Raw genomic sequence first — 52,316 nt, 5'->3', positions numbered from 1 at the left:
CCAGGCGAGCGGCGGCGGCCACGGCCTCGGTCTCGTCCGCGGCGACGATCACGAGGCCGAGGGCTCCAGCGCCCACGCGGGCCATCGGGGCGCCGTCGGCAAGGGCGGACAGCCGGCCGCCGAGCGCCGCCAGAAGCCGGGCCATGGAATCATAGCCGATGGCGTTGCGGACCACCTCGAAGCGGTCGACGCCAAACAGAACCACCCAGGCGTCGGCCTGGGCGCCGGCCTGACGTTCCAGCGACAGGCGGTTGGGCAGGCCGGTTTCCTGATCGTGCAGGGCCATGTGGGTGAGTCTGGCCTCGCGGTCCCTGAGGTCCCCGACCATGGCGTTGAAACTGGCGGCGAGGCGGCCGATCTCATCGTTGGAGGTCACCGGGGCCTCGACATATTCGCCCTGCTGCAGCCGGTGCACGGCCTCGTCGAGGGCGCTGATCGGACGGGTCAGGCCGCGCGAAAGGGACCAGGTCCCGCCCATCAACAGGGCGAGGCCGGCGGCGCCGATGGCGGCCAGCCACCAGAACAGGGCTTCATAGGGCCGCATGGCGCGCTTCAATGGGTAGGTCAGAACCAGATCGGCGGGGGCCGTCGCGTCGAAACTCGGCAGGGGGCGATCCAGACGCATGGAGGGGCCGTCGGGTGTCTGGACGGTGATCGGCCCATCGAGTCTTTCGCCCGCGTCGCGGTTGAGCACCACGGCGGCCGACAGGGGAATGGCCGACAGCTGTTCCAGATTGCGCATCTGGGCCGCGTCCAGCCGCTCCGCGAACACGACCCAGCCGATCAGGATCGGGGCGTTCACGGGGGCGGCGACGACCTGGAAGGCCTGACCGTCGATGGCGAGGACGCCCGATTCGATCTGGCCGGACTCCAAGCCGTTGAACAGCCGGTCGAGGGCGGCGTCGTCAAGGACCAGACCCGTCGCTGTCGCATGGCCGTCGATCCCGAGGATCAGGGCGCCGTCAACGCCTTGCCGGGCGCGCAGGTTGTCGAGGGCGGAGCGGACCGTGGCCTCGTCATTGGTGGCGACGGCCTCGCGGAATCCGTAGTCCTGGGCCAGGACGCCCGCGCCTTGCTGAAGCTGGCTGGAGCGCGCGCTCCAGAGCTGGCTGTAGACGGCGCCGGCGGCGGTCATTTCGTCCCGCACCACGCGCCGGGCGCTGTTGGTCACGGCGGTGACGACGGCGAGGGCGGCGAGCAGCAGGGCGAGGCCGAACAGGCCCATATAGACGACGGTGAGCCGGGTCCGCAGGTTGCGGAAACGGACCAGGCTGACGAGGCGCGTCGCGCTCACCGGACGGCCGCCCGGGCGCTGAAATCGCCGCTGACGGTGCTGCGGCCGGGCGCGACGGCGATGGTCAGGGGCCGTGAAATCTCATTGCCGCGGCCGGCGAGCCGGGGATGCCAGACGCGAAGGGTGGCGGCCCCGGCGGGGATGGCCCGCAGGATTGCGTCGCCGCTGGCGGGAGTCTTGGCCGCCCAGGGCGTGTTCACCACCTTGATATAGGCCAGCATCTGATCGTGGATGTTGCAGCCGAGAGCGGCCACGCCGACGGCGGCGAAGGTGTGGGAGCGGCTCTCGTCTCGCCCGTAAAGCTGGAGTTCGAACCGGTTGCCGCGCGAGAAGGAATAGACGTGGTGGCGGACCCGATCGAGGTTGGGGAAGGAGACGGTTCCCCCCACCGGCACGACCAGGACATAGGGCTGGAACTGGATGTCCTGCTGAGTCATTCGCAACGGCCAGGCGAAGCGGATGGGGCCGCGAGGCACGCCGGCGGCGGGATGTACGGTCACCACCGCGTCCTGCACGGGTCGCCCGGCGGCGTCGCGCACGCTGACGGTCAGGTCGCCGGCTATCGCCGGGGAGCAGAACGCAAGCACGGCGAGAAGGGCGAACAGAACACGCATCGATCAAGGTGTACGAAAGCAAGATGAAATCGAGGTAAACCGGTGGACAGTCCGACCAACGCCCTTTCCGGCGGGTCGGGCGCCCGGCTTCCTGCTGGTTTCATGCTCGCTTAACCACGCCTCCCTATCGGTTTGACTTCGAGACGGTGGACCGGGTGAGGGCGATGAGGAACGGGACAATTCTGGCGGCGGCCATGCTCGCTTCGGCGATAGCGGGCGTTGCGCAGGCCCAGTCCCTGATCCCGGACTCGCGGACTGGCGGCAAGCTTCTGCTGACCGGCGGGGTCTCGACCATCGAGGGATCGGGCGGCGGAGGGCTGTCCACCTGGGCGACCATCACGGGCTATGGCGAGGAGGACGGGATCGGCGGCAACGCCCACGTCACCCTCGTCGACCTGCCCGACTATCAGTTCCGCACCGCGGGCGTGGCGGTCGGCCTGTGGGACCGGGTCGAGCTGTCGGCGGCGCGACAGGCGTTCGACACGGGCGACACGGGCGCCCTGCTGGGCCTGGGACAGGGGTTCACCTTCACACAGGACGTGATCGGGGTGAAGATCCGGCTGACCGGCGACGCGGTCTATGACCAGGACACCTGGGTCCCCCAGATCGCGATCGGCCTTCAGCACAAGACCAACGATCAGGGCGCGATCATCGCCGCCGTCGGGGGGCAGGATGATCAGGGCACGGACTTCTACATCGCGGCGTCGAAACTGTTTCTGGCCGAGAGCGTGCTGGTCAGCGGCGCGGTGCGCTGGACCAACGCCAACCAGACCGGCCTGCTGGGCTTCGGCGGCGACGCCAATGACGACCATGAGGCCCAGTTCGAAGGGTCTGTCGGCTGGCTGCTGAGCCGCAATCTTGTGGTCGGCGCCGAATACCGGACCAAGCCGGACAACCTGTCCTTCGCCGCCGAGGACGACTGGTTCGACATCTATGCGGCCTGGGCGCTCAACAAGCATCTGTCGGTCACGGCGGCCTGGGCGGATCTGGGCTCGATCGCCACCTTCGACGACCAGCGCGGCCTCTACCTCTCCCTACAGGCGGGCTTCTGATGATCCGCAAAATGACCCTGACCCTGGCCGCCGCCGCTGCGGCCTTCGCACTTCCGGCCATGGCCCAGGACCCCGCGCATCGGCCGGGCGAGGAGGCGGTCGATCCGTATATCGTCGCCGAAGCCAACGCCGGCGTCGCCCCGTTCGAGGGCACGGAGATGCTCGAGGCCTTCCATGGGCGTGAGGGTTCGGACCGGATCGTCGACGGCATGCTGGATCGGTCGGTCGCCGACGCCCGGATCGCGGAAATCTTCGTCGCGACCGACATGGTCCGGTTGCGCCGGACCCTGAAGGAGCAGTTCTGCTACATCCTCAACGGAGGCTGCGCCTACACGGGCCGGTCGATGCAGGACGCGCACGACGACATCGGCCTGCAGCCCGCTGACATGGGCGCGCTGGTCGAGCACCTGCAGGACGCGATGGATGCGGAGGGGGTTCCATTTCGCACCCAGAACCGCTTCCTGGCCAAGCTCGCCCCGATGCGGCGGGATGTCGTCACGCGGTAACAGGCGTCCGTACCCCGCCAGCCGCAAAGATTTTTGCGAATGTGTCGCAAATTCAATTGCGACGACCGGTGAAGGTGCTATTGCGAGCTAATCGCACTTTGCTCCCTTCCGGATACGCCCATGACCTCCGCCGAAGCCCTTCGGGCCCTCCTGTTCGCCTCCAGCGCCGCTGGCATGCTGATGGCCGGGCCGGCGTTGGCGGAGCCGGGGCCGGACGGCGAACCGCAGGACGCCAAGACGCTGGAGACCGTCACGGTCGACGGCCGGCCCGTCCGGCGCGAACCGCGATCGCCGGAGTTCGTCGCCCCTCTGGTCGACACGCCCCGCTCGGTGACCATCATTCCGCAGCAGATCATCGAGCAGACGGCGGCGACGTCGCTGCAGGACATCCTGCGCACCTCGCCGGGCATCACCTTCGGGGCGGGCGAGGGCGGCCAGCCGCTGGCCGACCGGCCCTTCATCCGCGGCCAGTCGTCGGGCAACAACGTCTTCGTCGACGGCATACGCGACTCCGGCGGCCAGCAGCGCGAGGTGTTCAACCTCGAACAGGTCGAGGTCGTGAAGGGGCCGGACTCCGTCTATTCCGGCCGCGGTTCCGGCGGCGGCAGCATCAACCTCGGCTCCAAGGCGCCGCGCCTGACGGACTTCACCCGCTTCGGTCTGGGCGTCGGGACGGACGGCTATTTCCGCGGGACGATCGACCAGAACTGGAGCCTGGGCGAGACGGCCGGCCTGCGGCTGAATCTGATGGGCGCCGAAGGCGATGTGCCCGGCCGGGATTCGGTGGACTACGATAAATGGGGCCTGGGCCTGTCGCTGGCGGCCGGTCTTGGGACGCAGACGACCGGGACGTTCAGCTACTATCACCTGACGTCGAACCAGATGCCCGACTACGGCATCCCGCTGTTCACCAAGATCGGGGTGCGCACAACGCCCGGCGGCATCCTCGACGTGCCCCATGAGAGCTTCTACGGCCTCGATGACCGGGACTATCTGGTCAATACGGTCGACGCCTTCACCGCCGACTTCACGCACCGGTTCAGCGACACCCTGACCCTGCGCAATGTCACCCGCTGGTCCGAGACGCTGAACGACTACATCGTCACCAATCCCGGCGACGGCGGCGCGGCGCAGTTCGTGGCGGGCGAATGGTGGATGAAGCGCGCCACCAAGTCGCGCTGGAACCCGGTCACCACCATCGCCAATGTCACCGACCTGAGCGGGACCTTCGACACCGGCGCTGTGAACCACGCGTTCGACCTCGGGCTGGAGCTCAGCAGCGAGAAGAACCTCAATGCGACGTATTCGACCTTCACGACCTCGGGCGCGGCCTGCCCGGCAGGCTTCGTCATGTCGGCGGCCAATCTGAACAACCTCGGCGCCGGAGACTGCGCCCGCGTCTATTCTCCGTCCACGGATGACAGCTGGAGCGGCGTGATCAATCGCGGCCCGGTCAGCAGCAACGACAGCGACAGCATCGGCGTCTACGCCCTGGACAGCATATCGCTGACCGACCGCCTGATCCTCAATCTCGGGGTGCGCTGGGACCAGTTCGGGGTCGAGGGCGTCAACGGGACGGCGGCGACGATCGGCGGTTTCACCCAGGTTGGCGGCGTCTGGAATCCGGCCACCTACTCACCGGTGGCGCGCAGCGAGTGGGACTTCGTGAACTACCAGGTCGGCCTGGTGTTCAAGCCGACCTCCGACTCCAGCGTCTATGTCTCATACGCAACCGCCTCGACGCCGCCGACCATCTCAGCGGGCGACCAGAATACGAGCGGTGGGACGGGTACGATCGCCGGCGTCGTAACCGTGCTCGACCCGGAAGAGACGACCAACTGGGAGATCGGGGCCAAGGCCAATCTGTTCGGGGACCGGCTGGCCCTGTCGGCGGCCGCTTTCATGTTGAAGCGCGAGAACGCGGCCATTCAGGTCTCGCCCGGCGTCTTCGAACAGGCCGGCGAGGCCGAGGTGCGGGGTGTCGAACTGGGCGTGTCGGGCAATATCACCCGCGAATGGCAGGTGTTCGGCGGCTACACCTGGATGGACAGCGAACTGGTGGCCGGCGCCTATAACAACGTCAATGTCGGCGATCCTCTGGCCAATACGCCCGAACATTCGTTCAGCCTGTTCACGACCTGGCGCGTGATTCCGAGCCTGAGCGTCGGCGGCGGCCTCTACCATGTCTCCGACAGTTTCGGCGGCAACCAGGGCGGTGCCGGGGGCGGGGCCAACCGGATCTATGCTCCGGCGCATACGCGCGTCGATCTGTTCGCCTCGTACGACATCAGCGAGACGGCCAGCCTGCAGCTGAATGTCCAGAACGCGAGCGACGAGGCCTACATCCTGCGCACCAACGGCGTGCACCATGCCGATGTCGCGCCGGGACGACAGGCCATCCTGACGCTGAATCTGAGGTACTGATCCGGCCATGCTGCTTCACATCCCCGGCGTCTTCACCAAGGATGAGGTCGCGACCCTGCGATCGCGGCTGGACGCCGGGCCGTGGGTCGACGGCAATGTCACCTCGGGCCATCAGTCGGCGACCGCCAAGGTCAACCGGCAACTGCCCGAGGACTCGGCCGAGGCGCATGAAGTGGGCGCGCTGGTCACCCAGGCGTTGCAGGCCAATCCGATGTTCGTCTCGGCCGCCCTGCCGCACACGATCTTTCCGCCGCTGTTCAACGCCTATGAGGGCGGCGAACGGTTCGACGTCCACGTCGACAACGCCATCCGCCAGCGCGGGTCAGTGCGGATCCGCAGCGACCTGTCGGCCACGCTGTTCCTGTCAGAGCCGGAGGACTACGACGGCGGCGAACTGATCATCGAGGAGATGTACGGGCCCCAGTCCGTCAAGCTGCCGGCAGGCGATCTGGTGCTCTATCCGTCGAAAAGCCTGCACCGGGTGACGCCGGTGACGCGGGGGCGGCGGGTCGGCAGCTTCTTCTGGATGCAGAGTCTGATCCGCGACGACGCCGATCGCGAGACCCTGTTCCGGCTCGATGTGGCGATCCAGCGGGTCAGCGCGGAAAAGGGTCCGAAGGATACGGCGGTGCTGGAGTTGACGGCCGTCTATCACAACCTGATGCGACGCTGGGCCGAGGTCTGAGTATTGCCCGCAAATGGACGGTGTGAGAGACGCGGCCCATGTTGATCCGTCCCGCCCATGACGCCGATTGGCCCGCGATCTGGGCCGTGATGGAGCCCACGATCCGCGAGGGGGAGACCTATGCGCTGGATCGGGCCATGACGCGTGAACAGGCCCGGGTCTGGTGGATGGCGCCGGGCCATGAGGTCAGCGTGGCGGAGGCGGACGGCGAGGTGCTGGGGACCTGCTTCCTGCGACCCAACCAGCCGGGGCCGGGCGGCCATATCGGCAACTGCGGCTATATGGTCGCGCCCTCGGCCTTCGGTCGCGGCGTGGCCCGCGCCCTGTGCCAACACACTCAGGATCGGGCGCGCGAACGCGGTTTCCGGGCGCTGCAATTCAATTTCGTGGTCTCGACCAATGCCCGCGCCGTGGCGACCTGGGAGGGAATGGGCTTTCACATCGCGGGCGTGATGCCGGGCGCCTTCCGGCGTCCGAACGGCGACTATGTGGACGCCTTTATGATGTTCAAGGCGCTGGTCTGAGGCGGCTCAGTAAACGTCCCGGCGATAGCGACCGCTTTCGGTGAGCGACAGCAGGGCGTCCGCGCCAAGGGCGGCTTCCAGCGCCTCATGCACACCCTTCGACATGCCTTCCAGGCTGCCGCAGACGAGGATCGCCGCGCCGCGGTCGACCCAGGCGGTCAGGTCCGCGGCATGTTCGGCGATCAGGGCCTGGACATAGCGGCCGTCTCCGGCGTCGCGGGAGAAGACCCGGTCGAGGCGGGTGAGGGCGCCGGACGCCAGAGCGGCCTGCAGCTCGGTGTCGAGGAAGGCGTCATGGGCGCGGGTGCGCTCGCCGAACATCAGCCAGGTCTGGCCGGTCGTCTGTCCCGCGCGGGCTTTCCAGTGGGCGCGCAGGCCAGCCAGTCCGGTGCCGTTGCCGATCAGGATCAGCGGCGTTTCCGGCGACGGGCCGTGGAAGCTGCGGTTGGTGCGGATGCGCATCCCCACTTCGTCGCCGATCGCGAGGTCGCGCGTCAGCCAGCCAGAGGCCAGTCCGGGCGTCCCGTCCGGGCGATGCATCAGGCGGACGATGAACTCGGCGCGGCCGTCGGCGGGCAGGGAGGCCACCGAATACTCCCGGCTGCCGGGCGCTGGCTGGCGTTCGGTCGTCGGCAGGCCGATCTCGGCGATGTCGCCGGCGACCCAGGCCGGCGCATGACCGAGGGGCTCGAACGCCATCATCCAGGCCTCTCCGCCGGGGCTGCCGGGGTTCAGATGGGTGCGCTCAACCAGACGCCAGCGATCGAAGGCCGGCGGGGTCCAGTCCGCCTGGACGGTGGAGCCGGTCAGGAGGCCCAGCTGGTGCTGCCAGTGGCGGACGGCGCCGGCATCACCGTCATCGACCTCGACCCGGTCGAACAGGGGCGCGGCGCCCGAGCGATGCAGCCAGCCGTCCAGCGACCGGCCGAAGCCGCAGAAGTCGGCATAGGTCCGGTCGCCGAGCGCGAGCAGGCCGTAGGACAGGCCGGTGAGATCGGCCGGCGCCGTCATCGACTGGCGCACGAAGCGCGACAGGGCGTCCGGGGCGTCGCCCTCGCCGGTGGTGGAGGCGACGATGAGGACGCATCGGGCGGCCTTGAGTTCGGACAGGTCCAGGTCGCCCAGCGGAGCCACCCGGGCGGTGGTTCCCGCATCGGACAGACTGCGGGCCGTCATCCACGCCAGTTCCTCGGCCAGCCCGGTCTGGCTGGCGAAGGCGACGAGGACGGCGGGAGCGTCTCCGGCCGGCGCCAGGGCGGCCGAACGGGCGGCGGCGGCCCGACGGGCGCGGGCCCGCGACAACTGCACGAGGGCGATGGTCGCCAACCAGAGGCCGACGGCCACAGCGGCCCACAGCCAGCGGACCGGATCGGTGGTCACGCGCCCTCGGACAGCATGGCGGTGAAGGCAGGGGTGACGGTTTCGATCATGCCGCCTTCGGTGCGCACGACGAAGGCGGCGGCGATGTTCATGGCGGCGGCGTAGGCCGGTCCCTCTTCGGGGCCCATGACGGTCAGGGCGGTGGCCATGGCGTCGGCGTACATCGCCGTCTCGGCCAAGACGGTGACGGAGGCGACGCCGTTCTCGACGGGGCGGCCGGTGCGACCGTCGATGGTGTGGCTGTAGGTCTGGCTATAGACCTCGTAGCGGCGGATCCAGTCGCCCGAGGTGGCGCAGGCGAGATCGAACAGGGCGGCCACCGCGCGGGGTCCCGGAGCGCCGGGCGCCTGTTGCAGTTCCGCCCACCAGGGCATGAAGTCAGGCTTGACGCCGGCGCCGCGCAGTTCGCCGCCGATCTCGACCAGATGATGGGTGGCGCCCATGCCGGTCAGCCGTTCGGAGACGCGATCGACAGCGTGACCCTTGGCGATGCCGGACAGGTCCAGTTTGACGCCGCCCAGCTGTTGCACCGCGCGGGCCTCGCGATTGAAGCGGACGATGCCCCAGCCTGACAGGGCGCGGGCGGCCTCGACCTCTTCCTCGAAGGGCACGGTCGGGCCGGTTCCGAAGCCGTTGAGCGGGCGCGGGCCGGGCGGGCCGAACCCCCATAGATCGACCAGCGTCCCCAGCGCCGGATCGACCGCGCCATTGGTGTCGTCGGCCAGGTCCATGGCCTTGTTGAGCAGGTCCCAGAACGGTTCGGACACCGCCCAGAATCCGGGCGGGGCGGCGTTGAGGCGCGACAGCTCGGACCTGGGGTCCCAGTGGCTGAACAGGGCGATGATCCGGGCCAGCTCATCCTCGATCGCCGACTGGAAGGCGGCGCGATCGAGAGCCGGCGGCGGAATCAGCCGCACGGACCAGGTCGTGCCCATGGTCTCGCCGGCGAAGTCCCAGATGTGGGAGCCCGGCGGCGGAGACGGCTTGCGGCCGTGCGTCGGAATCAGGACGCGATTGTCAGGACGCGGCGCGGCATCCCCGCCCACGACGAGCGGGGGCGGGACGACGCCGGTCGGTCCGGAACCGTGATCCGTCAGGGCAGGACTTCCACGACGCCGTTGTACTGGGCGGTGTAGGCCAGCTGGTCGCCCGCCGCGGCGCCGCGGACCGAGGCGTTCATCCAGTACATGCCGGGCTCGGGCCAGGTGACGGTGAAGGCGCCGTCGGCGCCGGTGGTGACCGTCATCTCTCCGGGGTTGTCCCGGTAGCGCGTGCCGCCACGAGCGATGGTGACCTCAAGGCCGGCCGCAGGCTGGCCGTCGCGCACCAGTTTGAAGGTGGCGGGCTCGCCGGCGACCAGATCGTTCGGGTGGCTGACCGGAACCAGTTCGATGCCTTCGCCCGTCGGGGCCAGGGCGGTGGTCGACGGCTCGCCGAGGGTGACGAAGGTCTCGATGCGGCTGGCGCTGCGGGTGGCGACCACCTCGGTGGCGTCCGCCGGAATGTTTGCGGCCATGTCGGCCTCGGCGCCGCGCCAGCGCTTTTGCTCGCCGCCCTGTTTGTAGCTGACGATCACCCCGCCCATGACGTTGGCCACGCGATAGGTGCCTGCCTGCGTCAGGTGGGCGTCGAAGGTGGAGCGGTAGCGGGCCCGGTGCAGATTCTCGGGCGCGAGGGTCGAGCCGTCCGGCGCGGTGATGATCAGGCCGGCCAGGTTCATGGGGGCGTGGTCGGCGATGAAGACCCCGTTGGACATGCCGGCGTCGAAGCCGACCCAGGCGTCGGTGCCGGACAGCACGGTCGCGGTGGGGGCGAGCCAGGCGCGGTGCGCCTGGGCGGACATTGGCAGGGCCAGGGTGGCGAGGGCGGCGAGGATGGCGAGGGACTTCTTCATGGCAGACTTCCTCTAGCGGGTGACGGTGACGCTGACGGCGCCGAGTTCGGTGGAGCCCGCGGCGCGGGCGGTGTTGGCGGCGCCCCAGCGGAAGGGCACCCGCACGGCCTCGCGTCCGCCCAGTTCGCGGGCGGCCTCGACGACCATGACATAGTCGCCGGCGGGCAGGTTCGAGAGGCGCGCGCCGGGCACGGTGAAGGCGTGGCGGCCGGGGGCCTTGGTGGCGCTGGAGACGCCGTCGGCCGGCAACGTCAGGGCGCGGCCGCCGCGGCGCCACCAGGTGCGCATGTCCTTGAGCCAGTCCTTGCCGTCGCCTTCCTGATTGGCGGTCTGCTGGTACCAGACGGCCAGGGTCCGCACGGCGGTGTTGTCGGGCCGCTCGATCCACACGGCGACATAGGGCCGGTGATAGGACGCCCCGGACACGCGCGGAATCTCCACCGAGACCGTGAGGTCGGCGGCCAGGGCGGGCGCGGCGGCCGTGCTGAGGGCGGCGGCGGAGAGGGCGAGGGAAAGCTTACGCATGGCGGCTCGTCAGTGAATGAACAGGAGGGCGATGACGACGGGTATCAACAGGCCGAGGCCCAGCAGCGGCCAGGTCGATGGGCGCTGGCGGGCGTGCAGCCAGGTCAGGCCGAAGCCGGTGACGGCGAAGACGACGCAGGCGACGGCGAAGACGTCGATGAACCAGTACCAGACCACGCCGGTGTTGCGGCCCTTGTGCAGGTCGTTGATCCAGGCGACCCAGCCGCGCGTGGTGCGTTCGCGCAGGGCGTCGCCGGTGGCGCGGTCGATGGTCAGCCAGCCGTCGCCGCCCGGCTCGGCCAGGGCGACATAGATTTCCTCCGCCGTGGTCTCGGTGGGACGGCCCGCGATCTGGATCTTGAAGGTTTCGGAGGCCCAGCGGGCGACGGCGTCGGGGACGGGGTCGGTGGTTTCCGCCGGAAAGTCGGCGAGGCGGGCGAGCAGGGGGGCGGGCAGAGCGCCGGTTTGCTCGACCGTGACCGGCTCCGCCGGAATCTGGGCGGCGTGATTGAGGGTGATCCCTGTCACGGCGAACAGCAGCAGGCCTGTGAGGCTGAGGGCCGCCGAGATCCAGTGCCACTGGTGCAGTTGCTTGAGCCAGAACGACCGCGTGGCGTTGAGCGCTGTCTTCGGCGCCCTGGAGGGCTTTGCTGCGGGAGGGGCGTCGGTCACCTCCGGCTTGTGCCGAAGTTGCGAACGATTTGCAATAGGTGTGGTTGGAGCTTGGCCCGCGATCCACCCTGGGCTCAAGCGGCTTCGGTCAACGCCGTCGTCTGGAGCGGCGTTCGGCCCATGACCAGGCGGATGGCGTTGAGCAGGGCGTCGGGCTGGATGGGCTTTTGCGCGACGCCGTCCATCCCGGCCGCCAGATACTCAGCTTCATCGCGGGGATCGGCGTTGGCGGTGAGGGCCAGGATCGGGATGTCGGCCACCGGTCCAGACAGACCCCGGATCAGTCGGGTGGTCTGGACCCCATCCATGACGGGCATTTTGATATCCATCAGGACCAGGTCGAAAGCCCCTGTCTGGACGCGTTCGATCGCCTCGCGTCCGCCCTCGACGGCTTCGGCGCTGCAGCCGAACAGTTCGAGCACCTTGCCGGCGACGAAGCGATTGGTGGCGTTGTCGTCCACGATCAGGACATGCAGGGTCGTGTGGGCGGTGGGTTCGGCCATCCGCGTGGCGGCGGCCCGCATCTCGCGGCTCGCGCCGGGCAGGGTCAGGGTGAACCGGAAGCGCGCGCCGCCCTGTGGCGACCGCTCGACCGCGATGGAGCCGCTCATCAGTTCGACGATCTGGCGGCAGATGGCCAGACCGAGGCCGGCGCCCGCGCCTTCACGGCCGGCGTGGCCCGTGTTGAACGGGTCGAATATGGTTCCGGCCGCGTCCTCCGGCACGCCCGGACCGCTGTCGTCCACGGTGGCGGTAAGGGTGATCTGGCCATCCCTGTCGCGGCTGGCGATGTGAACGGCCACCTCACCGGCCTCGGTGAATTTCAGGGCGTTGCCGATCAGGTTGTTGAACAGTTGTTTGAGCCGCATCTCGTCGCCGGCCACCCAGTCATGACCGGCCGTGTCCTGAGTGACGGTCAAGGTCAGGCTCTTCTCCTGGGCGCGAGGACTCCACAGGGCCTTGAGGTCGGCGGCGACGGAGTCGAGATGGACCGGCGCCGTCTCGAACGTCATCAGCCCCGCCTCGGCGCGGGACATATCCAGAGCGTCCGTCAGCAGTCGCAACAGGCTCTGGCCGGAATCCAGAATGGTCCGGGCGTAGGGGCGCATGGCCTCCTGGGTGAGTTCGCGCTCCATCAGGGCGGCGACGCCCAGGACGCCGTTCAGCGGCGTACGGATTTCGTGGCTCATGACCGCGAGGAATTCGGACTTGGCGCGGCTGGAGGCCCGGGCCTCCGCTTCGGCCCTGGCGAGGTCGCGGGCGAGTGCGCTCATGGCGTCGGCCCGGCGCCGGTGGATGGCGTTTCCGGCCTGCAGCACGTGCACGCCGGCGCCGACGCCGACATAGAGGCCGGCGGAGGTCACCACGAAGCCGTTGAGCAGGCCGCCCAGATTGGCGTCGTCCATCGACTGGAACAGGGTTTCGGCGTCGGCGGCGGCGTCGAGGATGCGCGGCGCGGTGTCCATGAAGGTTGCGGCCGGGCGTTTGGCGTACAGGGCGCGCCCGAACTCGGCCGCCATCTTGAGCGTGAAGGCGTTGCGCTCGATCAGGCCGACCGGTCGCCGTTCGTCGTCGATCACAGCGATAATCAGGGTGTCCGGCTCGCTCTGGAAGCGGTCGAAAACGTCCGCGCCGGGCGTGTCCGGGCCGATCGGCGCCGCAGCACTCGCAAAGTCACCGATCCTGGCCATTCACCACTCCCGCCTGACTCCGGGAATAGGCGGCTGCCCTTAACGCCAGCTTTTCCGGGCGTGAATGTTTTCTGAAATTCTCTTGAATATCAGTCTGTAAGCGGACGAGTAAGCCGGTCGAGGAGCGTCGCTGCGAAGACGGACAGGGTGTCGTCCCGGGCGCCCATGACGATGATCCGGTCGCCGGGGCGGGCCAGGTCGATCAGCCGGTCGCCGCAGGCCTCGCGGGTGGGCAGGGCCTCGGCGTTGCGGCCGGCGGCGCGGACGCCCGAGGCGATGTCCTCGCTGCCGACGGACCGGTCGGTGGTGCCGCCGAAATAGACCGGTTCGGGCATCAGGAGGACGTCGTCCCCGCGCATCAGACCGGCGAAGCCGTCGATGAACTCGGCCTGCATCAGTCGAAGGGGGCCGAAGCCGTGCGGCTGGAACAGGATCAGCAGCCGGCCGTCGAAGGCGTGCAGCGTCTTCAGGGTGGCGGCGATCTTGTCCGGGTTGTGGGCGAAGTCATCGATGACGGTGACGCCGTTGGCGGCGCCGACCACCTCCATGCGGCGGCGGATGCCGGCGAAGGTCTCGAGGGCCCCGACGGCGTCGACCAGCGGCACGCCGACGGCCCGCACGGCGCCGAGGGCGGCGAGGGCGTTGGCGACATTGTGGGCGCCGGGGACGTTCAGGGTCACCGCATGCTTCGTCCCACCGAGCTCCGTCAGGCTGAAGCGCATGCCGGTCGGCAGGGGTTCGAGATCGTGCGCGTTGAGGGTGGCTGACTCCTCGCCCAGCGCAAAGGTGATCACCCTGTTGGCGGGCAGGGACTGGGCGAGGGCCTGGGTCTCGACATTGTCGAGGTTGAGCACGGCCTTCGCCGCCCGACCGGTGAAGCCGCCGAACAGGTCGCGGAGCTCCTCCATCGACTTGTGGTCCAGCGAGATGTTGGAGACCACGGCGACCGTGGGATTGTAGCGGGCGATGGAGCCGTCGGACTCATCGACCTCGGAGACGAACTGGTCGGGGTCGCCGATCAGGGCGCTGGCGAACGGATGGTCGGCGTCGGCGAAATTCTTCATCACCGCGCCATTCATGACCGTCGGCTGGCGGCCGGTCCGGTGGAGGATCCAGGCGATCATGCCGGTGATGGTCGACTTGCCGCTGGTTCCGGCGACGCCGATCGAAACCGGGGCGGCGTTGAACAGTTGGGACAGCAGTTCCGGCCGGGTGACGATCCGGGCGCCGGCGCGCTTCGCTGCGCCGATGTCGGGCACCGTGTCCTCGATGGCGCCGGTGGCCACCACCGTCTGATCCGCGCGCGAGACGCCCGACCCGTCCTGCGGATGCAGGGTCACGCCGTGGGCTTCAAGCCATGCGAATTTCTCGGGCGTGCGGCCCTGATCGCGGGACCGGTCGGAACCCTCGATACGGCCGCCGCGCGCCTGGACGATCATCGCCAGCGGGAGCATTCCCGAGCCGCCGATGCCGCAGAAGAAATAGTCGTCTTGATTCATGAGGGCGAAACCGGGGAATGTCCGGCGGCCTGACTAGCACGGGCGAGGCTGGAGGCCAGCGGCTCAGCATGAAGATCGGCATCGTCAACGCCAGTTCGCGCTTCAACAAGGCGCGCGCCGAGGCCGTCCTGGCCTGGTTCGCCGCCAATTTTCCGGACGGCTCGGTCACGGCGAGCTTTCACCCGGCCAGCTTCGGCAAGCACGGCCATTTCGGCGGCGACGACGCCAGCCGGGCCAATGCGTTCGCGGAATACGCCAATGATCCGCGGCTGGACGCGGTCTGGTTCGCCCGGGGCGGCTATGGGTCGTGTCGGATCGCCGAGGCCGTGCTGCCGCGGCTGACGGCGGTCGCGCGCAAAAAGCGGTATCTGGGCTATTCGGACGCGGGCAGCATCCTGGCCCTGCTCTACAAGGCCGGCTTCCCGCATGTCGCGCACGGACCCATGGCCTCGGACGCGGTGCGCAACGACCCCACGGCCTGGCGCGCGCTGAATTGGCTGAGGTCGGGCGATCCGACGTCGTGGGAGCCGTCGCTGGCGGAAGATCCTCGACCGGCGGTCGCCTTCAATCTCAGCATTCTGGACGCCCTCGTCGGGACGGCGCTGGAGCCCGACCTGACCGGCCATGTGCTGATGCTGGAGGACGTGTCCGAGCCAATGTACCGGATCGACCGGATGATGTTCCACCTGACCGGTCAGGCTTCGATCCGCAAGGTGGCGGGCATCCGGATGGGGCGGGTGTCCGACATCGTCGAGAACGATCCCGACTTCGGCCTGACCGCGGAAGAGATTTGCCGCTACTGGTGCGAACGGTCGGGCATTTCGTATCTCGGGACCGCCGATATCGGCCATGATCGCCACAACAAGGTGGTTCCCTTCGGCCACAGGTAGCCGCGGATCGGTTCGCGCAAACGGCGAAGCCTGTCGACTCTCCCTCAGATGCCGCGCCAGATGCGTTCAGATGGGGCTTAAGTGGTTGTTAACCATGAGTTCGCGGAGCCTTGGGGGGTAGGGCGTCCGCGGTGGCGGTCTGGACGGCGTCGGGGGGCGCTGACCGGACCGCCAGCCATCGGCCCGTGATCGAGCCGGACGCGGCCGTAAGCCTGAGCCGGCGCGACCACGGCGACGCTGGCGCGGGCGGCGGGCAAGCGCCATCTTCGGCGGGCATGAACCGCCGCTCCCTTCTGATCCGCACCGCAGGACTGGCCGCCGTCGTCGGCGGAGCCTGGTGGGCGCGTGAGACCCTGCTCTGGCCGAAGCCGACGCTGGCCTATGTCGAGAGCGGCGCCACGCCTTGGCTGGCCTATGCGCGGAACGCGCTGGTGCCGACGGTGCGGGTCAGGCTGGGGGGCCTCGAAGTGGTCGCCCTGATCGACAGCGGGGCCCAGTATTCGGTGATCGACCGGGCGCTGGTCGCGGCGCTGCCGTCGGCAGGCCGGTCGCTGTTCGACATGCCGCTGGTGGCCTATGGCGTCGGCGGCGGGGCGCAGGTGGGGCGCGGGACGACGCTGGCCGTCGACCTGCCCGGCCTGTCCATTCGTGGTTTGCGGGCGGCCATTCTCGATCTCGGGCCGCTGGCGTCCAGGGAAGGGCTGCATACGCCGCTGATCCTGGGACAGGACGTGCTGGGCGAGGCGGTGCTGGCGCTGGACCCGCGCCGGCGGCACGCGCGGCTGGTGCGGCGCGAGGCCTTCGTCCGCCCGCCGGATCTGGCCCCGGCGATCGTGCGACGCCAGGGCGGGTCGCTGGTCACCGAGGTGATGGTCGAGGACTCGGCGGTTGAGGCCGTGGTCGACACCGGCGCTTCGGCCCTCCTCGGGCTGAGCCGCGAGGCGGCGAGCGGCGCGGGACTGCTGGACGGCCGGCCGCAGGGGAGAGGGGTCAGTCTGGTGCTGGGCGGCGCTCTGCGTTCGGCCACCGTTGAGGCGCGGACGGTGACCTTTGCGGACCATCTGTACCGCCGCGTATCGGTCGGCGTGTTCGACCAGCCGCCTCTGCCGAACTTCCCCGGCGGGCTGGTCGGGATGGAGGCGTTCAACGGCCGGCGCGTGGCCATGGATCTCGGCGCCGGCGCGTTGTTCGTGTCGCGTCCGCTGGACCTGACGGTGGGCTAGGCCCTACAGGGTCTGGAAGGTATCGCAGGCCGCCGGGTCGCCCGCTTCATAGCCCCGCCGCAGCCATTCGACCCGCTGGGCCGAGGAGCCGTGGGTGAAGCCGTCGGGCTGGACGCGCCCGCCCTGGCGGCGCTGCAGGGTGTCGTCGCCGATGGCCGAGGCCGTCTGCATGCCGGCCTCCAGATCGCCGGCCTCCAGCGCGACTTCGCCGTTCGAGGCGGCGGCCGCATTGCGGGCCCAGACGCCGGCGTAGCAGTCGGCCTGCAGCTCCAGCGCGACGGAATAGCGGTTGGCCTCGGCCTGGCCGGAGGCGCGCTGCTGGGCCGTGCGCACCTGTTCCGAGAGGCCGGTCAGGGTCTGGATGTGATGGCCGTATTCATGGGCGATGACATAGGCGCGGGCGAAGTCGGCGCTGGACGCGCCCAGATCGGTTTCGAGTTGCGACCAGAAGGAGAGGTCGAGGTATACATGACGATCCGTCGGGCAGTAGAACGGTCCCATCGCCGCCTGGCCGAAGCCGCAGCCCGTCGAGGTGCCCTGTTCGTACAGGGTGACAGTCGGGGGCTGATAGCCCTGGATCTTGGTCTTCCAGACATCGTCGATATTGGTTCCGACGACATCCACGAAGGCGCCGGCCTGGTCGGTCGGGCTGCCGGCTCTGCCTTCGGAGACGCCGGCGCCGCCGAACTGGCTGGCCAGCTGGGTGGTCGTCTGGGGGTCGATGCCGAAGACGAAATAGCCGATCGCTGCCAGAACGACGGTCCCGAGCCCGCCTCCGATCATCGCGCCGCCGCCCATGCCGCGCCGGTCGTCGATGTTGCCGCCGCGTCGTCCACCCTGCCACCGCATGATCGTTCTCCCTCAGCCCTGATGTTCAAGCTAGGCCGGAACGCAGGACGAGGGGAAGGGATGCAGCCTGAAAGGCGAACTCTGTTCGGCGGTTCTCAGTCGCGGGGGCGATCCAGCCAGGCGTCGATCTGACCCACATTTGACGCTGCGGCGGCGCGACGTCCGGAGGCCGACTGGCGCAAGGCCCGTTCTTCCTCCGGTGAGCGCAGGGCGCGGGGGGCCGGCGGCTGAATCGGCTCGGGCAGGCGCGCGGCCTCGATCTGCTGGCGGTTGAGACGGGTCTCGATCTCCAGCTGCCGGGCGAAGGCCTCGCGCTGTTCGGCCTGGGCGCGGAGCCGGTCCATTTCGAGGCGGTGCTGGTCGGCCTGATAGCGGTGCGGGTCGATGGCGAGGGCGCCGGGCCGCGGCTGCCACGTCTGGGCCTGCGCGGCGGCGGGCGCGGCAAGCAGGACGAGGGCGAGGAGAACCCGAAGGGCGGTCATGGGTCGAAGATGGCGCCTGTTGCGCCGACCTCCAAGCGTGGCCGTCAGCAGTCCGGGGCCAGGGTCCAGACGCGGGTCCGCTTGACGGCGCTGTCCTCAAGCTCGCGCGTGGTCGGGACGCTGTATTCCGCCAGCAGGTCGAAGCCCGACTTCGGGAAATAGGTCCGCAGGGGATCGCCGACGAGGACGCGCGTTCCCCGCTCAGCGGCGCACGTCAGCCAGGCCTGGACCCGGCCGGCCATCGGCTGTTCGTAGAACACGTCGCCGGCGCAGATGACCTCGACCTCGGGCGGCGCTGCGTCCAGCAGGTCGGCGTCGATGAATTCCAGCGTCACGCCGTTGGCTGCGGCGTTGAGCGCCACGGCGGAGCCGCAGAACGGGTCGATGTCGGCGCACAGCACCGAGGTCGCGCCCGCCTGCATGGCGGCGATGCCGACCAGACCCGAACCGGCGGCGAGGTCGAGCACCCGCTTCCCGGCGACCTCGGCGGGATTGTCCAGCAGCCAGCGCGCCAGGCCCTGACCGCCTGCCCAGGCGAAGGCCCAGAACGGCGGGGGCAGGCCCATCTCGCCCAATTCCTCCTCGGTCAGCCGCCAGATCGGCGTGACCTCGTCCGCCAGCCACAGCGAAATCTCCGGCGCGTGCGGCACGGGCTGGAGGCGGGTGTTGGCGAGGATGAAGGCCGTGGGGTCGGAGATCACGCCCTGGCCGATGCCTTGCCGAGGACGTCCAGATAGCCGCTCGCGACCTCCATCCGCCCTCCCTGCGGTCTCGCCCGCACCGCCCGGTGCAGGGCGGGGAGCTTCCAGCAAGGGACGTGCATGAACAGGTGGTGCTCGGCGTGAAAATTGACCCAGTAGGGCGCGATGAAGGCGCGCTCCCACCACGAAGCGCGCGTGGTGCGGGCGGCGCGGAACGGGTCGGTGGACGATCCCTCGACGCAGGCGTGTTCGGCGATGTTCCTCAGCCGGGTGACCATGGGGAACCAGGTCGCCATGGGCAGCAGCCACAGGACGAAATACGCCCACCAGACGCCGCCGAGCGTCAGGCCCAGCAGCAGGGCGGCGTTGACCAGCAGGAAGGGCGCGACGCTGCGACCGGTGACCACGGCGCCCTGCGCCACGTCTTCATCGCGCCGTGAGGCGAAGGCCCTGAAGGCGAACAGGACGCGCTGCTTGAAGAAGGTCTGGCCCGTCAGGTCGCGGAGGATCTTGCGGCGCAGGGACTCGCGGGTGACGGGGAAGGGCGCGGAGAGGACCAGGTCGGGATCTTCGGGCTGCTGGGCGTATTTGTGATGGGCCAGATGATAGGGACGGTAGGCGGTCAGCGAGGCCCCGACCGGGACCGCGCACAGCCAGTGGCCGAGGAAGTCGTTCAGCCGCCCGTTCGGGGACAGACCCCCGTGCGCGGCCTCATGCATCAGGATGGCCAGACCGAGCTGACGTGTGCCGATGACGGCGACGCTCAGGGGGATCAGGATCGGCCAGAGCACGCCGGCCGCGATGGCCAGGGCGATGACGCCCCAGCAGTGCAGGACCAGCAGTGGACCGATCCAGGGCGAGCGCGTCTGGAACGGCGCCCAGTCGTCGGGCGTGAACAGGTCGGACGGCCGTATGCGGGGCGCGGCGGGCATGGCTCATGATACGCCCTGTCGGACACGATCCAAAGCGCAGCCTGTTCCCGGGCGGCGGAGCCGCCAAAGCTTGTGAGTCACGCGAACCCGACAAAAAGTCAGGTTGACATGACAATTTCCTGATGTAAGGTAGGCCTTACTTCAAGTCAGGGACGCCTTCCATGCTCGCTCTCGGAAAATCCGCCTCGTCGGCGCACAAACGCTATGTCCTCCGGACAATGGCCTTCATGTCCGGCTATGTGGCGGTCAATGTGGCCGCGATCTTCGGCGCCTTTGACGACATCGCCTCGCCGGCTGCCGCGTGGGCCCTCGCCCTGACCGTGTCGGCGCCCGTGGTCGGGCAGATCTGGGCGACGTTGGCGCTGATGCGCGAGTCGGACGAGTTCGTACGCGCCGTCGTCGCCAAACAGTTCATCCTGGCGTCCGGTCTGGCGATGGCTGTCGCCAGCGTCTGGGGGTTCGGCGAGAGCTACGCCGACGCGCCGCACATCCCGGCCTGGATCATCTATCCGTTGTTCTGGGCCTGTTTCGGCCTGATCGCACCCTTCGTGAAGTCGTCGAACTGATGAAGAACCGCCTCAAACTTCTGCGCGTCGAGCGCGGCTGGACCCAGGAACAGCTGGGCCAGGCGCTGGGCGTCTCACGCCAGGCCGTCAACGCCCTGGAGACCGAGAAGCACGATCCGTCGCTGGACCTCGCCTATCGCATCGCGGTGCTGTTCGCGCGGCCGGTGGAAGAGATTTTCGACAATCCGCATGCCTGACCGGGCGTCAGGATAACCTTACAGGAAGACTGCCATGATGTTCATGTCCCGCTACGGCGGCGGCCGCCTGCTGCGCGCCTTCGCCCTCGCCTCCGCCGTGGTCCTGGGCGTGGGAGCGATCGCCTTTGCGGTCCGGGCCGGGCCGGTCCCCGCGGTCGCCCAGGCCGCCTTTGTCTCCGACCGCCTGTCGGTCGAGGTCGTCGGGTCGGGGCCCGACGTGATTCTGATCCCGGGATTCGCCTCGTCGCGGGAAGTGTGGCGGGCCGAGGCGGAGCGGCTGAAATCGACACGCCGGGTGCATCTGGCGCAGCTGGCCGGCTTCGCGGGCGAGCCGTGGGCGCACGGCGACGGACCGTTCGTGCAGCCGATGGCCGATGAACTGGCGCGCTACATTCGCGAGCAAGGGCTGGTGCGGCCGATCGTCGTCGGACATTCCATGGGCGGGATGACCGCCGTGCTGCTGGCCCAGCAGCATCCGGACCTGGTCGGTCGGGTCATGAGCGTCGACAGCCTGCCATTCTTCAGCGCCCTGTTCGGGCCGCAGGTCACGGCTGAGACGGCGCGTCCGTTCGCCGATCAGGCGGCGGCCGGCATCCTGGCGGCGGACGAGGCCGGCTTCCGCGCCGGTCAGGTGCAGGGCGCCCCTGGCCTGGCCCGCGATGCGGCGACGCGCGCCGCCATGGTCGAATGGTCGATGAGGTCAGACCGGCGGGCGATGGCCGCCGCCATCCGCGAAGTAATGACGACCGATCTGAGGCCCGGGCTGGGGGCGATGACGACGCCGGTCTGGGCCGTCTACGCCGCCGACGCGGAGGGCGGGGCGCCGGCGGCGATGGCCGACGCCCTGTGGGGCCGCGAGTACGCGGGCCTGCCCGGCGTGCGGCTGATCCGGGTCGACGGCAGCCGGCATTTCATCATGGCGGATCAGCCGGCGCGGTTCGCCGAACTGATGGATCAGTTGTTGGCGGAGCCGTTCTGAGGCGCCGGCGCGACCGCCGCGACATTGCCGGGCAGCTGGCAGCGGCTGAGGACATTGTTGTGCGTCACCTCATATCCTTCCGCCGGAATGTCGAGGCAGTCGACCCACTGGAGCGGCGAGGTGTCGGAGACGACGAGCCCGCCGCCCTCGCTGCAGTTGACCTCGACGAAGGGGGCGAAGGCGTTGGAGCGGGCGACCACCGCCGCGTCGAGGACCTGGCAGACGAACCCGGCGCGACGGATCACCCGTTCGGCGTACTGGAGCGTCTCGGTCCGGTTCATGTCATCGCGGAAGCCGCGATCCCCGCCGCGACGGCCGCGGTTCATCTCGCGGCGTGAGCTTTCGATGCGGGTCGGGGTCGTGGCGTCCAGACCGAGAGCGCCCGCGGCCCGGGTCCCCTCGATGCCGAAGGTTTCGACATGGCCGTTCGGCGTGAAACTCCCCGGGACCGAATAACTCTGCGCGAGGACGGGTGTGGCGGCGAAGGCGACGGCCGTGGCGGCCGAGGCGATGAGGATGTGGGACAGGCGAAACATGGGCGGTCTCCTCCAGCGGGTATGACATCCCCGGTCACGGCGGACTGGCCTACAGGTTCATCAGAGTACGACGGTCAGCGTGGAGCGGAAGATGGTGACGGCAATGGTGAATTCATTCGCACTTTCAACTCAGGGTCCAGTCTGACGGCGGCTACGACGGAAAGTCAAGCGCCGGCCCGGGGTCAGTTGGGGGCGGGTCGCGACCGCCCGGCCAGGCCGGCGTTGCCCGGCAACCGACAGGCGGCGACGATCCGCTGACGGCGCCCCGCCTGACCGGTGTCGGGCGCCAGATCGAGGCAGTCGGTGACCTGAAGCGGGTCGGAATCGGCGATGATGACGCCGCCGCCTTCGGCGCAGTCGATCTCGATCAGGGGGCCGCCGGCGCGGGTCCGGCCGATGACGGCCGCCTCGGCGACGGCGGAGGCCTCACCGGCGCGGGCGACGGCGTCGGCGGCCCGATCCTGCACGGAAGGTGCGGCGTCCGGGTTGCGTCCCCTGTTCATCTCCGCCCGCGAGCCGGCGATGCGGCTTGGGGTTTCGGCGACCACGCCGAACTGCGTGGGGCTGTAGATGCGCAGACCTTCGGGTTCGCGGGCGCTCTGGGGCAGGGCCAGGGCGGGGCTGGCGAGGCCGGCGAGGATCAGCACGGCGAGCCGTTGCATCAGGTGGTCGCCGGCGCGGGACTGACGGTCATGACCGGCGTGACGTCGCCGGCCTTGAGCAACTGGCCGGCGAAGTCGTCGGCATAGGCGATGGCCAGCAGGGAGCGGAAGCCCGTCACGGGAATGGCGAGCTCATAGCCGCCCTCGGCATAGGGACCGACCTGGTACGGCCCGATGAAGAAGATCAGGCCGGCGGCCTTGCCGCTCACGGTCCCGGGAGCGAGGACGAAGGCGGTGTCGGCCGCGCGCGGGCATGACGCGCCGGGAGGGCCGCTGAGGGGCACCGAGACGCTGTCGGGCACACGGGCGCGCTTGGCCGCGTTGATGGCCGAGCACAGGGCCTGGTCGAGGACGGTCAGGTCGGCGTTCTTGCGGAACAGGTCGGCGAGGCCGAGCCGCCGCTTCAGCGCCTTGTCCCACAGGATTCCGCTGGTCAGGGTGTTCGGATGGGCGCCGCCCGAATAGTCGAAATCGACCCGTTTGAGGCTGAACAGCTTGCCGGTCTCGAGGGCGGCGGTGATGGTGATGGTCTTCTCGAACTTCGGCCGGTCGGTGTCGGCCCCGGCCTCGGTCAGCTCGCCCTGGGCGCCCTCGGCGAACTGGCGCAGCAGCCGCACCTCCTCGGCATAGAGGCGGGCGTGGAGGTCGGTCTGGCGCTTGAGGGCGTCGGGCAGGGTCAGGCGGACGTCGGCGTAAGGCGTCTTCGATTCAAAGGCCATCGGCGCGGCGGCGTCGGCCGGGGTGACGGCCGCGGGCTGTCCCGGCGTCGCCGCCGCATCGGGAGCCGCGGGCTCGCGGTCGCGGTTGCAGGCGGACAGGCCGGCGGCGAGGACCGCGGTCAGCAGCAGGGCGCGCAGTGTGGCCTTGTGGGGGGCGGTCATGCGGGTCTCCTTCAGAACGGCCACGATACAGCGCCGAGAATGATGGCGGAAAGCAGAATGAAGCCCGCGTCGCGGTTGGAGCGGAACAGGCGCAGGGCGAGGGCAGGATCATCGGGGCGGACGTCCCGCGCCTGCCGGAACAGATGGGCGGCGAAGGGCAGGAGGGCGACGTAGAAGATCGGGCCGAGGCCGGCGGTCAGGCCGGCGAGGACAGTCAGGACGACGGTGATGCCGTAGAAGACGCCGACGCCGGCCTGCACGTTGCCGCCGAGGCGGCGGGCCGAGGACTTCACCCCCACCATGGCGTCGTCCTCGATGTCCTGCAGGGCGTAGATGGTGTCGTAGCCGAGGGTCCAGAAGATGAGGGCGAGGTAGAGGAGGAGGGCGCTCATGTCCCAACCGGATGGCGCCCCAAAAGCAGAACTGACGTTGAAGCCCGTCCCATCTCCATCCATCAGGACCCGCCAGCTCGCAGCCGCCGCGGCGAATCCCATCAGGACGCCCCAGTTGAACGTCAGGCCGAGCCAGGCCTGCGGCCACCAGGTGATGCGCTTCATGAAGGGATAGGCAGCGACCAGCAGGAGCGAGGCGACGCCGAGCAGGACGGCGACCATGTTCAGGGTCAGCAGGATCAGCAGGCTAACCAGACTGCAGCCGATCACGAAGGCCCATGCCTGTTTGACGCTGATCCGGCCCGAGGGGATTGGACGCTGGGCGGTGCGGGCGACCCCGGCGTCGATGTCGCGGTCGACGATGTCGTTGAAGGCGCAGCCCGCCGCCCGCATCAGACAGGCCCCGAGGGCGAAGCCGAGAACCAGCCAGGCGTCATAGAGGTCCGGCGTCTTGCGGTATTGGGCCAGCGCCAGGGCGATGCCCTGCCAGCCGGGCAGGAGCAGCAGCCAGATGCCGACCGGGCGGTCGAACCGGCCGAGCTTCAGCCAAGGTTTCAGGCCTTCCGGCGCGTGACGGTCGACCCAGTTCGTCGGGGCGTCGGGAAGCGGGGCGGAGGTCATCAGCGGGTTGTAGCGGGTTCCTCCCGTGACCGGGAGGGGCCGTCGTTACGGATGGATCGTCTCGCCGTGCTGGGTGTAGTCGAGGCCTTCGATCTCTTCCTCCTTCGGCACGCGCAGGCCGGTGGTGAATTTGCAGATCATCAGGATGGCGAAGGTGCCGACGGCGCTCCAGGCGATGACGGCGATCAGGCCGATGGCCTGGTTGAGCAGATTGGCGCCGGCGGCGGCGGGGTTGATGGCGGCGGTGGCGAGGACGCCGGTCAGCAGGGCGCCGACGATGCCGCCGATGCCGTGCACGCCGAAGGCGTCGAGGCTGTCGTCATATTTCAGCGCGCGCTTGAGCCAGACGGCGCCGGCGTAGCAGGCCGGGCCGGAGATGATGCCGATGATGAAGGCCCCCTTGGGGTCAACCAGACCGGCAGCGGGGGTGACGCCCACCAGCCCGGCGACGAGGCCGGACAACAGGCCCAGCAGGGTGGGCTTCTTGTGGTCGATCCATTCCACGGCGGTCCAGGCGACGGCGGCGGCGGCGGCGGCGAGGAGGGTGTTGAAGGCGGCGACGGCGGCGATGCCGTCGGCGGCCCAGGCCGAGCCGGCGTTGAAACCGAGCCAGCCGACCAGCAGCAGGCCGGCGCCGATGGCGGTGAAGGCGAGGTTGTGCGGAGCCATATTGTCCCGGCCATGTCCGTGGCGCGGGCCGAGCACGAGGGCGGCCACGAGACCGGCGACGCCCGCATTGACGTGGACCACGGCCCCGCCGGCGAAGTCGAGCACGCCCAGCGAGCCCATCCAGCCGCCGCCCCAGACCTGATGGCAGATCGGCGCATAGACGATCAGGTGCCAGAGGAAGAAGAACAGGATCGAGGCCGAGAATTTGATCCGTTCGGCGAAAGCCCCGGCGATCAGGGCCGGGGTGATGATGGCGAAGGTCAGCTGATAGGCGATCCAGAGGAACTCGGGCAGGCCGGGGGCCAGGCTGTGGGCCGTGGACGGGGTGACGCCGTTCAGGAAGGCCGCCTGCAATCCGCCGATGAAGCCGTTGGTCGCCTCGCCGCTTGAGCCGAAGGACAGGCTGTAGCCGACGATGAACCAGAGGACGGTGACGATGGCCATGGCGGCGGTCGAATGGGCGATGGTCGCCAGCACGTTCTTGCGCCGCACCATGCCGCCATAGAACAGGGCCAGACCGGGCAGGGTCATCAGCAGGACGAGGGCCGTCGAGGTCAGGATCCAGGCCGCCGAGGCCTCGTTCAGCACCAGCGGCGCCTGATGCGCCAGCAGGGCGGGCGGGGCGGCCAGAGCGGGCCCGGCGATCAGGCCGAGGCCGGGGCTGAGAAGGGCGGCGAGGGTGCGGGATTTCATGCGCGGGGTCCGAGGCTGGAGTCACAAGGCTCGGCTCGAACCGCGTTCGGGGCCGCGGATAGGGATAGGAGCCTATTGCACCGCAGCAGGCAAATCATTTCGTGTGCGGCGCAATAACTTGCTGTGGCGCTGCGCAATCCGGCTCTAAAGGCTGACGTTACGGCACATCCTGACCGTTCGCCTTCGCGCCTGCGGCGGGGAGCCAGCCTTCCTCGGGGCAGGGGCGCGGCCGCCGCAATCGCTAGACACCGTAGAAGTCGCGGTACCAGTCGACGAACCGCTTCACCCCGACGTCGATGGGGGTCGACGGAGCATAGCCGAGGGCGGCGCGGGACTCGCTCACATCGGCCTCGGTTCGGGTCATCTCGCCATCCTGGGTCGGCATGACGTTCAGGATCGCCTTTCGGCCCAGCACCTGTTCCAGCACCTCGATGTAACGCGCCAGAGGCTCGCGCCGCCCGGCGCCGAGGTTCAGGATGCGCCAGGGGGCCACGCCGCTTGTGCCGGGCCCCGGAGCTTCGGCCCGCCAGTCCGGATCCTTGCCGGGCACGGCGTCCAGCGCGGCCACCACGCCGTCGACGATGTCGTCGACATAGGTGAAGTCGCGCTCCATGGCGCCGGCGCCATAGACGTCGATGGGCCGGCCTTCGAGGATGGCCCGGGTGAATTTGAACAGGGCCATGTCCGGCCGGCCCCAAGGACCATAGACGGTGAAGAACCTGAGGCCGGTGCAGGGGATGCCGAAGATATAGGCATAGGCGTGGGCCATGGCCTCATTGGCGATCTTGGTCGCCGAATAGACGTTCAACGGATGGGCCACGCCCTGCTGCACGGAGAACGGCAGGGCGGCGTTGGCCCCGAAGACCGAGCTGGTGGAGGCGAACACCAGATGCTCGGCCTTCACGGCCCGGGCGCCCTCCAGCACGGTCAGGAAGCCGACCACATTGGAGTCGATGTAGGTCTCGGGGTTTTCGACGCTGTAGCGGATGCCGGCCTGGGCCCCGAGGTGGACGATGCGGCGGGGCGCGTGCTCCGCGAACAGGGCGGCCATGCCGTCGCGATCCGCCAGGTCGAGCGTGTAATGACGGTAGCCCGGCTGGGCCAGCAACAGGTCGAGCCGCGCCTGTTTCAGCGCCGGGTCGTAATAGTCGTTGAGGTTGTCGACGCCGATCACCGTCTCGCCGCGGGCCAGCAGGCGCTGCGCGGTGTGGAAGCCGATGAAGCCGGCCGAACCGGTGACGAGGACGGGGTCCCTGGAGGTCATGGATCTGCGATAGCGCCGGGCGAGCGGCTCCGCCACCTCATATCGAAAGCCGCCGCGTGATCCGGCCGGACAGGGGCGGCAGGTCGCCGGTCGGGACGCCGTCGATGTTGACCGCCTCGACCGGGGCGGCACGGCCGTCCGGCGTCCAGGCGACGGGCGCATGGCCGAGGTTGAAGACGCAGGTCAGGACGTCGTCGCCGGCGCGGCGCTCGAAGGCCAGGAGGGGGGCGGGGGCGTCGAGGAAACGCAGGGATCCCAGGCGCAGGGCCGGCTCGCGCTTGCGCAGGGCGATGAGGCGGCGGGTCAGGTTGAGCAGGGAGGCCGGGTCGGCGTCCTGACGATCCACGGCCAGGGGCGGATGGCGGGGATCGACGGGCAGCCACGGCTCGGTGGTGGAGAAGCCGGCGTGGGGCGCGTCGGCACGCCACGGCATGGGGGTGCGGGCCCCGTCGCGGCCGAGGGTCTCGGGCCAGTTGGCGATGGCCTCGGGATCGACCAGCCGGTCGAAGGGGACCTCGCCCTGCGGCAGGCCCAGCTCCTCGCCCTGGTAGACGAAGACATTGCCGCGCAGGCTCATCAGCAGAAGCAGGGCCATACGGGCGAAGCGGTCGGGGTCGCGGCCCTCGCTCCAGCGCGAGACGGCGCGCGGGGCGTCATGGTTGCTGAAGGCCCAGGAAGGCCAGCCCTGGTCGGGGGCGCCGTCCCACGCCGCATTGGCGCGGCGCACCAGATCGGGGGTCAGGGCGTCGGCGTACAGATAGGCGAAGCCGTAGGCGCTGTTCAGATGACGGTCGTCGGCGGTGAAGGCCTGCATCTCGGGCTCGGCGGCGTCGCCGACGACCTCGGCGACGCTGAACCGGCCGGGGTAGAGGTCCATCAGGGCGCGGACGTGGGCGAGGAAGGCGGGAATCTGCGGCTGGGACTGGTTGTGGACGTGGGACTGGAAGTCGAACGGCCGGGTGCGCTTGCCGCCGGGGAGCGCCGGCGGATTGTCGCGGAGCCGGGGGTCGTGCAGGGCGAAATTGATGGCGTCGAAGCGGAAGCCGTCGACGCCGCGGTCCAGCCAGAAGCGGGCGACGTCCAGCAGGGCCTCCTGCACCGCGGGATTGTGCAGATTCAGCTGGGGCTGCTCCGGCAGGAAATTGTGCATGTAGTACTGGCCGCGCCGGGCGTCCCAGGTCCAGGCCGGGCCGGTGAAGACGGACTGCCAGTTGTTGGGCGGCGAGCCGTCTGGTTTGGCGTCGGCCCAGACGTACCAGTCGGCTTTCGCAGCGGTGCGCGACTGGCGGCTGTCGCGGAACCACGCGTGCTGGTCCGAGGTGTGGGCCAGAACCAGATCGGTGACGATCTTCAGGCCGAGGGCGTGGGCGCGGGCGATCAGACGGTCGAAATCGGCCAGGGTTCCGAACACCGGATCGACGTCGCAATAGTCGGCGACGTCATAGCCGAAATCCTTCATCGGCGAGGTGAAGAAGGGGCTGAGCCAGACCGCGTCGACGCCGAGAGAGGCGATGTGGTCGAGATGCTCCGTGATCCCGGCGAGGTCGCCAACGCCGTCGCCGTTGGTGTCGGCGAAACTGCGCGGATAGACCTGATAGATGACGGCGCCGCGCCACCAGTCGGCGTGGCCGGCGGAAATGTTCGGCGGGTCTGGAACCTTGTCGGTCACGCGCGGCCTTGTGATTGGATACATCGCCGGAGGAGGGATCGGGACTTTGCAACGCCCGGTCGCCGGGCGATAGGTGTCGGATAGCGGAGTCTGAAGGATGATCAGAAGGATGAACCGGGCCGGACTTCTGGGCCTGCTGCTGGCCCTGATCGCGGGATCGGCCTGGGCCGAGGTGACCCTGACCTTCTACGCCCATCCGGGCGCCCGGGTGCGGGACGGCTATCTGCTCTTCCCCCACGCCTTCGTGCAGGCCACGGGCACATTGGACGATACGGGCGAGACCGTGGACTGGGCGGCCGGCTTCACCGCGCGCAATCCGGGACCGCAGCTGCTGTTCACTCGCGGCGTCGGCGTGGTCGAGCTTCCGAACCCCCGATATGTGGGCGAGGGCAAGCCCTATCTCAGGCTGGCGGTGAGCGACGAGGCCTATCGGGCCGTGCGGGCGCGCGCCGACTGGTGGAACAGTCCGGAAGGGTCGGTCTATGACCTGCGGCGTCGCAACTGCATCACCTTCATCGCGGACCTGGCCCGGCTGGCGGGCCTGCAGACCGGGGCGGAGCCGTCGATGAAGCCGGGGACGTTTCTGGAAGCGACCGCGGCGCTCAACCCGCTGGCGGCGTGGCGGGAGGGCGCGGTGCAGGAGGCCGGGGCGCAGGCGCCGCCCGCGGCTACGGAACGAGCGGCTGGCGCGAGGCCCGGCGGGCGCTGATTTCAGCCTGGACCTCTTCCAGGGCGCGGGCGCGGGCCTCGGCGGAGGGGTGTCCCCACTGCGGATAGCGGACGCGCCAGTCGAAGGCCCCGAACCGTCGCCAGAAGGCCGGGCCGATGGAACTGTCGAACCCTGCCCGGGCGGCGAGATAGAGGCCGACGCGATCCGCCTGCCGCTCTGATCCGCCTGCCGTAGCCGCGAGGGCCGGCACGGTCTGAGTTTGACGGCCCCGCGTCTCGGCCTCATGCCAGCCCCGGTGTCCAAGGACGTGGTGGGCCAGCTCGTGGCCGAGCACGAGGGCCAGCTCGTCGTCGGTCGCGGTGAAACCGGCCATGGCGGTGGTGATGAACAGGCGTTTGCCGTCCGCCCTGGCGTTGAGTTCGTCGGACGGATCCAGCTGGACGTCGTAGCCGCAGGCGCGTTGCGGCGTCACCCTAGCGGTCTGGTCGTTTCCGTCACGGCGGAAGGCGATCTCGATCGGCCCCGCCGCCAGGGCGAGGTCGAGCTTGTGTATATTGGCCTCGACGCCCTCGAAGGCCGCCGTCCGGCGGGCGACGCCGCGCGTCAGGGCCTCGCCGTTGACGCTGAGGAGCAGATCGCCGCGGCGCAGACCGGCGAGGTCGGCGGCCGACCCTTCGGGAACGGCCAGCAGGCCCGGCAGATCTCCGTCCAGTCCGAACCGGGTCTCGGCATAGGGGCGCAGTTCGGGGCTGTACTGGCTCGCGGCGTGCAGCAGCCAGCCCGGCGAGTTCCGCACCGCCGGGCAAAGCTCGGCATTGGCCGTCGACAGGCGATAGCCGACCCTCGCGACCCGCTGGTCCAGATTCGTCAGGGCGATGAGCCGCTGTTCGGCCGGGGCCACCATCTCCTGGCCGGCTTCGGCGACGGGACCCTTCGAGCCGCAGGCGGCCAGAACGCCGGTCAGGAGCAGGAAGGCCGGGACGAGAGCGGAGGAACGCCGGTTCAACATGGCCGCACCATGCGTCGGGGTCCCGGGCGTGCCAAGTCTTGAAACGGGGCCAATCTTGCGTCCCGTGCGCGTGCGGGGACGTATCAGCATCCTATAGTGGGTGATCCGGCCCGACTGCCAAGGAACAACGGCGTGAATTGTCTGGCAATCCTGAGCTGTATCCCGCGAAATTCATTACATCATGATTGCATCGCGCTTGTCGTTTCGGCGCGCCGCGTTACGGTGATCGCCTCCAGCAGCCCCTCCACGACGGTGGTACCATGTTTTTCGGCTTGATCAGCAACCGCTCCGGCGGCACCTCGAACGGCCTTCTTGAGGCTTTCGAAGGATTTACGGGCCAGACCGAGAGGTTCATCGGCGTCGGCGAAGCAGTGGAGCCGGTCGAGAATGCCTCGTTCGGGGCCATCGCCAGCTATCAGGTATGCGCCTGCTGTGCTCGCTTTCATGGGCCCACGAGCGAGGCGGACGGCGGCGGCGGACCGGTTTTCGGCCTGAACAACGACGATCGCGGCGTGTTCGGCCCCAACGGCAAGCCTTCGCTGAGCTCGACCGATGCCGGCGCCCAGATCACCCGCGGCAACCAGAGCTGGGCCACGGCGCTCGGAACGGCGGCGACGGTGACCTACGCCTTCCGTGACTCGGTCACGACCATGCCTGAGGGTACAACCGGCTTCTCGCAGTTCAACGCCACCCAGATCGCCGCGGGCGTTCTGGCCTTCTCTGCCTGGTCTGACGTGGCCAACGTCACCTTCCAGCGCGTTCAGGACGTTGGCAGCGAGTTTTCGAACAACGCCACCATCCTGCTGGGCAATTACAACTCCGGGCAGGACGGCGCGGCGGCCTTCGCCTATCTGCCCGGGGGCATGCCCGGCGGCGCCAGCGCCGGCGATGTTCGGGGCGACGTCTGGATCAACAGTTCGCTGTCCTACAATGCGCTTCCGGTCCAGCAGGGCTATGGCCAGCTGACCCTGCTGCACGAGATCGGCCACGCCATCGGCCTGAGCCACCCGGCGGCCTACAACGCCGGCTCCGGCGGCACCATCACCTATGAAGCCAGCGCCATCTACTATGAGGATTCCCTCCAGTATTCGGTGATGAGCTATTTCAGCGAGGCCTTTACGGGCGCTGACAGCCGCACGGACGGGGGCGGACCCCGGCGTTATTCGTCCGCGCCCCTGCTCGACGACATCTCGGCCGCCCAGCGTCTGTACGGGGCCAATATGACGACCCGGACGGGCGACACCGTCTATGGCTTCAATTCGAACGCCGGGCGGTTGTGGTACGGAGCCAACAACGAACTCAGCCCCCTGATCTTCTGCGCCTGGGACGCCGGCGGCACGGATACGTTCGATTTCTCGGGCTACCTGAACAACGGCCAGATCATTGATCTGCGGCAGGGATCCTTCTCCAGCGTCGGCGGCCTGATCGGCAACGTCTCGATCGCCCTCGGCGCGGTGATCGAGAACGCCATCGGCGGCAGCGGCTTCGACACGTTCCGCGGCAATTCGGCGAACAACCGGTTCACCCTGAACGGGGGTTCGGACATCGTGGACGGCGGTCTCGGGACCGATACGGTCGTGTTCTCCGCCGCGCGCTCCGCCTACACCATCACCTGGAACGGACAGACCGGCACGGTGTCGGGCAACGGTCAGAACGTGACCGTGACCAATGTCGAATTCCTGCAGTTCACCGACCAGACCATAGCGGCGGCGCCTACCGGCGGCCTGGTGGTCGGCGGGGACATCACCAACGAGACGATCACCGGCACGGCGCTGGCGGATGTCATCGGCGGTCTCGGCGGGACCGACACCCTCAACGGCCTGGCCGGCAACGACAATCTGAACGGCGGCTCCGGCGACGATGCGGTGAACGGCGGCGACGGCGACGACATCCTCATCGGCGCCCTCGGCAATGATGCGCTGAACGGCGGGGCCGGTACGGACACGGCGGACTACGCCGGCGCGGGCGCGGGCGTGACGGTCAATCTGGCCGCCGGGTCGTCCAGCGGCGGGGGCGGGTTCGACACCCTGTCCGAAATCGAAAACGTGACGGGGTCGGTCTATGCCGACACCCTGACGGGTGATGGGAACGCCAACGTCCTGCGCGGCGGCGGCGGAATCGACACCCTGAGCGGCGGCGGCGGCGCGGACCAACTCTACGCCGGCGCGCCCGGCGAGGGCGGCGGCGCCCCGGATATCGTCAAGGGCAATGACACAGCCAACAACACCCGAGAAACGGCGGTTTCGCTGACCGGGGCCTTCGATCTGCGCGCCGACCAGGCCATTGCCAGTTCGACCACGATCCCGCACGCCACGGTCCTGGCCACGACCCACGGCGGCGTCGAGTACTACGCCATCACCGTTGTGGCCGGCGAGACCGTGACCTTCGACATCGACGGCGCGAGCTTCGACAGCACCCTGCGGCTGATGACCAGCGCGGGCGACGAACTCGCCACCAATGACGACAACAACGCGGACGGCAGCGGGGGAACCGACTCGCTGATCACCTACACCTTCGGCTCCGCCGGGACCTACTACATCCAGGTGGCCCGGTGGCTGAGCAATGTCGGCGAAACCTTCACCTCCGGCCCGCCGCCCGCCGGCCAGACCTACCGGCTGAACGTTTCCAGCCCCAGCCAGACCCCTGTGCCGATGACGCTGGTCGGCTCGACCCTGAACGGCGACGCGGGCGCCGACACGCTGATCGGCGGCGCAGGCGTTGATGTACTGAACGGCGGGGCGGACGACGACACCCTGACCGGGGCCGGCGGCGCCGACACGATCAACGGCGGCGACGGCACGGACACGGCTGTCTATGTCGGCATGCGCTCGGCCTACACCATCAGCGTCTCGGGCGGCGTGACCACGATCGCCGGCCCCGACGGGACCGATACGGTGAGCAATGTCGAACGGCTGCAGTTCTCGGACGGTCTGTTCGACGCAACCGGCGCGCCGCTTCCGACGGGACCGATCAACGGAACCTCCGGCTCAGACTCATTGACGGGGACGGCCGCGGCGAACGTCATGAATGGCCTGGAAGGAAACGATTTCCTCAATGCCCTTGCGGGCGATGACACGCTGAACGGCGGGGAAGGTGACGACTTCCTGACGGGCGGCGAGGGCTCGGACGCGTTGAACGGCGACAACGGCGTCGACACCGCCAGCTACCTGACATCGGCGACGGGTGTGGAAGTCTATCTGGACAGCGGAGTCTCCTGGGACGGCACGTCCACGGACTTCCTCAACTCGATCGAGAATGTGTCGGGCTCCGGTCATTCGGACTATTTCGTCGGAAACGCGGGAGCCAACGCGCTGACGGGCGAAGCCGGCGACGACTTCCTCTACGGTTTGGCGGGTGACGATCTTCTGACCGGTGGAACGGGCGTCGACCGGCTGTTCGGCGGCGACGGGATCGACACCATCACCTACGCCAACGCGGGGGCGGGGGTGGAGATCTATCTGGACAACGGAATCTCCTGGGACGGCACGTCCATGGACTTCCTGGAGTCGATCGAGAACGTCACCGGATCGATTTTTTCCGACTACATGGTGGGCACCGCAGCCGCCAACACATTCATCGGCAGCGCCGGCGCCGACTACCTTTACGGCATGGCGGGGGACGATCTTCTGGTCGGCGGCATGGGCGTGGACCGGCTGGTCGGCGGCGACGGCGTCGACACCATCACCTACGCCGACTCGGGCGCGGGCGTGGAGGTCTATCTGGACAACGGAATCTCGTGGGACGGCACGTCGATGGACTTCATTGAGACGGTCGAGAACGTGACCGGCTCAAACCATGCGGATTATTTCGTGGGAACCACGGCCGCCAATACCCTGATCGGCGGAGCCGGCAACGACTTCCTCTACGGCATGGCGGGTGACGATCTTCTGGTCGGCGGCACGGGCGTGGATCGGCTGACCGGCGGCGATGGGATCGACACCATCACCTACGCCGGTTCGGCGGCGGGGGTTGAGGTCTATCTGGACAACGGAATCTCCTGGGACGGCACCTCCATGGACTTCCTGGAGACGGTCGAGAATGTGACCGGGTCCGACCATGCGGACTATTTCGTGGGCGCCGCGGCCGCGAACATCCTGATCGGCGGAGCCGGCAATGACTTCCTCTCCGGCATGGCCGGGGACGATATCCTGAACGGCGGCAGCGGCGTGGACCGGCTGGTCGGCGGTGATGGCGTCGACACCATCACCTACGCCGGCTCGGCGACGGGCGTGGAGATCTATCTGGACAGCCAGGTCACCTGGGACGGCACGTCCACGGACTTCCTCGAGACGGTCGAGAATGCGACCGGGTCGGATCATGCCGATTATCTGGCGGGATCAGCCGGCGCCAACGTCCTGAACGGTGGAGGCGGCGACGACATCATGAGCGGGGGAGCGGCCGATGACACCCTGAACGGCGGCGACGGGACCGACAGGGCGGTCTATTCGGGCAACCGGGCAGCCTATACGATCAGCGTCTCCGGCGGCGTGACCACGATCACCGGTCCGGACGGGACGGACACCCTGACCAATGTCGAACGGCTGCAGTTCGCCGACGGGCTGTTCGACATCGGCGGGAATCCGGTCGCGGCGCCCGCCTCGACCATGCCCCAGGTGCTGCCCGCTCTGGCGGAAGACAAGGCCACGGTGGGACCCGAGGTCCTGCCGACGGCCCCGGGCGACTTCACCAAGCAGGACGACGCCGAGGTGCTGCCGGTCATGTCGGACGACAGCGTCAAGGCCGACGCCGCCCAGGTCCTGCCGGGCGAGGCGACCGACGTCACGACGCCGGGCCGCGACCAGTTTGCACGGGCGGACTTCGGGACCCGCGACGGCGATACGGCGGAAACCCTCTTCCTGTTCGACGGTTCAGCCAACGATGGCTATCTGTTCGCCATGAACGACGGGGTCTCGCCCGAGGTCCTGCCGGCCCTGGATGACGGCTTCGTCCTGACCGGCAAGTTCGACGAGCTCCCGCCCGTCATGCCCACGATGGACGAGTTCGACACAGGCCTCATCTCTCTCACGGAGATGGAACACGCCCGCGAGCTGATGATGGCTCTGATCCGCGAGAACCCGCTCAACGGCTTCGGCGACAGCCTGACGGTGCTCGACGACTGGTCCGGTGTGGCTGCGCCGTCGAAGGACGACGTCTTCGGATAAGGGCGGGAATGCAGGGGTTCCCGACGCCGGCCAGCGCGATCTGGCGTAGCCGGTCGTTCGGGAACACCCGGCTTGCCGTGTCGCCGCAGCCCCGCATCGCGTGAAGGCGGGGCGCCTGGGTGAGGCGGTCTCCGGGGAGCGATAGCCCCCGGTTGCCCTCGGCGGGCGGGCCGGATAGACGTCGGGGAGGGGACCCGACCATGGCCATCTATCCCGTAATCCTTTGCGGCGGCGCGGGAACCCGGCTCTGGCCCGAGTCCCGACCTGCGCGGCCCAAACAGTTTATCGACCTGGTTTCCGACCTGTCGCTGTTTCAGGAGACGGTGCGGCGGGTCGCGCCTTTGGCGCGGGGCGGGCGTATCCTCGTCGTCGCGGGCCGTGACCATCGCCGGTACATCGAGGCGCAACTCGCCGATCTGAAGGTGGACGCCGAGCTGATCCTGGAACCGACGGGTCGGGATTCGGCGCCGGCGATGGCGGCCGCGGCCCTCTGGATCGAGCGGGCTGATCCGGAAGGGACCGCCGTCTTCGTGGCCTCGGATCACTATGTTCCAGACGCCGACGCGTTCCGGCGCGTGATGGACGAAGCGGTTGCGGCCGCGGCGCCCGGGCGGATCGTGACCCTCGGCATTACACCCTCGGGACCGTCGTCAGCCTATGGCTATATCCAGCCCGCCGGGCCGGGCCTGTCGCCGGTGACCCGGTTCGTGGAGAAGCCGGGTCCCGCGGATGCGGAACGCTATCTGGCGGCCGGCTACTACTGGAACAGCGGAAATTTCGTCGCGCCGGTACGGACGCTTCTGGCGGAACTCAGACGGTTCGCCCCGGAGGTTGTCGCGGCCGTGGCTGCGGCCCTGCCGGATGCGGGCGCCGGTCGCGTCCACCCGCTCGGCGAGCGTTTTGGTGCGGCGACCCGGATCTCGATCGACTATGCGGTCATGGAGAAGAGCGACCAGGTCTCGGTCCTGCCGGCCGCGTTCGAATGGTCGGACCTCGGCGCCTGGGATGCGGTGGCGGCGACAGGACAGGGCGGACGCGGTCTGTGGGCGGCCGAGGCAAGCGACGGGTGTCTGGTGCGCGCCGCGCCGGGCATGGCGGTGGCGACGGCCGGGGTCTCGAACCTGGCCATCATCGCCGAGCCGGACGCCGTGCTGGTCTGCGACCTCAACAGCGCCCAGGCGGTGAAGGGACTGGTGGAGGAGCTGGGCCGGCGCGGCTGGACCGGCCAGGGTCGCCCGGCCGAGGCGGCCCCCTCGTCATTGTACGACCTGTCCCGCGATTTCATCCGTTGGCTCAAGATGAGCGCCCTGCCGCTGTGGGCGACGCTGGGCGTCGGGGCCGACGGCGGGTTCGTCGAGGCGTTGGACGAGGACGGCGAAACCGTCGGCGACTTCCGCCGGGCGCGGGTGCAGGCGCGCCAGGCCTATGTCTTCAGCCTGGGCGCCGAATGGGGTTGGGGCGAGGGCTATGCCGCAATCGCCCAGCGCGGTCTGGCTCGCTTCGAGGCGACCAACCTGCGGCCCGATGGCCTCTATCGGACCCGGGTGACGGCCGGCGGCGAGGCGCTTGACGACACCGCGTCGCTCTACGACCAGGCCTTTCTCCTGCTGGCCACGGCGACCGCCGCCGGCGCGGGGATCTACACGGACCGGCAACATCGGACGGCGGCCCGGATCGCGGTCTCGCTCGACGCTCTTCGGTTGCCGCAAGGCGGATGGCGGGAACCGGTCGGCCATCCCTTTCAGGCCAATGCGCATATGCATCTGCTGGAGGCGGTCCTTGCATGGGCGGCGCTGGAGCCGGGCGGGCCGTGGACGGCGATTGCAGAAGAGGTCGTCGCCCTTGCGCGGACCCGCTTCATCGATGACCGGGGAGGCTTCCTCAGGGAGTTCTTTGACGAGCACTGGCGGCCGGCGGAGGGCGAGGCGGGACGCCTGGTGGAGCCGGGCCACCAGTTCGAATGGGCCTGGCTGCTGACCCGCTGGAGCCGCCTGCACAATGATCCGTGGGCCGAACGCGCCGCGCGGCGGCTGTTCACCTGCGGAGAAGCCGGCGTGGATGCCGCGCGCGGGGTTGCGGTCGATGAACTGGACGACACGCTCACGCGCCGGTCTGCGCGGGCGAGGCTGTGGCCCCAGACGGAGTGGATGAAGGCCGCCCTGATCCTGGCCGAGACGGCTGAAGGTGATGAACGCGGGCGACTGATCGACAGCGCCGGCCAGGCCTTGCGCGCGCTCAATCTCTATCTCGGGAGCAATGGTCTGTGGCGCGACAAGCTGGGCGGCGACGGCCTGTTTGAGGCCGAGCCCGCTCCGGCGAGCTCGCTCTACCACATCATGGCGGCGGGTCGTCAGCTCAGGGAGTCCCTGGCGGTCCTCAAGCCGTCCGGCGCGCCAACCTATCCTGCGCGGCGGTAATTCTCCGGACTCCGGGATCGCTATCCGCTACTCGGGCCGAGGGCCGGACGAAAAGCCCGCCGCGACCCGGTTGGGCGGGGGCGAGAAATCGCAGTCGTGCATTGAAGGAATCAATGAGAATATCGCGAGCGGTCCCGATTTCACCGCTTCATTGATGGAGGGCGTTTCATCGCTGATTGCAGCATCCGGGAGGGGCTGCGAGTTTGAGACCGCCAGCATGCTGAACCTTGCCTTGGAGAGCGCAAGCGGGTCGCCCGTCCGCGCTTATTGAAATTTGAATGGCTGAGAGATTACCGGAGCTTGCGTCGAGGACGGAAACCCTCCTACGCCCACTGCTCACGCCGTCCCGGCACATCTTTGGAATGAAACGGTTTTCCAATGCCTGCGCCTAGCCAGTCCCGAACAGGCGCTGATGAGACCGACAGGCTCCGGCATGTGCCTATAAACGCTGCACTTTGCTACCTGGCGGTAACGTTTCTGGTTTTCGTGTTTGGGCCAATTGATTATCCGGTAAAAAACTACTTTTCGATCGCTACGTATTTTGTCCTTGTTTGCTTGTTCCTGAACTATGGCTTTCGTGCCGCCGTACGTCAGCCTGTCCGAGCATCAACACTAAAAATCAGTCGCGCTGTTTTTGTTTCCGGGGCGATCCTTGCTATACTTATCCTGATACCATCTTCCTATTACTACACCGGAAAGATGCCCTGGGAGTTCCTTTCCGCCATTGAAGATCAAAGGTCGGCGTACTCTTCCCTGGCCGGTCAGCTCGCGGTGACCGAGGGCCAGCGGGGCCCGATCATTATCCTCAGGACAATCGCGATGCCCTTCGTGTGGGCGGTCGTCCCGCTGGGCATCCTGTACTGGTCCCGGCTGGGCCTGGTCTATCGGGGGCTCTTTTTCTCCGCAGTGCTTTGCAGTCTGATCTTCTCCGCGCTCAGGGGCACCGACCGCGAAATCGCCGACCTGCTTATCGTCAGCGGCAGCGCCTTCGCCGTCGCGACCGCCCGAAAGCGGTTGGACAGGCAGGAGGCTCCTCCGCCAGCGGCTCTGAATCCATCTGGTCCTCTCACGCGGCGTTGGCGGGTCGCGCTGGTTGTGATCGCGGCTTTGACAGTTTCCGGCTCGGTCTTTGTTGAGCGCAAGGAAGACCGTATGAATACGGTCAGCGCATTCTGCTTTCTGAACTCCGGCGCCTGCGCGGACTACAGCCACCCCCTCATCGTCGGCATGAACGACAGCGGGCGATTCGCCACGACCATGACGGTCGCCTACATCACCAATGGATACTACGGACTGAGCCTCGCGCTTGAAAAGCCGTTCAAGTCTTCGTGGGGCGTGGGACACTCTTCGGCATTGAACCGGATTTATGATGTTCTTGGCGGTGACCCGAACGTCAAATTCAATACATTCAATTACAGGAATATCGACGACGGGTGGCCGCAGGAATACTTTTGGTCAACAATGCTCACATCTATCGCCAATGACGTGAGTTTTCCAGGCGCCGTGGTTCTGATGGGATTTTTCGCCTGGCTTTGGGGCCGCTCGTGGATGGATGCGGTTCTCGCAAAGAACGACAGCGCCGCGATCGTCTTCTGTCTCGCGACCTTCTCGGTGATATATTTTCCCGCGAATCTCCAGATACTTCAAACCCTTGAAGGCTACTCAACCGTGGTGTTCTGGGTCATTGCCTGGCTGTGGTTTCGGGTCCGGGACCCGAGCCGCTCGTGAGTTTTCCCGACAGCGGCCGACTGGCGAAACATAAGGGGCTGCTGCTACTGGGCGTCTTTTTCGGCGTGAAGGTCCTTGTCGGCCTTGCCCTGTTGAAACTGTCCGCCGAGCTTCTCCCGGTCGCCGGGTTCGCCTTGTTTTCCCAGTTCGTCATGCTGTGGGCCCTGCTGAACCTCGTCGCGTCCGGCGGCGTCCAGAATGGTTTGATCCGGCAGATCGCCAGCGCAGACAGCGACATCGCCGCGCGAACCGCCTTCCGTGCGGGGGGGCGGATCTGGGCGACGGCCTCGCTCCTGGTGCTCTCTCTCATTCTGCTGGGGGAGATGGTTTCGGTCGCCCTTGTCGGCAGCGCGACGGCGGCCTGGATGGTCCCCTGGCTTGTCGTCGCCGCCCTGGTCGCGGGCGCCGGACAGCTGTGCAGCGCGGTCCTCATCGGATCAGGGCGGCTGACCGCGAATGTCGGCTCGCAGACCGCGGGACTGGTCGCGGGGTTCGTCGCCGCGGCCGTCTGTCTGTACAGGGCGGAAGCGGGGTGGGCCGTGATTGCGTTCGCCTGGGGGTCGCTTGTCACGCCGGTCACGGCCTGGGCCCTGGCCCGGACGTCGCCCGCCCTGGGTCGGGGCCGGGCGGACGCGGTCGGGGCGGAGGTGCGGGTGTTGATGGGATACTCCGGCGCCTTCATCGCGGTCGCGATTGTGACGCCCGCCATCCTGTTCGCGCTCCGGCATTTCTATCGTGAGGCGTTCGGGATCGACGCCCTCGCCGAGTGGCTGGTGGCGAACCGTATTTCGGACGTCTCGACACAGCTGATCGGGCTGTTCATGGTCCAGTGGTACCTGCCCACCATCTCTGGGCCCGGCCGAACCATTTCCGAGAACCGCACCGCCGCCCTGACTGCGTTCGTCATCGGCTCGGCGGTCATGGTTCTGGCCCTGGCGGTGTTTTGGGTCGGCGCGCCGATCCTCGTGCCGCTGTTCCTGTCGCAGCAATACCTGTCGGCCTCCACGGCGATCAGCCTGTACATGCTCGGTGACGTCCTGAGAGTGACCGTCTCCATCGCCGCCTATCACGCCCTGGGCCGCCGCCGGCTCTGGACGTATCTGGGGATCGAGACCGCGAGCGCAGCGCTCATCGGAATCTTCGTGGGAATCGGCGTACAGCAGGGTTGGATTGACGCCCCCTACTTCGGTTATGTCGCCGCGTACGGGGTCCTGTTTTCGGCGATCTGCATCCGGTTCCTGCTGGCTCAGCGCCCGGGTCAGGGCGGGGGATCGCACGCCCGCGGAAGTGAGAGCGTCCATGAATGAGCCGGGCCCCACGGTCCTCATGGTGTTCTCGAAGTTCGGCGACTCTGCGGACACGAGATACCTGACCAATGATCTCGCCGACGCGTTCGCAGAGCGGGGATTCCGCGTCCGCGTCATCCATCTTCCATGGGACAGCCCCGGGGATCGAACCCCCAGGTTCTATGTCCAGGACAATGGCGTCGAAGTGCTGGTTTCGCCGCCGCTCGCCCTCAGCTGGCTGGGGCGGCTCGGCGCCCTTTGTGCAAAATGGGGCGGGTCTTCCTTCGTCGCAGCCCACAGGGGAAGGCGTCAGTTCGGGAAAACTCCGGGCGCGATCGTCATCGGCATGAGCCCCATCGTGCTGGGAGCGTTCGTCTGGCGCTGGGCGCTGAGGTCGGCCAGCGTCGGTTCCTATGCCTATCTGGTTGACTTCTTCCCGTTTCACCATCGCGCCATCGGCGTCATGCCGGGCGGGTTGATATTCAAGGTGGCGCAATGGATGGAGTCCGCGCTCCTGCGGCGCTTCACGGTCGTGGGGTGTATGTCACCGCTCGGGCTGGACTATCTGGCGAGAAACTATGCGCTGAGGCCGGGCCAGGCGACCGGCGTTGTTTCTCTCTGGGGGCCCCAGTCGCTTGCCCCGTCAGCGGATCCCGGCGGCGTCCGGGCGATGTATGGCCTGCCCGGGGACCGGCCGATCGCGGTGTTTGGAGGTCAGATCACGCATGGCCGGGGCATTGAGGATATTCTCGCCAGCGCGGCATTGGCTCGCAGGGCGCAGTCAGACCTCGTCTTCCTGTTCATAGGACGGGGCCCGCTTGCACCGCTTGTCCAGCAAGCCATCGACGGCGGTTCCTCAAACGTATGTCTGATAAGCGAGCTTGGCCGGGAAGAATATCTGACCCTGGTCGCGGCCTGCGATGTGGGCATGGTTGCGACGGTCGCCGACGTCGACGTGCCGACGTTCCCATCAAAGACGATCGACTACCTTCGCGCGGGACTTCCTGTGGCCGCCTCCGTCGAGGCCAGCACGGACTTTGACGAATTCGTCGCGGCGCGCGGGTTCGGCCTGGCGGTCGCGGCGGGAGATCCGGCCCGGTTGCTGGAAGCGATAGAAGCCATCCTTGCCGATGACGACCGCCGGCGGGCCATGGCCTCGGCCGGTCGCAGGACCCTGCACGAGATCTTCAACGTCGATGTCGCGGTCACAAACATGCTGGCCCAGATCGCTCAGGCCCGGGACCGGAAATCTGCTACAGCGGAGCCCGTCGGCGCACGCGGCGCCGCGACCGGGCACGTTGACCGCTAGAGTGTTCACCGCGAAATACATGTTGCTGAAAAGAAGCGAGCCGCCTGGTGTTTGATAACAATGTCTTGCTGATAACCGGAGGCACCGGCTCGTTCGGCAATGCCGTTCTGCGTCAATTTCTGGCGTCAGGCATCAGCGAGATCCGCGTCTTCAGTCGCGACGAGAAGAAGCAGGACGATATGCGCAGACGTTATGCGCATCCGAAGCTCAAATTCTACCTGGGAGACGTGCGCGATGAACGCAGCGTCGCCGCGGCGATGCACGGCGTCGACTATTGCTTCCACGCGGCGGCGCTGAAGCAGGTGCCATCCTGCGAATTCTATCCGATGGAGGCCGTTCGCACGAATGTGCTCGGCACCGAGAACGTCCTCGCCGCGGCTCATGCAGCGGGGGTGAAGCGGATCATCTGCCTGAGCACTGACAAGGCCGTCTATCCGATCAACGCCATGGGCATCTCCAAGGCCTTGATGGAGAAGGTGATGGTCGCCACCTCGCGCACCTTCGACGGCAGCGGAACGGTGGCCTGCGGCACCCGCTACGGCAATGTCATGGGATCGCGGGGATCGGTAATCCCCCTGTTCGTCAGCCAGATTCTGGCAGGCAAACCCATCACCGTCACCGATCCGGAAATGACCCGTTTCATGATGACGCTGGAGGATGCGGTGGAGTTGGTGCTCTATGCTTTCGCCAATGGCGCCAACGGGGACATCTTCGTGCAGAAGGCGCCTGCGGCGACGGTCGACACCCTGGTTCGGGCCCTGCTCGAGTTGCTGGGCCGGCCGGATCATCCGGTCAGGACCACGGGCGTCCGGCATGGCGAGAAACTCTTCGAGTCCCTGCTGGGCCGCGAGGAGCGGTCACGGTCCGAGGACCTCGGCGACTATTTTCGGGTGCCGCCTGACGACCGGGACCTGAACTACGACAAATTCTTCGATGAGGGCGAGGCGACCGCCGGTCGAAGCGATGAATACAACTCCCGGAACACTCAGCAGCTGGACGTCGAAGGCATGAAAGCCCTGCTGATGAAGCTGGACTTCATGCAGCGTGCAGTTCGCGGTGAACACGTCTCCCTGGAGAGTTGAGCATGACGATCGTGGTCACCGGAGCCGGGGGGTTCATCGGTCAAAACCTCATGCTCCGCCTGGCCGAACGGGGTCATGCCGTTGTCGGGATCGGGTCGGACGCCTCCAAGACTGATCTTTTTGCCGCCCTGGACCAGGCCGACCTGGTGTTCCATCTGGCCGGGGTCAATCGCCCGCCCCGTGACGAGGAATTTGTAACGGGCAACGTCGATTTCACCCGCACGCTTTGCGAGGGCCTCTCCGCCTTGCGACGGCCGATTCCCGTCGTCTTTTCATCCTCGATCCAGGCCGGTCTGGAAAATGCCTATGGTCGCAGCAAGCGGGATGCGGAGGACCTCCTGCTCGCCTATTCCGCCGGCGGGGCGCCGGTGCGAATCTTCCGCCTGCCCAATGTCTTCGGCAAATGGGCGCGCCCCAACTACAATTCCGCCGTCGCCACCTTCTGTCACAATACCGCGCGCGGCCTGGACATCACGGTCAACGATCCGCAAGCGCCGCTCAACCTGGTCTATGTGGACGATGTCTGCGCCGCTTTTCTGGCGCTGGCGGAACACCCCTTCGACGGCGGCGCCTTCGCCGAGGTGGACCCCGTCTATCGCACCACGGTCGGCGAGGTCGCGGACACGATCCGCGCCTTTCCCCACAGCCGCACGACAATGCTGACCGATCGCGTGGGCGGGGGCCTGATCCGCGCCCTCTATTCGACCTATCTCAGCTATCTGGAACCCGCGGCCTTCGCCTACGATGTTCCGCGGCATGGCGACGACCGGGGCGTGTTTGTCGAAATACTGAAGACGCCCGACTGCGGCCAGTTCAGCTATTTCACGGCGGGTCCCGGCGTCACGCGAGGCCAGCACTACCACCACACCAAGACCGAGAAATTTCTGGTGCTGGCCGGTCGCGCCCGTTTCGGGTTTCGCCACATGGTCTCCGGCGAGACCTTCCATCTGGAGACGGAGGGGGGGCAGGGCCGGATCGTCGAGACCGTCCCCGGCTGGACCCACGACATCACCAACGTCGGCGAGCAGGAGATGATTGTCATGCTCTGGGCCAGCGAGATATTCGATCGCGCTCACCCCGACACCGTCCCGATGAAGGTCTGACGATGAAGAAGCTCAAGGTCGTGACCGTGGTCGGCACCCGTCCCGAGATTATCAGACTGTCCCGGGTCCTGGCCCGGCTGGACGAGACGACCGACCATTGCCTGGTCCACACGGGCCAGAACTACGACTACGAGCTGAACCAGATCTTCTTTGACGATCTGGAGCTGCGGAAGCCGGATCACTTCCTCAACGTGGCCGCGGGCAGTGCGGCCCAGACCATCGGCGCCATAATCTCCGCGGTCGACATCGTGCTGGAGGCTGAGAAGCCCGACGCCATGCTGGTCCTGGGCGACACCAACTCATGCCTGTCCGTGATCCCGGCCAAACGCCGCCACATCCCGATATTCCACATGGAGGCGGGCAACCGGTGCTTTGACCAGCGCGTGCCGGAGGAGACCAACCGCCGCATTGTCGACCATGTCGCCGATGTCAACCTGACCTATTCCGACATCGCCCGCGAATACCTGTTGGCCGAGAACCTTCCGCCGGACCGCGTCATCAAGACCGGCAGTCCGATGTTTGAGGTCCTGGCCCACTATGCCGGGCGTATCGACAGCTCGGACGTTCTCAGTCGGCTGGGCCTTGAGGAACAGGACTACTTCGTGGTCAGCGCCCACCGTGAGGAGAATATCGACGACGCGCGCGCGTTTCCTCGCCTGGTCGAGGTCCTGAACGAGGTGGCGAGGACGTATGATCGTCCGGTGATCGTCTCCACCCATCCGCGGACGCAAAAGCGTATCGACGCCGAGGGCTCGACCTTTCATCCGCAAATCCGCCTCCTGAAGCCCCTGGGCTTTCATGACTATGTGCGCCTGCAGAAGTCGGCCCGCGCGGTCCTGTCAGACTCGGGCACGATCACGGAGGAGAGTTCCATCCTCAACTTCCCGGCGCTGAATATCCGCGAGGCGCATGAACGGCCTGAGGGCATGGAAGAAGCGTCTGTGATGATGGTCGGCCTCAACCCCGAAAGAGTTTTGCAGGCGCTGGCCCTGATTGAGACGCAAGGCCGTGGCCAGACTCGCGATCTCCGTCCGGTTGCGGACTATTCGATGCCCAACGTGTCAGAGAAAGTCGTGCGCATTATTCACAGCTATACTGACTATGTGCGACGCACCGTATGGAATGAGTATTGACGTTGTCGCGCCGGGTGCTTTTTCTTACCCAGTGGTTTGAGCCAGAGCCCATCATGAAAGGCTTGCGTTTCGCCCAGGGTTTGGCCGAGGCAGGCTTCGAGGTTGAGGTGGCGACGGGGTTCCCCAACTACCCGACGGGCAGGTTGGCGCCGGGATACCGGCTTGGACCGTATACGTCGGAAATCATGGAGGGCATTCGGGTTCACCGGCTCTTTCTGGCGCCAAGCCATGACACCTCCAGCCTGGGCCGCGCCGCGAACTATCTGTCCTTCTTCATCTCGGCGCTGATATTTTGTGTTCTGCGGGGCGGTCGTTTCGACGCAATCTATGTCTATCATCCGCCGATCACCGTGGGTCTCGCGGCCGCGATCAGCGGGCTGTTTACGCGGACCCCCTTCGTACTCGACGTCCAGGACCTGTGGCCGGACTCCGTCGCCGCATCCGGTTTTGGCGGCGCCAAGCGTCTGGGCGGGGTTCTGGGCCGGATGTGCGGGTTCGTGTATGGCCGCGCGGCGCTGGTCATCGGACAGTCGCGGGCGATGACGGCGACGCTCATCGAACGAGGAGTCCCCGCCGGCAAGGCCGTGACGATATTCAACTGGGCGGATGAGGACGCCGCGAGGGCGAGGGGGGAATTCGATGTCGGCTCCCTGGGTTTTGAGGGGCGGTTCAACATCGTTTTCGGAGGCAACCTCGGCCGGGTCCAGGATCTGGAAACCCTGGTGCGCGCCACGCTGCTCGCCGCGCAGGATGTTCCCAATATCCAGCTGACGCTCGTGGGAGACGGCGTGGAACGCCAGTCGCTCGCGGAACTGATCAAGGAGCTCGGTACGGCCCATGTGCAGTTGGTGGCCGCTGTCCCCCGGACCCAGATCGGCGACATTTTCGCGGCGGCTGATGTCCTGATCCTCCATCTGCTTGATGATCCGCTCTTTGCCATCACCATCCCCTCAAAGGTCCAGTTCTACCTGGCGATGGGGCGGCCGATCCTGGCCTGCGTGAGGGGCGAAGCGGCGGACATCGTGACCGGTTGCGACGCCGGGCGGGCGGCGGCGCCCCAGGATGTGGCCGCCGTGGCCGCCGGCATGGTCGAGATGGCGGGACTCTCGCCGGAACAGCGCGCCGGCATGGGGCGCCGCGCGCGCGCAGCCTATGAGGCCGGTTTCTCCTTTGCGGCCGCCATGGCGTCGACGAGCGCCTGCCTTGAGCGGCCGGAGCTGTCGAGATGACCAGGTCTGCTGCGGTCAAACGGGCATTCGACATCGTGATATCGGCGTCAGCGCTCCTCATTCTGGCGCCGGCGCTCGGGGTCGTATGGCTCATGGTGCGTCGCATGATGGGCCCTCCCGCCCTGTTCAGGCAGGTCCGGCCCGGACTGAACGGCCGGCCTTTCGAGATGATAAAATTCCGCACCATGCGCGATGCAACGGATTCCGATGGAGCCCCCCTCCCGGACGCGGAGCGGCTCACGCCGTTCGGGCGCTGGCTCCGGGCGACCAGCCTGGACGAGTTGCCCGAGCTCTGGAACGTGCTTCGGGGCGACATGAGCCTGGTCGGCCCGCGCCCGCTGTTGATGGAATATCTGCCGCTCTATTCGCCGGGACAGGCGCGCCGCCACGAAGTGCGGCCGGGGGTGACCGGCTGGGCCCAGATCAACGGGCGCAACGCGGTCAGCTGGACGCGGAAATTCGAACTCGACGTCTGGTACGTCGACCGACAAAATTTGTGGCTCGATGTGAAGATTATCGTCATGACCCTTGCTCGTATACTCAAGCGAGACGGCATTTCCGCTCCAGGCTCGGCGACCGCCGACAGGTTCGAGGGTTGATCGGGTGAAGCGCTCCCTAGCGATCATCGGCGCCGGCGGGCACGGCCGTGTCGTCGCCGACTGCGCGGAAGCTCTGGGCTGGGGCCGGATCGAGTTTTTCGACGACGAGGGAGTCGGGACGTCGTCCGGTCCGTGGCCCGTCGTCGGCGCGACCGGGGCCCTGTTCGAGCGGGCCCGCGACTATGACGGAGTCATCGTCGGCATCGGCGCCAATCGGGCGCGGCTGGAGCGGCACCGGGCGCTGGTCGCGCGGGGCGCCGCCATGGCTGTTCTGATCCATCCCTCGGCCACGGTCAGCCGACACGCCCGCATTGACGCGGGGACGGTGATGTTCGCCGGGGCCGTGGTCAATATCGGCGCCGTGATCGGTCAGGCCTGCATCATCAATACGGGGGCGACCGTCGATCACGACGATCGTCTGGCCGACGGCGTGCATCTATCCCCGGGATCTCATCTCGGCGGCGGGGCGACCGTCGGGGAGTGCAGCTGGATCGGCCTCGGCGCCTCGGTGCGCGAAGGCGTCTCGATCGGCAGGGATGTCCGTGTCGGCGCCGGCGCGGCGGTGGTGGCCGACGCGCCCGACGGCATGGTTATGGTCGGCGTGCCAGCCCGGCCCTTGAAACGGAACGACGATGCTTGACACCCCCTTCTCCCCCTGGCCGTCGTTCACGCCCGAGGAGATCGAGGCGGTCTCGGCCGTGTTGGCCTCGAACCGGGTCAACTACTGGACCGGGGACCGGTGCCGCGAGTTCGAGCGTCGCTTCGCCGACTGGGTGGGGACCCGCCACGCCGTCGCTCTTGCCAACGGCACGATGGCTCTGGAGGCGGCATTGAAGGCCCTTGGGGTCGGCCCCGGCGATGAAGTCATCACCACCTCGAGGACGTTCATGGCCTCGGCCTCCTGCATCGTCACCGCCGGGGCGGTCCCGGTGTTCGCCGATGTCGACGCCGACAGCCAGAACATCACGGCGGAGACCATTTCGGCGGTGCTGACCCCGCGCACCAAGGCCGTCATCTGCGTCCATCTCGGCGGGATGCCGTGCGACATGGATCCCATCATGGCCCTGGCGGCGCAGAACGGGCTGAAGGTGATTGAGGACTGCGCCCAGGCGCACGGCGCCCGCTATCGCGGCCGCAGTGTGGGGTCGATCGGCCACATCGGGGCCTGGTCCTTCTGTCAGGACAAGATCATGACCACGGGCGGGGAAGGCGGAATGGTCACCACGAACGACCCCGCCCTTTCTTCGTTCATGTGGTCCTACAAGGACCACGGCAAGAGCGGGCACGCGAACCAGGAGCGCCCCCGTCCCTCAGGTCCGCGGCAGGTCTACGACAGCTTCGGGACCAACGGGCGGATGATCGAGATGCAGGCCGCCATCGGCCTGATCCAGCTTGAGCGGATGCCGGCCTGGACCATGCGGCGCACCGCCATCGCTGACGCTCTCGCCGAGGCGTGCCGGGCTCATGACCTGGTTCGCGTACCCGCGACGCCCGAGGGGATCGACCACGCCTGGTACCGGTTCTACGCCTTCGTGCAGCCGGAACGGTTGGCGGAAGGCTGGAGCCGGGACCGGATCATCGAGGCCATCAACGCGGCCGGCGTCCCCTGTTTCCACGGCTCGGCGTCCGAGGTTTACATGGAACGGGCCTTCGACGGCACCGGCTGGCGGCCGGCGGAGCGGCTGCGGACGGCGCGCCGGCTCGGCGAAACCGCCATCGCCCTGTTAGTGCATCCGACCTTGACCGAGACTGAAGTGGCCAAGGCCTGCTCCGTGCTCGACGCGGTCCTGAGCGAGGCTGCGAGATAAGCCGATCTGCGCTTTCGGCCGGGGGCTGTCCGTCCCCCGGGGTGTCGCGCTCTACCAGATTGCGGCGGCCGACCCGCAGCGGCGTGAACCCATGAGCGGCGTTGGCAGGGCGCTGGAGCGCCTAACCGGTGACAGCCGGCTTGGGCCGGGACTGGCGCGTCATCGTGGAGGATAGTGGCGCGCCCGCTGGGAGGGGCAAAGGCTGGAGCTCGCCGTATAGCCCGGCTGCACGCAGCGGCGCCCTGTTCCAGCTATCGCCGGCGCGCAGACTTTGCGAATGAATTTCAGCCATGCAACATTCCCCGCCTCAATATTTACACTTTGGCAATATTGATGCAACCCGGCACGGTCCGCGGTTCAAGTGGCGCTCTCTCGACGCCTGAGTCGATGCCGCCCTTCTTGCGCAACACCGTCGCTGCTATAGGAGGCGTAGCGTTCCGACGGAAGGCGACAGCCGCCGCCAACGCCCAGTTGTGTTCAGAGGCCCATGCTTTCAAAGCTTTTTCGATCCCGAACCCAGGTAGCCGCGCCGGCGGCGCCGGCCGTTCCGGACGGAACGGTTGTGTGGGCCGTGGGCGACATCCACGGTCGGCTCGATCTTCTGAAGCCCCTGGTGGAAGCAATAGCCGCCGATCTCCATGCGAGCGCCGCCACCCGCAAGGTGGTGATCTTTCTGGGCGATTACATTGACCGGGGACCAGACTCCCGCGGCGTGCTTCAGTTTCTCGCAGATCTGCCGGTCATCCAGGGCGTCGAATGGCGGTTTCTGAAAGGAAACCATGAGCAGGCGATGCTGGGCTTTCTCGACGATCCCTCCACCGGACCCAAATGGTGCGAGTACGGGGGCGACAATGCGTTGCGCTCATATGGACTGAGAGTGCCCAATCTCGCCCACCGGACGGAGGCCTGGGCGCGAGTGGCGGCTGACCTGCGGCACAAGCTGACGGCGCGAGAGATGGCCTTTCTTGAGGACCTGGAACTGAGCCTGACCGTCGGGGACTATTTCTTCACCCACGCGGGCGCACGGCCAGGGGTGGCGCTGGACCGGCAGTCCGCGGAGGATCTGATGTGGATCCGGCAGCCATTCCTGAACAGCCGGACGGGGTTCGAGCGCGTGGTCGTGCATGGCCATACGCCGACCCCTCGCGTTCATGCGGATCATCGCCGGATCGGGATGGATACCAAGGCCTACCATTCCGGGGTGCTGAGCGCCGTGCGGTTGGAGAGGCAGGATCGACGCCTCCTGCAGACCATCGGCCCGCGGAGGACGTCGGAGGCCCGATACGGGAGTGAAGAATATCTGCCCACGGACGATGCGGGCGTGGTGCTTCACACCGAGCGGCTCGAATCCGCGCACGCCGAGATCGAAGGCGTTCGGTAGTTCGCCGCCCTTGGGGAGCGGCCGGACGCCGGCCGCGAAGGCGTGTCCCGACCTTTGCGCGGGTCGGTCGTCGCCTCCCGATGCGGCCGCGCTCAGTGAGCCTGGTCGGTTCGCCGGGCCAGTTCGAGAAGGCCGCAACACATGGCGAAGACGACAGCCAGGGTGATCGTCCGCAGGGGATAGTCTCCGGCGGAGTGCAGGAGCAGAATGCCGATGCTGGCGGCGCGCTGCAGGTCGCCCTCGCGGGACGGCGGCGACTTCCACGCAGACCAGCATCTTCGAGCGTACCAGACCAGGAACGCCAATATCACGCCGATCCCCAGCCAGCCGGCTTCCAGCCATGTCTCGAGGTAGTCGTTGTGGGCCTGGTTGAAGAAGCTGCCGTCCAACTCCTCCAGCGGCTCAACCGAGCGATAGACAGCGTCGAAACTGCCGATGCCGGATCCGAGCGGCAGGTAGGTCTGGGCTGTCTCCGCCACCAGAGGCCAGCGTTCGAGGCGAACCTCGGGTGCACCCTCAGTGTCAAACCGCGCGAGGACCGGCGGAAGGGCCAGCACCGCCACGGCCGTCAGCGCCGCTCCGATCGAACCAATCATCACCAGCAGACCCGTACCCGGCCGGCCGCGTCCGGCGGCGATCCAGGCGGCCAGCAGGCTGATCAGCATGACCGGCGCGAACAGGGTGATGCCCGCGCGCGAGCGGATCGCCGCAAGAGCCACGACGACCAGGCCCGCAAAGAGAGCGCCGAACCACAGCGCCGCTGTCCGTTGATCGCGTTGTCTGAGCGTCGCTGCGCCGAATATGACTGCAAAGGGCAGGACGATCAGAAGGGAGGACGCCAGGTGATTGCGATTGGCGAAAAAGCCCCTGATCTGGCCCGCTTCCCCCCAATCCCAGAGGTAGAGGCCGTGGCTGGCCAGTTGGGCAGCCCCGAGTAGAATGCCCGCGATGGCTGCGGCGATATAGAACTGCGCCAACCGCTGCCTGTGGAGATGGGACAGCGACAGCATGGCGAGGAAAAGGGCGGCGGGGGGCACCAGCGCCAGGACTGATCCCCAAGTTCGGTCGGGGGTCAGGCTCAACGGCACCCAGCCGGGCTCCAGACCGGCGAGCTCAAGGGCCAGCACCATCTGGTCACGGCCGGGAAGACTGGTCCACACCGCCGCGGGGAGCGGAATCAACTGGATTAGCGGAATGGCGACGATCGCCGCCAACAAGCCAAGCGAAAACAGATGCTCGCGCCACAGGCCGGAGAGAATCAGCCGCCGGGCTGCAAGCACCAGAAGCGGCAGGGACGCAAGTTCAACAAGCGCCAGACGAAGAGCGTGGTTGCGGCTGGCGCCGCCGAAGGCAATGGAAAAGGCCAGCAGGACCAAAGCCGAAATCGCGACTAAGTCCCACTGGCCCTTCCAGGTATTTTTCGGCACGCGCTAT

At 67.8% G+C, this 52,316-nt stretch carries 46 protein-coding genes; 24 read left to right on the top strand and 22 right to left on the bottom strand.

The genetic code is table 11. The features are described 5' to 3' along the window. Nucleotides 1-1,294 (bottom strand): HAMP domain-containing protein (locus QQJ79_RS01235; RefSeq protein WP_284220258.1); only part of this gene is annotated, 1,294 nt, incomplete at its 3' end. Then, nucleotides 1,291-1,908, bottom strand: a complete 618-nt coding sequence (locus QQJ79_RS01230; protein ID WP_284220256.1) for a cupredoxin domain-containing protein — start codon at nucleotides 1,906-1,908, stop codon at nucleotides 1,291-1,293. The genes QQJ79_RS01230 and QQJ79_RS01235, both read right to left, overlap by 4 nt. 164 nt (nucleotides 1,909-2,072) lie before the next feature. Between QQJ79_RS01230 and QQJ79_RS01225 the strand changes: the two genes are divergently transcribed. The 5 genes from QQJ79_RS01225 to QQJ79_RS01205 all read left to right on the top strand — a co-directional run bounded on the left by QQJ79_RS01225 (nucleotide 2,073) and on the right by QQJ79_RS01205 (nucleotide 7,099). Further along, a complete protein-coding gene (locus QQJ79_RS01225; RefSeq protein WP_284220254.1) occupies nucleotides 2,073-2,960 on the top strand; it encodes a DUF3034 family protein in 888 nt (295 codons plus the stop codon). Continuing rightward, complete coding sequence (locus QQJ79_RS01220) at nucleotides 2,960-3,466, top strand: group I truncated hemoglobin (RefSeq protein WP_284220252.1); 507 nt, start codon at nucleotides 2,960-2,962, stop codon at nucleotides 3,464-3,466. The genes QQJ79_RS01225 and QQJ79_RS01220 overlap by 1 nt, the downstream gene beginning before the upstream one ends. A gap of 120 nt (nucleotides 3,467-3,586) precedes the next feature. Further along, entirely contained in the window at nucleotides 3,587-5,890 is a 2,304-nt protein-coding gene (locus QQJ79_RS01215; protein WP_284220250.1) for a TonB-dependent receptor, read from the top strand. Between the two features lie 7 nt (nucleotides 5,891-5,897). Next, the gene (locus tag QQJ79_RS01210; RefSeq protein WP_284220248.1) at nucleotides 5,898-6,575 is read left to right on the top strand and encodes a Fe2+-dependent dioxygenase; all 678 of its coding nucleotides are present in this window, start codon (nucleotides 5,898-5,900) and stop codon (nucleotides 6,573-6,575) included. Between the two features lie 38 nt (nucleotides 6,576-6,613). Continuing rightward, a complete protein-coding gene (locus QQJ79_RS01205; RefSeq protein WP_284220246.1) occupies nucleotides 6,614-7,099 on the top strand; it encodes a GNAT family N-acetyltransferase in 486 nt (161 codons plus the stop codon). Nucleotides 7,100-7,105: 6 nt separating this feature from the next. On the opposite strand, the gene QQJ79_RS01200 is transcribed toward QQJ79_RS01205, so the two are convergent. The 7 genes from QQJ79_RS01200 to QQJ79_RS01170 all read right to left on the bottom strand — a co-directional run bounded on the left by QQJ79_RS01200 (nucleotide 7,106) and on the right by QQJ79_RS01170 (nucleotide 14,760). Further along, on the bottom strand, nucleotides 7,106-8,479 hold the full coding sequence (locus tag QQJ79_RS01200) for a sulfite reductase subunit alpha (protein ID WP_284220244.1): 1,374 nt from the start codon (nucleotides 8,477-8,479) through the stop codon (nucleotides 7,106-7,108). Beyond that, entirely contained in the window at nucleotides 8,476-9,414 is a 939-nt protein-coding gene (locus tag QQJ79_RS01195) for an FAD:protein FMN transferase (RefSeq protein WP_284220242.1), read from the bottom strand. The genes QQJ79_RS01200 and QQJ79_RS01195 overlap by 4 nt, the downstream gene beginning before the upstream one ends. A gap of 158 nt (nucleotides 9,415-9,572) precedes the next feature. Next, nucleotides 9,573-10,373 (bottom strand): DUF4198 domain-containing protein, encoded by an 801-nt coding sequence (locus tag QQJ79_RS01190; protein WP_284220239.1) that lies wholly within the window; start codon nucleotides 10,371-10,373, stop codon nucleotides 9,573-9,575. A gap of 12 nt (nucleotides 10,374-10,385) precedes the next feature. After that, the gene (locus QQJ79_RS01185) at nucleotides 10,386-10,898 is read right to left on the bottom strand and encodes a DUF2271 domain-containing protein (RefSeq protein ID WP_284220237.1); all 513 of its coding nucleotides are present in this window, start codon (nucleotides 10,896-10,898) and stop codon (nucleotides 10,386-10,388) included. A 9-nt stretch (nucleotides 10,899-10,907) separates the two neighbouring features. Next, nucleotides 10,908-11,570, bottom strand: coding sequence for a PepSY-associated TM helix domain-containing protein (locus QQJ79_RS01180; RefSeq protein ID WP_284220235.1), 663 nt, complete (start codon nucleotides 11,568-11,570; stop codon nucleotides 10,908-10,910). Nucleotides 11,571-11,644: 74 nt separating this feature from the next. Next, nucleotides 11,645-13,261: an ATP-binding protein gene (locus tag QQJ79_RS01175; RefSeq protein ID WP_284220234.1), complete on the bottom strand. Its 1,617-nt coding sequence runs from the start codon at nucleotides 13,259-13,261 to the stop codon at nucleotides 11,645-11,647. An 89-nt stretch (nucleotides 13,262-13,350) separates the two neighbouring features. Continuing rightward, nucleotides 13,351-14,760, bottom strand: a complete 1,410-nt coding sequence (locus QQJ79_RS01170; RefSeq protein WP_284220232.1) for a UDP-N-acetylmuramate--L-alanine ligase — start codon at nucleotides 14,758-14,760, stop codon at nucleotides 13,351-13,353. Between the two features lie 17 nt (nucleotides 14,761-14,777). Between QQJ79_RS01170 and QQJ79_RS01165 the strand changes: the two genes are divergently transcribed. Together QQJ79_RS01165 and QQJ79_RS01160 are read left to right on the top strand one after the other, a co-directional pair. After that, on the top strand, nucleotides 14,778-15,650 hold the full coding sequence (locus tag QQJ79_RS01165; RefSeq protein ID WP_284220230.1) for an LD-carboxypeptidase: 873 nt from the start codon (nucleotides 14,778-14,780) through the stop codon (nucleotides 15,648-15,650). Nucleotides 15,651-15,925: 275 nt separating this feature from the next. Then, a complete protein-coding gene (locus QQJ79_RS01160; protein ID WP_284220229.1) occupies nucleotides 15,926-16,873 on the top strand; it encodes a pepsin/retropepsin-like aspartic protease family protein in 948 nt (315 codons plus the stop codon). Between the two features lie 3 nt (nucleotides 16,874-16,876). Here the strand turns inward: QQJ79_RS01160 and ypfJ are convergent, their stop codons facing one another. The 4 genes from ypfJ to QQJ79_RS01140 all read right to left on the bottom strand — a co-directional run bounded on the left by ypfJ (nucleotide 16,877) and on the right by QQJ79_RS01140 (nucleotide 19,837). Then, the gene (gene ypfJ / locus QQJ79_RS01155; RefSeq protein WP_284220228.1) at nucleotides 16,877-17,722 is read right to left on the bottom strand and encodes a KPN_02809 family neutral zinc metallopeptidase; all 846 of its coding nucleotides are present in this window, start codon (nucleotides 17,720-17,722) and stop codon (nucleotides 16,877-16,879) included. Between the two features lie 95 nt (nucleotides 17,723-17,817). Beyond that, on the bottom strand, nucleotides 17,818-18,204 hold the full coding sequence (locus QQJ79_RS01150) for a hypothetical protein (protein ID WP_284220226.1): 387 nt from the start codon (nucleotides 18,202-18,204) through the stop codon (nucleotides 17,818-17,820). Nucleotides 18,205-18,248: 44 nt separating this feature from the next. Continuing rightward, the gene (locus QQJ79_RS01145; RefSeq protein WP_431307559.1) at nucleotides 18,249-18,905 is read right to left on the bottom strand and encodes a class I SAM-dependent methyltransferase; all 657 of its coding nucleotides are present in this window, start codon (nucleotides 18,903-18,905) and stop codon (nucleotides 18,249-18,251) included. After that, nucleotides 18,902-19,837, bottom strand: a complete 936-nt coding sequence (locus QQJ79_RS01140; RefSeq protein ID WP_284220224.1) for a fatty acid desaturase family protein — start codon at nucleotides 19,835-19,837, stop codon at nucleotides 18,902-18,904. Before QQJ79_RS01140 ends, QQJ79_RS01145 begins: the two co-directional genes overlap by 4 nt. Before the next feature lie 161 nt (nucleotides 19,838-19,998). On the opposite strand from QQJ79_RS01140, the gene QQJ79_RS01135 reads away from it, so the two are divergent. From QQJ79_RS01135 to QQJ79_RS01125, 3 genes are read left to right on the top strand one after another with little or no spacing between them, the layout of a single operon-like run. Then, complete coding sequence (locus QQJ79_RS01135; RefSeq protein ID WP_284220222.1) at nucleotides 19,999-20,403, top strand: hypothetical protein; 405 nt, start codon at nucleotides 19,999-20,001, stop codon at nucleotides 20,401-20,403. Beyond that, nucleotides 20,403-20,600 carry a helix-turn-helix transcriptional regulator gene (locus QQJ79_RS01130; protein WP_284220220.1) on the top strand — a complete coding sequence of 66 codons (198 nt, stop codon included), beginning with the start codon at nucleotides 20,403-20,405 and terminating at the stop codon, nucleotides 20,598-20,600. The genes QQJ79_RS01135 and QQJ79_RS01130 overlap by 1 nt, the downstream gene beginning before the upstream one ends. A 34-nt stretch (nucleotides 20,601-20,634) precedes the next feature. Next, entirely contained in the window at nucleotides 20,635-21,579 is a 945-nt protein-coding gene (locus QQJ79_RS01125) for an alpha/beta fold hydrolase (protein WP_284220216.1), read from the top strand. Here the strand turns inward: QQJ79_RS01125 and QQJ79_RS01120 are convergent. The 7 genes from QQJ79_RS01120 to QQJ79_RS01090 form a co-directional block, all read right to left on the bottom strand. Then, complete coding sequence (locus tag QQJ79_RS01120) at nucleotides 21,555-22,115, bottom strand: hypothetical protein (protein ID WP_284220214.1); 561 nt, start codon at nucleotides 22,113-22,115, stop codon at nucleotides 21,555-21,557. The two genes, QQJ79_RS01125 and QQJ79_RS01120, sit on opposite strands and share 25 nt — an antisense overlap. A 182-nt stretch (nucleotides 22,116-22,297) precedes the next feature. Continuing rightward, on the bottom strand, nucleotides 22,298-22,777 hold the full coding sequence (locus QQJ79_RS01115) for a hypothetical protein (protein WP_284220211.1): 480 nt from the start codon (nucleotides 22,775-22,777) through the stop codon (nucleotides 22,298-22,300). Continuing rightward, complete coding sequence (locus QQJ79_RS01110; RefSeq protein WP_284220209.1) at nucleotides 22,777-23,658, bottom strand: DUF3298 and DUF4163 domain-containing protein; 882 nt, start codon at nucleotides 23,656-23,658, stop codon at nucleotides 22,777-22,779. The genes QQJ79_RS01115 and QQJ79_RS01110 overlap by 1 nt, the downstream gene beginning before the upstream one ends. Before the next feature lie 11 nt (nucleotides 23,659-23,669). Beyond that, nucleotides 23,670-24,671, bottom strand: a complete 1,002-nt coding sequence (locus QQJ79_RS01105; RefSeq protein WP_284220207.1) for a UbiA family prenyltransferase — start codon at nucleotides 24,669-24,671, stop codon at nucleotides 23,670-23,672. 45 nt (nucleotides 24,672-24,716) lie between these two features. Further along, nucleotides 24,717-26,033, bottom strand: coding sequence for an ammonium transporter (locus QQJ79_RS01100; RefSeq protein ID WP_284220205.1), 1,317 nt, complete (start codon nucleotides 26,031-26,033; stop codon nucleotides 24,717-24,719). Nucleotides 26,034-26,274: 241 nt separating this feature from the next. Continuing rightward, complete coding sequence (locus QQJ79_RS01095) at nucleotides 26,275-27,297, bottom strand: NAD-dependent epimerase/dehydratase family protein (protein ID WP_284220203.1); 1,023 nt, start codon at nucleotides 27,295-27,297, stop codon at nucleotides 26,275-26,277. 37 nt (nucleotides 27,298-27,334) lie between these two features. Next, entirely contained in the window at nucleotides 27,335-28,966 is a 1,632-nt protein-coding gene (locus QQJ79_RS01090) for an alpha-amylase family glycosyl hydrolase (protein WP_284220198.1), read from the bottom strand. Nucleotides 28,967-29,063: 97 nt separating this feature from the next. Here QQJ79_RS01090 and QQJ79_RS01085 point away from each other — a divergent pair, with 97 nt between their 5' ends. After that, nucleotides 29,064-29,675 carry a hypothetical protein gene (locus tag QQJ79_RS01085; protein ID WP_284220196.1) on the top strand — a complete coding sequence of 204 codons (612 nt, stop codon included), beginning with the start codon at nucleotides 29,064-29,066 and terminating at the stop codon, nucleotides 29,673-29,675. Here the strand turns inward: QQJ79_RS01085 and QQJ79_RS01080 are convergent. Further along, nucleotides 29,635-30,645 carry a M48 family metallopeptidase gene (locus tag QQJ79_RS01080; RefSeq protein WP_284220194.1) on the bottom strand — a complete coding sequence of 337 codons (1,011 nt, stop codon included), beginning with the start codon at nucleotides 30,643-30,645 and terminating at the stop codon, nucleotides 29,635-29,637. The two genes, QQJ79_RS01085 and QQJ79_RS01080, sit on opposite strands and share 41 nt — an antisense overlap. A 260-nt stretch (nucleotides 30,646-30,905) precedes the next feature. On the opposite strand from QQJ79_RS01080, the gene QQJ79_RS01075 reads away from it, so the two are divergent. From QQJ79_RS01075 to QQJ79_RS01015, 13 genes are all read left to right on the top strand, one after another. Continuing rightward, nucleotides 30,906-35,807 (top strand): M10 family metallopeptidase C-terminal domain-containing protein, encoded by a 4,902-nt coding sequence (locus QQJ79_RS01075; protein ID WP_284220189.1) that lies wholly within the window; start codon nucleotides 30,906-30,908, stop codon nucleotides 35,805-35,807. 200 nt (nucleotides 35,808-36,007) lie between these two features. Beyond that, a complete protein-coding gene (locus QQJ79_RS01070; RefSeq protein WP_284220187.1) occupies nucleotides 36,008-38,224 on the top strand; it encodes an AGE family epimerase/isomerase in 2,217 nt (738 codons plus the stop codon). A gap of 435 nt (nucleotides 38,225-38,659) precedes the next feature. Continuing rightward, the gene (locus tag QQJ79_RS01065; protein ID WP_284220185.1) at nucleotides 38,660-39,952 is read left to right on the top strand and encodes a hypothetical protein; all 1,293 of its coding nucleotides are present in this window, start codon (nucleotides 38,660-38,662) and stop codon (nucleotides 39,950-39,952) included. After that, the gene (locus QQJ79_RS01060) at nucleotides 39,949-41,259 is read left to right on the top strand and encodes an MATE family efflux transporter (protein WP_284220183.1); all 1,311 of its coding nucleotides are present in this window, start codon (nucleotides 39,949-39,951) and stop codon (nucleotides 41,257-41,259) included. The genes QQJ79_RS01065 and QQJ79_RS01060 overlap by 4 nt, the downstream gene beginning before the upstream one ends. Continuing rightward, nucleotides 41,252-42,547 (top strand): glycosyltransferase family 4 protein, encoded by a 1,296-nt coding sequence (locus QQJ79_RS01055; protein ID WP_284220181.1) that lies wholly within the window; start codon nucleotides 41,252-41,254, stop codon nucleotides 42,545-42,547. The genes QQJ79_RS01060 and QQJ79_RS01055 overlap by 8 nt, the downstream gene beginning before the upstream one ends. A 65-nt stretch (nucleotides 42,548-42,612) precedes the next feature. Further along, on the top strand, nucleotides 42,613-43,629 hold the full coding sequence (locus tag QQJ79_RS01050; RefSeq protein ID WP_284220179.1) for a polysaccharide biosynthesis protein: 1,017 nt from the start codon (nucleotides 42,613-42,615) through the stop codon (nucleotides 43,627-43,629). Nucleotides 43,630-43,631: 2 nt separating this feature from the next. After that, on the top strand, nucleotides 43,632-44,732 hold the full coding sequence (gene wbjC / locus QQJ79_RS01045; protein ID WP_284220176.1) for a UDP-2-acetamido-2,6-beta-L-arabino-hexul-4-ose reductase: 1,101 nt from the start codon (nucleotides 43,632-43,634) through the stop codon (nucleotides 44,730-44,732). 2 nt (nucleotides 44,733-44,734) lie between these two features. Then, nucleotides 44,735-45,865 carry a non-hydrolyzing UDP-N-acetylglucosamine 2-epimerase gene (gene wecB, locus QQJ79_RS01040; RefSeq protein ID WP_284220174.1) on the top strand — a complete coding sequence of 377 codons (1,131 nt, stop codon included), beginning with the start codon at nucleotides 44,735-44,737 and terminating at the stop codon, nucleotides 45,863-45,865. Nucleotides 45,866-45,918: 53 nt separating this feature from the next. Then, nucleotides 45,919-47,094, top strand: coding sequence for a glycosyltransferase family 4 protein (locus QQJ79_RS01035; protein WP_284220172.1), 1,176 nt, complete (start codon nucleotides 45,919-45,921; stop codon nucleotides 47,092-47,094). Then, entirely contained in the window at nucleotides 47,091-47,693 is a 603-nt protein-coding gene (locus tag QQJ79_RS01030; RefSeq protein ID WP_284220170.1) for a sugar transferase, read from the top strand. Before QQJ79_RS01035 ends, QQJ79_RS01030 begins: the two co-directional genes overlap by 4 nt. Before the next feature lie 4 nt (nucleotides 47,694-47,697). Beyond that, nucleotides 47,698-48,333 carry an acetyltransferase gene (locus tag QQJ79_RS01025; protein WP_284220168.1) on the top strand — a complete coding sequence of 212 codons (636 nt, stop codon included), beginning with the start codon at nucleotides 47,698-47,700 and terminating at the stop codon, nucleotides 48,331-48,333. After that, nucleotides 48,326-49,501, top strand: a complete 1,176-nt coding sequence (locus QQJ79_RS01020) for a DegT/DnrJ/EryC1/StrS family aminotransferase (RefSeq protein ID WP_284220166.1) — start codon at nucleotides 48,326-48,328, stop codon at nucleotides 49,499-49,501. The genes QQJ79_RS01025 and QQJ79_RS01020 overlap by 8 nt, the downstream gene beginning before the upstream one ends. 571 nt (nucleotides 49,502-50,072) lie before the next feature. Then, nucleotides 50,073-50,882: a metallophosphoesterase family protein gene (locus tag QQJ79_RS01015; RefSeq protein ID WP_284220165.1), complete on the top strand. Its 810-nt coding sequence runs from the start codon at nucleotides 50,073-50,075 to the stop codon at nucleotides 50,880-50,882. A 92-nt stretch (nucleotides 50,883-50,974) separates the two neighbouring features. Here QQJ79_RS01015 and QQJ79_RS01010 read toward each other — a convergent pair whose 3' ends face one another. Next, a complete protein-coding gene (locus tag QQJ79_RS01010) occupies nucleotides 50,975-52,309 on the bottom strand; it encodes an O-antigen ligase family protein (RefSeq protein WP_284220163.1) in 1,335 nt (444 codons plus the stop codon). Nucleotides 52,310-52,316 lie beyond the last annotated feature (7 nt).

Origin of the sequence: Brevundimonas denitrificans (genome assembly GCF_030160755.1) — a bacterium.
GTDB lineage: Bacteria > Pseudomonadota > Alphaproteobacteria > Caulobacterales > Caulobacteraceae > Brevundimonas > Brevundimonas denitrificans.
Note: the sequence above shows the minus strand (reverse complement) of the source record. Positions and strands in the feature narration are given on the sequence as shown.

Excerpts from the sequence above, each read along its gene's own strand:
- QQJ79_RS01075 (WP_284220189.1), top strand. The coding sequence starts at position 30,906 with ATGTTTTTCGGCTTGATCAGCAACCGCTCCGGCGGCACCTCGAACGGC.
- QQJ79_RS01035 (WP_284220172.1), top strand. The coding sequence starts at position 45,919 with ATGAAAGGCTTGCGTTTCGCCCAGGGTTTGGCCGAGGCAGGCTTCGAG.
- QQJ79_RS01195 (WP_284220242.1), bottom strand. The coding sequence starts at position 9,414 with ATGGGCACGACCTGGTCCGTGCGGCTGATTCCGCCGCCGGCTCTCGAT.
- QQJ79_RS01055 (WP_284220181.1), top strand. The coding sequence starts at position 41,252 with ATGAATGAGCCGGGCCCCACGGTCCTCATGGTGTTCTCGAAGTTCGGC.
- QQJ79_RS01210 (WP_284220248.1), top strand. The coding sequence starts at position 5,898 with ATGCTGCTTCACATCCCCGGCGTCTTCACCAAGGATGAGGTCGCGACC.
- QQJ79_RS01115 (WP_284220211.1), bottom strand. The coding sequence starts at position 22,777 with ATGCAACGGCTCGCCGTGCTGATCCTCGCCGGCCTCGCCAGCCCCGCC.
- QQJ79_RS01135 (WP_284220222.1), top strand. The coding sequence starts at position 19,999 with ATGCTCGCTCTCGGAAAATCCGCCTCGTCGGCGCACAAACGCTATGTC.
- QQJ79_RS01105 (WP_284220207.1), bottom strand. The coding sequence starts at position 24,671 with ATGACCTCCGCCCCGCTTCCCGACGCCCCGACGAACTGGGTCGACCGT.
- wecB (WP_284220174.1), top strand. The coding sequence starts at position 44,735 with ATGAAGAAGCTCAAGGTCGTGACCGTGGTCGGCACCCGTCCCGAGATT.
- QQJ79_RS01020 (WP_284220166.1), top strand. The coding sequence starts at position 48,326 with ATGCTTGACACCCCCTTCTCCCCCTGGCCGTCGTTCACGCCCGAGGAG.
- QQJ79_RS01130 (WP_284220220.1), top strand. The coding sequence starts at position 20,403 with ATGAAGAACCGCCTCAAACTTCTGCGCGTCGAGCGCGGCTGGACCCAG.
- QQJ79_RS01190 (WP_284220239.1), bottom strand. The coding sequence starts at position 10,373 with ATGAAGAAGTCCCTCGCCATCCTCGCCGCCCTCGCCACCCTGGCCCTG.
- QQJ79_RS01095 (WP_284220203.1), bottom strand. The coding sequence starts at position 27,297 with ATGACCTCCAGGGACCCCGTCCTCGTCACCGGTTCGGCCGGCTTCATC.
- QQJ79_RS01150 (WP_284220226.1), bottom strand. The coding sequence starts at position 18,204 with ATGACCGCCCTTCGGGTTCTCCTCGCCCTCGTCCTGCTTGCCGCGCCC.
- wbjC (WP_284220176.1), top strand. The coding sequence starts at position 43,632 with ATGACGATCGTGGTCACCGGAGCCGGGGGGTTCATCGGTCAAAACCTC.
- QQJ79_RS01170 (WP_284220232.1), bottom strand. The coding sequence starts at position 14,760 with ATGAATCAAGACGACTATTTCTTCTGCGGCATCGGCGGCTCGGGAATG.
- QQJ79_RS01230 (WP_284220256.1), bottom strand. The coding sequence starts at position 1,908 with ATGCGTGTTCTGTTCGCCCTTCTCGCCGTGCTTGCGTTCTGCTCCCCG.
- QQJ79_RS01125 (WP_284220216.1), top strand. The coding sequence starts at position 20,635 with ATGATGTTCATGTCCCGCTACGGCGGCGGCCGCCTGCTGCGCGCCTTC.
- QQJ79_RS01070 (WP_284220187.1), top strand. The coding sequence starts at position 36,008 with ATGGCCATCTATCCCGTAATCCTTTGCGGCGGCGCGGGAACCCGGCTC.
- QQJ79_RS01160 (WP_284220229.1), top strand. The coding sequence starts at position 15,926 with ATGAACCGCCGCTCCCTTCTGATCCGCACCGCAGGACTGGCCGCCGTC.
- QQJ79_RS01175 (WP_284220234.1), bottom strand. The coding sequence starts at position 13,261 with ATGGCCAGGATCGGTGACTTTGCGAGTGCTGCGGCGCCGATCGGCCCG.
- QQJ79_RS01205 (WP_284220246.1), top strand. The coding sequence starts at position 6,614 with ATGTTGATCCGTCCCGCCCATGACGCCGATTGGCCCGCGATCTGGGCC.
- QQJ79_RS01220 (WP_284220252.1), top strand. The coding sequence starts at position 2,960 with ATGATCCGCAAAATGACCCTGACCCTGGCCGCCGCCGCTGCGGCCTTC.
- QQJ79_RS01030 (WP_284220170.1), top strand. The coding sequence starts at position 47,091 with ATGACCAGGTCTGCTGCGGTCAAACGGGCATTCGACATCGTGATATCG.
- ypfJ (WP_284220228.1), bottom strand. The coding sequence starts at position 17,722 with ATGCGGTGGCAGGGTGGACGACGCGGCGGCAACATCGACGACCGGCGC.
- QQJ79_RS01215 (WP_284220250.1), top strand. The coding sequence starts at position 3,587 with ATGACCTCCGCCGAAGCCCTTCGGGCCCTCCTGTTCGCCTCCAGCGCC.
- QQJ79_RS01100 (WP_284220205.1), bottom strand. The coding sequence starts at position 26,033 with ATGAAATCCCGCACCCTCGCCGCCCTTCTCAGCCCCGGCCTCGGCCTG.
- QQJ79_RS01165 (WP_284220230.1), top strand. The coding sequence starts at position 14,778 with ATGTCCGGCGGCCTGACTAGCACGGGCGAGGCTGGAGGCCAGCGGCTC.
- QQJ79_RS01225 (WP_284220254.1), top strand. The coding sequence starts at position 2,073 with ATGAGGAACGGGACAATTCTGGCGGCGGCCATGCTCGCTTCGGCGATA.
- QQJ79_RS01085 (WP_284220196.1), top strand. The coding sequence starts at position 29,064 with ATGATCAGAAGGATGAACCGGGCCGGACTTCTGGGCCTGCTGCTGGCC.
- QQJ79_RS01185 (WP_284220237.1), bottom strand. The coding sequence starts at position 10,898 with ATGCGTAAGCTTTCCCTCGCCCTCTCCGCCGCCGCCCTCAGCACGGCC.
- QQJ79_RS01140 (WP_284220224.1), bottom strand. The coding sequence starts at position 19,837 with ATGCCCGCCGCGCCCCGCATACGGCCGTCCGACCTGTTCACGCCCGAC.
- QQJ79_RS01120 (WP_284220214.1), bottom strand. The coding sequence starts at position 22,115 with ATGTTTCGCCTGTCCCACATCCTCATCGCCTCGGCCGCCACGGCCGTC.
- QQJ79_RS01080 (WP_284220194.1), bottom strand. The coding sequence starts at position 30,645 with ATGTTGAACCGGCGTTCCTCCGCTCTCGTCCCGGCCTTCCTGCTCCTG.
- QQJ79_RS01110 (WP_284220209.1), bottom strand. The coding sequence starts at position 23,658 with ATGACCGCCCCCCACAAGGCCACACTGCGCGCCCTGCTGCTGACCGCG.